We start from the raw sequence: 47,865 nt of genomic DNA, 5'->3' as shown, positions 1-47,865 counted from the left end.
TTTTCAATTAATCGACTTTCTCCATTTTCTAAAAATGTTAAGTTTTCTAAATCGCTACATTCTAAAGCTAGGGTTATGTATGCATCGATAATTTTCATATTTTTAAATCCTCCTATAAAACTAACTAAATAAAATTGAATAATAACTAAAAATTAAAAAGTTTTAATAGTTAAAATAAGCAAAAAAGGAATAAACCCTAATCGCTTTTATATTTACCAACACGTATACAGGTTAATTAGAGTTAAATGGTATTAAAGTAAAAACTAGATAGTATTATCTTTAATCGTTTATAGCTACACCTGTAAAAGTAAAGAGTTTTTTTAATCTATTAATTAAAGAGAAATTTTTTTTGCAAGAATCTCTCTTAGTTACAGAGTTATTGTCTTTACATTTAGCATGTATTTTATCTATTGGTGTAGATATATATTTATACGGAAGAACCACTTTACCACTAAACTCACTTTTTTCAGAATTCATGATTTTTTTTATAGAAAAGTGATATTCTAAGTTTTCATATACATCGTTCCATCGAATAGTATTTGCATCGATATTGTATATTCCATTACTAGAAATATCCTTATCCAATATATGTATAAATGATCCATCTATACCTTTTATAACATTTATAATTTCAACAGGTGATGAATCGAAATTAACTTCAGAATTATTTAAAACAATTTCTTGGTTTTGTAGGTCTAAAAGTCCAAGGTTAGTTAGACTATTTAAAGTGTTTAAGTTTCTTATTCTATTATTATTTAAACTAAGGCACACTAAATTGATTAATTGGGATAAAGGTCTTAAATTTTCTATTTGATTTGAACTTAAATCTAGGTAGTTCAAATTAGTTAACTCTTTTAATGGTTTTAAGTCGGTTATATAATTTTCACTTAATGTCAAATAAGTTAAATTAGTCAGGTTTTGTAAACAAGTTATTGTTTTGATTTTATTTTCATCTATATTTAGGGTAACTAGTTCTTTTAAATTGCATAATGGGCTTAAATCGCTAATCTCATTTTTAGATAAACCAAGGTAGCTCAAGTTTTTACAATACTGAATCCCCTCGAGATTATGTATTCCCATCCCAGTTAAATTTAAGGCTATCAAGCCATCTAGCTGTACTTTAGTTATAGGGGCATCACCAGGTGAATTAAATTTTTCATTAAGCGCTTTTTTAAAGTTGAAATCTGGTATATTAACAACTTCACGTGTATTTATTAACATATTGTATTCTTTCTGAAAGTCAGCATTTAAGTTTACAATTGATTCTTTCATATATATTCTCCTTTTGTCATTAAAAATCTTATATAGTGCTAAACTAGATAAATTTATTTTTTATATTATTGTTTTTTAATTTTATAAAATACAATTCACTTTCATGCATTTACAATATAAGAGGTAAATAAAAACAAAAAGGTTCAATTTTTTTAAAAAGTTTTTATATTTTTATATGAAATATTTTTAATTAGAAAAAAATTAATACATATTTCATATAAAAAACATATTAAATTTATTTAAATAGAATATAGTGGATATATAAATAAAGGTATTAAACTTGAAAAATTAAAGTAAATACTTCTTAAATATTAAAATATGAATTTATTTGAAATTAATTGAATATTTTACATATATAGGAAATATGAAAAATAAAGATAGTTATATTTATAAATTCTAAATTCGATGGAGTTACTATGTTTAACTATTTTTAAACAAGATTTTTCATAGATGTAATTTGTTTTAAATTCAAATATTAAAACTTTCTTACAATATTGACATGTAAGTTTAATAAAAAAACATGTTAAACTTACATTAAATAAGTGTATAGATGTATATTGTAGTATAAATTTATAAAATTGTAAGGAGAGGATGATTAGATGCCTAAAAGTTTATCTCATTATTCATTCAATGATGATTTAACAATCAGAAATTATTTAGCATTAATGACATGCATTATAAATCCAAGAATGACTCAATCAAAGGCTGTAAAGTTATTTGAAATTAATTGTAAGGGTGATAAAAGAAGAAAATAAATAAAAATATTGATAATGTTTAAGTTTTTAGAATGTAAATAAAGTTTTAATTTTAAATTAGTATGGGGTATTCTATTAAGTTTTAATCGTTATAGTTTTATAAATTTAAAACTATCTTAAGATTAGCTTAGTTAAATATATAAATGAATTGAAAAAACTGAAGATAGTCTATCTAGTAATTAGGTAGACTATCTTTAGTTTTTGTTAAAAAGTTAAAATTTAATTGATTTTATGTTCAATATGCGCTATATAATTTTATTAAGGATGTAAATATACTTAAAATTAAATTAGGTTAGGATGGTGTAGGTATGAAAGTATTGTTAGTCAATGGAAGTCCAAATAAAAATGGATGTACATACACAGCATTAGAAGAAGTTTCAAAAGCACTAGAAGAAAGTGGAATAGATACAGAAATTTTTCACATAGGTAATAAGCCTATAGGAGGATGCATCGGTTGTCGTTCATGTAAAAATACAGGGAAATGCTTCATGAATGATGGAGTTAATGATTTTGTAGAAAAGGCAAAGCATGCAGATGGATTTGTATTTGGATCACCTGTTTATTATGCATCAGCAGCAGGATCATTAGTATCTTTTTTAGATAGAGTATTTTATAGTGGAGGAAAACACATGGCATTTAAGCCAGGGGCTTCAGTAGTTAGTGCGAGAAGAGCAGGAACAACAGCTACATTTGATCAGTTAAATAAGTACTTTACTATCTCTAATATGCCAATTGTTAGTTCTCAATATTGGAATATGGTACATGGAAACACTTCAGACGAGGTTAAAAAAGATGTAGAGGGATTACAAACAATGAGAGTTTTAGGTGAAAATATGGCCTGGATAATAAAATGTATAGATATTGGTAAAAAGAATAATATACAAAGACCAGATTTAGAGGACAGACTACATACAAATTTTATAAGATAAAAATTATAATAAAAAAGCACTTCATATTTTCGAAGTGCTTTTTATATATTAGAAAGTTTTTCACCTTTGTTTTTAAGTATTTTAGACATTATAAACTTTTCTATTCCCCACATTGAAAAAGCTATAATTCCGATAATAATACCTTGATTTAGATTATATGCAGAAACAACAACTCCTACAACTATACATGCAAAACCATTTATTACTCCATTCACTTGATCTTTAGAATTATAAAATAACGGAACTTTTTTATACTGTTCTATTGCTGATACTATCAGTCCATATACAATAAAAAATATTCCTATAATCATTTTTATAATCATAACTTCTCTCATAACTTTAACCCCTCCCTTAATGTAATCCCCTAGTTTACTAAAGAATACTATTTTAAAAATATAAAATCAATAATGTTTATATTTTTGTAACTTAATTGAAATTTTAGCTCTTTTATAATATAATAAATTGGTAAATTAAATCGGCGATGGAGTTCGCCATTAAATGCAATAAGATGCTAATGACTCCTACTCTTATAAATATTTAAGGGTAGGAGTCTGTTTTTTTGCAGAAAATAGACTAGGAGGATTAATTGTGAATGAATTAAAAAAACATATAAAAGAAAGTGAAATAGTATCTATTGTATTTTTAAGATGGGTTTTGCTAGCATCCATATCTGGGATTGCTGTTGGGATTGTTATATCATTTTTCTTAAAAAGCTTACAATGGGCAACAAGTACCAGAGAATCAAATCCATGGTTATTATACATGTTACCTCTAGGAGGAGCTTTTGTAAGTTATTTATATTCTAAATACGGTAAAGATTCATCGAAAGGAAATAATTTAATTATTGAACGAATTAATGAGGGTGAAGGAAGGATTCCTTTTAGAATGGCACCACTTGTGTTTTTGGGAACATTTATAACCCATTTATTTGGTGGATCTGCTGGTAGAGAGGGTACTGGAGTTCAAATAGGAGCTAGCGTATCTTCTAAAATAGGGGAACTTCTAAAATTAAAAGGTATGGATTATACAATACTTATAATCAGTGGTGTAAGTAGTGGTTTTGGAGTTGTATTTGGAACGCCTATCGCAGGAACTGTATTTGGACTTGAAGTTTCAACTCTTGGTAAAATGCGATATGAAGCAATAATACCTTGTTTTATATCAAGTTATATAGGAAACTTTATAGCAGAAATTTTTAAGGTTCAGCACAGTCATTATAGTATGGGCGTATCTTTAACTGGTGTTGATGTATTTTTCAAAGTTGTATTATGTGCTGTTTTATTTGGGCTTACTAGCAAACTTTTTGCAGAGCTTACGCATGCTTTAAAGAAGTTTTTTGTAGCCAAGATACCAAATACATCTTTAAAAAGCTTTATAGGCGGTATTATAATTATTGTTATAGTTTTAATTCTTGGAACTAGAATTTATCTTGGATTAAGTTTAGATTTATTAAGTAATGCATTTAACCAGCCTGTTCCTAAAGGATCATTTATAATAAAGCTTGTTTTAACATCACTTACGCTTGCTGTAGGATTCCAAGGTGGAGAGGTTACTCCATTATTTGTAATAGGAGCAACTTTAGGAAACTTACTTGCAAGTATTATCGGACTTCCTATTGAATTTTTAGCAGGGCTTGGAATGATAGGAGTATTTTCAGGAGCTACAAAAACACCTATAGCATCTTTTATAATGGGAATTGAATTATTTGGATCTGCTAATATTGGATTTATATTCATTGCTTGTGTAATAAGTTATGTATTTGCAGGTAAAAGCGGTATATATACATCACAAGACAGTAGTCTTCTAGATAGATAATTTTTTACAAATAAAAAAAGACTGTTTCCGATACAGTCTTTAAAAGGGGTATTTTAATATTAATACTATTATTGGGGGGATAGTATTATTAACTTGATTAATGAGGGGCATTTAAAGCCCCTCTATATATGTCCGTTCCTACTGATTGTTAATATATGTCGTTTCTTGATGTCTATGTATACAATATACTATAATAAAATATACATGTCTATAATATAAATATATTTTTATATAAAAATATATTTTTCTAGGATTATCACATTTAACGTCTAATATATTTTAAGTGAGCATTCATAGAGCGCTTAAAATGGAGGTTATTATGTATAAAAGAAAAATATTAGAAATGGATGAACTTCAGGTTTACACATATATAAATTGGAAATATGAATATCCTTATGAGTTTTATAATATACCAGAAGAAGGTATAAAAGAAACTATTGATGAAATATTTGAAGATAATAATAGCTTTTACTTTTCTGTATTCGATTCTAATAATAAATTATTTGGTATATATGAGTATACCTTTAGATCAAACTTTATGGAAATTGGACTTGGGATAAGACCTGAAGATACTGGTAAAGGACTAGGGTTAGACTTCATAAAAGAATGTATTCATTTCGGAAGGACTACCTTTTTATATAGAGGAGATATTTGTTTAAGAGTTGCTGATTTTAATAAGAGAGCTATAAAGTTATATAAAAAAATAGGTTTTATTGAATTTTCTAGAGAAGAAAATATTTCATTTGGAAAACCTGTTGTTTTTATATGTATGAGGCTACTTAATAGTGGCTCCTATCTTAATGATTCTCCTGAAATCGAATATGAACACTTTAATTGATTTAATAGCTCAGGTATATATTACTATTAAATACAATTTGAATTTCCGCTAATTTTTTATTGAAATTTGCTTATGTTTGTTAAAATAAAAGGTATGTAAATTGAATATTATAATATTCAATTTACATACCTTTTATTTTAATATTTTAGTTTTTAATATAGTCTATGTCTTTTTTCCTTTATTTCATATGCAAACGAACTCCATGTCCATGTTGTGTAAATTAAAAATAAAGTTGTGTAAAATGCAGAAAATAATATATCATCAGTTTCTTTATGCACTAACTTTAGTATTAAAAAACATGAACTTTCAAAACATAAAATAGATGAAATAGCCATATTAACATATAAAGGTTTTTTGAAAAAATTCACCCCATATTTAATAAGCTCTTTATTTTCACTTGAATCTTCAAAAAGCAATTATATCATCTCCCCCTAAAATTCTATAACCCCTCAATATATATGGTATCACAAAATTGTCACACAAGTTTTAAATTGTAGTAAAATTTGTATTTTTTGCACTAAAATTAAATAAATTACCATAATTTTATAAAGTATATTCTTTTAAGAGTTCTCCTCTTATTGTTAAGACTATAACTAAATATGTATCAAAGCTTTAGATATATAAGCTTTTTATATGTTTAGTGCTTTCAGCCATTTCTTAACCTTGTCTAATGAACTATCAGTTTCTTTTTTTAATGGATCTACTAATTCGATATCCCCTATAAAGGTGTTTCCTGAAAGTTCTTTTTTGAAGTTAGATAAACATTTATCACTTCCACCACCTCCATGACAAGCAAATAAAGCTATATTTTTATTATTTATAGCAATGATATCTAAAAAGGTATTAAATGGAGCTGCATACGTTCCAGCCCATACAGGAGTACCTAAAAATATATTATCATATTTACTTATATCAATATCCTTATTCATAAGTTCTGGTTTTTGTTTAAATATTACACTCTTTCCTCCCCATACATACTTTCTAAATCCTGAAGATGGAAATTCTTTTTTAGGTTTCAATTCTATTATGTCTGCACCAATTTCTTTAGCTATAAATTCTGCTATTAACTTCGTATTACCCTCTAATGAATAGTAAACTACTAAATTTTTCATATTAATACCCCTCCTTATGCATAATTATATCAGATATATAAGTTATAATTATTAGCTATATGAATTTAAATTTTTAAAAATTATTTGTAACAAAAGTAATTTTTAGAAGTCTCATTTATGTAAGGAGGATTATACTTTGAATGATTTTGAAAATTTATACAACCAGCATTTCAAGTATTTTTACAAATAGATATATCCTATCTATTTGTAAAAATACTGAAGTAGCTGAAGATATAACCCAAGAAACATTTTTTAAAGCATTAAAAAACCTAAAAAATTTCAAAGGTCAATGCAATGTAAGATCATGGTTATGCCAAATAGGCAAAAATACTTATTTTTCATATTTAAAAAAGCTTAAAAAACAATGTGAAGTAGATATATGTGAAACCAATAGTATTAGTTGCTTAGAAGATAATTTAATTTTAGAAGAAAATGTATCTCAAGTTCATAAGGAAATAGATAAACTTGAAAATGTATATAAAGAAGTTTTTTGTCTAAGAACATTTGGAGAACTTTCTTTTTTAGAAATAGCCAAAATTCATTCAAAAAGTGAAAGTTGGGCAAGGGTTACATATCATAGAGCAAAATTAAAAATCAGAAAAAACATAGAGGTGAACATTTATGAAAAAAGTTGATTGTGAAATAATTCAAGACTTGCTTCCTTTGTATATAGATAACATATGTAGTGAGAAAAGCAAGGAATTAATAAATATACATATACACTCTTGTGATGAATGTCTACGCGATTTAAATATAATGAGAGAGTCTATGTTCTTAATTGAGCCTCATACTAATTCAGATAATAATTCAGAAATAGATATATTTAAAAAAATTAAGAGTTCTTTATTAAAAAGAAATATAAAACTAGTAGCTATTAGCTGTATTTTTATAACTATAGTTTTTGTATTACTTGGACTTTATATATTTAAACATGAAGATGTTATTTTATATAAAGATGTATCTATTAAAATCGATGAGTTTGGTCCTGAAAAAAATATAATCTACACTGGTCCTGCTAATAATTTAGTTAAATCTACTGAAAAGACTATAAAAGAAACCGATGATACAATATATCAATCAATTAACTTATGGCTAACAAAGACTCCTTACACAACATTTACTAAACCAAATCTTAAAAATTATTCTGTTTTTACTTTAAATGATTATGTAGATTGTGTTGATGTAGAACATCCAGATATAAAAAAAATTTATAAGCCTGTTGAGATATATTATACGGACGGTATTTCAGGTGAAAAGCATTTATTATGGAAAGACAAAACGTTTTAATTTTAAAAATTATAAAGGTGTACTTTTTTTGATACATAAATATATTTAAAATTGTTGTAAAATTAGTATTATATACAAAGTTTTGATGGGGATATTATTATGGCTTTTTTAGAAAAATCAACTAGAAAATGTAATGAATGTGGCGAGGTCCTTGGTAGATTTTGGGGTGATGATATATGCTCCCAATGTAAGGAAGATAAAAATGAAGCAATTTTAGCAATTGAGAATCAAATAAAAACTGAAGAACTAGATAAGTATGAAGAAGCATGTAAAAAAGCAAAATCAATTTACAAAAATATTATACTGTAAACCACACCTTCATTAGAAGGATATAAGATAAGTGAGTACTTAGGTATAGAAAGTTCTGAAATAATAATCGGAACAGGTGTTGTTACTGACTTTATATCAAGTATTACTGACTTAATAGGTGGTAGATCTAGTGGTTATGAAGATAGCCTTGCTAAAGCAAAACAAGAAGCCTTTGATATATTAAGATGTAAAGGGGCCCTACTTGGTGGAAATGCAATTGTTGGCGTAAAGTCAAGTTATATGGATATTGGAGACAATATGTTTGCTGTTTTTATTGAAGGAACTATTGTAAAGGCTGATTTAATCAACGATGAAACATAATAACACTGACTTAAAAGTAAGAGTTATTATGTTTCATTATAAAAATTATCTGTTAACGTAAGTAATAAATTAAATCAATCAACTTCTTAAATTTCAACTCATAATGCCGATATTAAATGTTAGTTGGAGTGAGTGGATAAATAGATAAATTTGAATTTACGGGGGATGTAATTGAAAAAACAAATAATTTTTATACTATTAATAATTTCAAGTTTTGCTATTACGGGATGTACTTATACTAAAATACCTGGCAATAATGATGAATCTATTAAGCAATACTTAATAGGCTCTAAATTAATAAATTCGCCAAATAAAGAAGATATATCCATTATAGATAATACTTATATTCAAAACTCTAAGATTGTAGGATTTTTAAGTAAATATAATAGTGGGGTTGTTATATGTGAAAAAAATAAAAAAGGGAATTATATATTAAGCGATGTTCGATGCTCTACGCAAAAAAAAGAAACACTTGGAGTTGAAAATTTTCTAGTTAATTATAATACATACAACGGCATATCTAAAAGTAGTAAAGCTTTTGTCTTAATATCTGATGGTTCTAAAGTTTCTCATGTAGAAATTACAATAAATGATACATATAAGTGTAAGAAATCATTTAAACTAGATCGTCCATCTATGATTGTTGTCAGTACTGATGTATTGAGCAAAAAATCTTCTTACGTAAATTGTAAGTATTTTGACAAAAATAATAATGAAATAAACCAAGATGTTTAATAAAAAAAGCTAACTGGAGGACAAATATCCTCCAGTTAGCTTTTTTTATTAAATGAAATATTTTAGTCCTCATTGTAATATTACTTTTTAAGTATCTAACTATTAAAAATATATTTAATCTTTTTTAAATCTATTTTTAATGGTTTTTGAATGTATATTTTTACATATTTCTAAAAGTTCTTATTAAAATTCATATCACCTTTTTGTATTTAAACTTCATTTGAATTTAAATACAAATCTTAGTTGTTTTTAATATATTTTCTATAATATACTACACTATATTTAGAAAATATATAACTTTAATCTATACACAATAATAACTATCTATCGCTAAATTTATTTAATAGTATTTTTATTATTTTTAAATTTATATATTATAAAATTTTTTCGTAAATATAAACAAAAAACGACAAAATAAAATATATTTTTATGTTAGGATTTATATAAAAAGTTGGAGGTATTATAATGGAAATAATAGATAGAGAATACACAATCAACAAAAATAATTTATTGGTATATGTTGTTTTAAGCATGCTAACATTATCTATTATTATTATTGCAAATGTATTTTTCAAAGAAAATGTTGAATCAAATTATCTACAATCAACATTACTTTTTATAAAGTTCTTTAATTTTCTTATCTCCTTATTAGGAATAGGAAGTTGTTTAGTTTCTTACAACAGAACAAAAAATGAAAGTATTTTTTTAATTCTATTAATGTTTGTGGGTTTGTCAGTAGGAATTTTATTTGGACATATAGATTATCTACCGTATTACTACACGGAATTATATTCATCTCTATATGTAGTAATCTCTTCATCCCTAATTAGAGTTTCTTTAATTATACTTGCAATCCTGCCTAATACTAAAATTAGTAAACTAATAATTGATAATAAAAAACTTTCAATACTTATTGTAATATCTCTAACTTTAATTTTAGGTACTTTGGAGAGAAGATTATTCCTATACAATAATGAATTTAAATCAAATACTTTTTTAATTTATAATACTTTTTTAGCTTTCACATATACAGTTTGTTCAGGTGCTCTTTTTTTAAAATCAATAAAGGATAAAGAGTCCATATTTGTAGTTCTAAGTTCTAGTGTCTTCATACTTGCAATAAAAGCAATTTACGCTATACATATATCAACTCGATTAACATTTTACACTAAATTAGTATCTATATCTTTGACGTATATTTGTTTTTTTATAGTAATTATAGGAGCATTAATTGAATTGTTTATTTATATGTCTAGAACGAAAGTATTAAATAATAATTTAAACTTATTTTATAACTTATCAGAAAATGATAAACATAGTTTTATGCTAATTTTCGATGAAGACTCAAACTTGTTATATGCTAATAAAAAAGTTAGAGATTATTATTCATGCGGTAATGATCTTCATAAATTAACGCTCCTTTTAAAAGATAAAATCTATAAAGTAAATGAATATGATGAAATTATAAAATCGTTAAATTTAAATAATTGTTGGAGAGGTGTCATAAAAATTGAAGATAGAAATGTAACTTTAGATTGCTGTGTTCAAACAATTAATTCAGCAAGTAGTAGAAAAGAGATTGCAGTTACATATATAGATATATCAGATGTAGTTAAAAAAGAACTCGAAGTAAAAAAACTGAAAACTTATGATAAAGAAAAAACTGAATTTATAGCTAATATTTCGCATGAATTAAAAACTCCAATTAATTTACTTTATTCATCCATTCAATTGTTAGATAGTTTTAGTGTAAAAAATGCGATAGACTTTAATGCTCTATACAACAAATATAGCAAAATATTACGTACAAATTGTCAGAGGATGACAAGACTAGTAAATAATATCATGGATTTATCTGAAATAGACCTTGGTACACTTACTGTAAAGTTTAAAAATTATAACATAGTATCTATTGTAGAAGACGTAACCTTATCTGTAATTGAATATGCTTTATCGAAAGGTATAACTATACAGTTTGATACTGAAGAAGAAGAGCATATTATAAAGTGCGATGCTTATATGATTGAACGCTCTATATTAAATTTACTATCAAACTCAATTAAATTTTCTAATAAAGGATCCTCTATTTTAGTAAATTTAAACATAGATGATCAATGGACTAAGATTGTAGTAAGAGATGAGGGGATTGGTATATCTAAAGAAAACCAAGAAGTTATTTTTGATAAGTTTGTCCAAATAGATAAGTCATTTACTAGATCAAATGAAGGAAGCGGAATAGGATTAAGTATTGTTAAATCTTTAGTAAATCTTCATGATGGAGTTATTACTGTTGAAAGTGATTTAAATAAAGGGAGTTCATTTACAATATTTTTACCAAATGTAATAATTGAAAACTGTTGTCCTTCTATATATGATATAAATTCATATAACGCTGAGTTAGAGCTTTCCGATATATATGAAGTTGTAACTTAACATTATATTTAAGTAAAAAATTCGCTTTACTCATCTCTCTAATAACTTCACCCATTACTTGAGATATCATTTTTACTTCCTAAAAAATATTGGTATTACTATACTCTACAGATTATATACAAGCATTATTTAAATATAGTTTTCTTAATATAAAAAATGGAGGACAATTGTCTTCCATTTTTTATGCTTAACGCCCACTTAGTATTTATAAAATAAGCAAAATACTGTAAAACATACGATTATTTTATATAAAATCAAAAAGTTTCCAAAATTATTTTTAATGGTCAAAGTTGGATAGATTCTACTGAATTAGCAAATCAATCAATAGTAAAACAGTATATACTATTTAAATTCTAATAAAATTCACAATTTATTTATATACATTCCATGCTCATGCGATTTAATGTAAATAAAAAAATTTTTGGCTTGAATTCAATGTTTCGAGCTATTTTGGCAAATTTTTACAGTTACTTTTCCATGAATATCCAATAAAATAAACTTAAACAATTCACTTAAGGAGGAATGCAATGAAGAAAAATTCGAAGGATTTAACAGTAGGCGTTAACCGTAATATTGATGACCTAGGAAGAGTAGTTTTACCTAAAGAAATGAGAGATAAGTTAAATTTAAAAAAGAACAGTCCTGTTAGTATAAAACTATTTAAAGATTATATCAAAATTGAAAAAGCTATAACTACATGTTCTTTTTGCTCTAGTGAAGAAAATATAGAGTATTATAAAGAGTTACCTATATGCAAGTCATGTTTAAATGAAATAGTGGAGAAGTTTAATAAATAATTTAAGCTTACTTCTCTATAAACTTTAATACAACGAAAAATATGATATTAATTTATACATTAACTTAAAATATTAGTTTTATAAATTGTGCTATATATTAACTTATTTTGATTAAAATATCACTATGTAAATTGATGTATAGCACATATATGCATTTTTAATAAATCATTTCATAAAAATTAACTCCATATATTGTCTTATTTTATTAATTTAACATGTCCATTTTCTAAAACCTCACAAATTTACAAATGTGAAAATATTCTGATAAAAAATACTAAATATAAAAATATTTTAATATATTTCATTGTAAAATTATGTAAAAAGTAATTAAATATTTTTATCTATGGTGATATTATATAATTAGAGACTAATTAATATGGGGAGGGGTTTTTAATTATGGATCAAAAGGTAAAACATCCAATGGGGCTTTGGCTAGCAAATATATCTATTGCTCTTCAAAGTTATGCAGGTTATGCAGTGTCATCTATACTAATATTATTTTTCACAGCAGATATTAGTCAAAATGGACTAGGTTTAAGCGTAGCAAAAGCAACTGCAATTATAGGTTTATATCAAGGAATAAACTATATGGGTTCTTTAATAGGGGGATATATATCAGACAAGTGGCTTGGAATACAAAAGTCACTCATACTAGGATCTTTCATTACTGCATGTGGATATATACTTTTATTTTTTGCAAAGCCAAATATAGCAAGTGTATGGTCTGGGTTAATAGTACTAGTAATAGCAGGAGCATTCTTTAAGGGGCAGATAAGTTCTCTTGTAGGTACTTTATATGATCAAGATGAGTTATCAAAAAAAGATGCTGCTTACAGTATTTTTTATATGTTTATAAATATAGGTTCTTTCTTTGGCCCTATTATAGCTGGTTTTATATCAGATAAATGGTTTGCCAAATTAACATCTGATGGAGAAATAGCAGCGTATGGATATAAATATATTTTTTTAATGGCTGCTATAGCAATGTTTATTGTTTGCTTTTTACTTATAGTTCTATCTCCAAAATGGTTAGGTGAAAAAGGTAAATATCCAGTTTATGATAAAGAAAACAAGTCTAATAAAAAAAGTGCAGATAATGATCTTACTCAAGTTGAAAAAAATAGATTAAAAGCAATGGGTGTTTTATTTATATTTGTTGTTTTATTTTGGACTGCATGGTATCAAACAGCAACATCATTTACATTATTATCAAATGAGTTAGTAAATAGAAATTTAGGAAGTTTCGTAATTCCAGTTCCATGGTTAACATCTTTCAATGGAATATTATGTGTTGTATTATCTCCTGTACTAGGTAGTATATGGATTAAACTATCTAAATCAAAGCATGGAGACTTATCTATTCCTTCTAAAATGGGGCTAGGAATGCTTCTTACAGCATCAGCGTTTATTACAGTCATTTTAGGTATAAAGACTTTAGGTGGAGTATTTGATGGAAGTAAGCAAATGAATATATTATTTATTCTTCTAGCTTATTTCTTATTAACTGTTGGGGAGTTATGTATATCTCCTATTGGAATGGCAATGTTTAATAAATTAGCTCCACAAAAATATAGCTCCCTTGCAATGGGTGCATGGTATATGAGTTTCTTTTTCTCAAACTTAATTTCAGGAAAAGTTGCTGGTTTCACAGAAACTATGGGATATACTAAGATATTCGTGTTAATTACTATTGTAGTAAGTATTTTTGGAGTTTTATTAATCCTAATGAGAAAGAAATTAACAGAGTTAATGGCTTTAGAGAAATTTAATGCAAATGCATAGTTATTTATATTATAGAAATATTAAATATGTAATTATAAGAGTTTAACTTGTTTTTATATATTAAAAAGGAGCATTTAAATGCTCCTTTTTTTATATCTGTAATGAAAATGATTTATTCTGGAACTATAACTACAGTACACTTAGATTTTTTAACTACATATAAAGTTACAGATCCTATTGAGTCTATAAAGTTTTTCTTAGTTGATTTAGTCATAACAATTAAATCAAACTTGCCATCTATTGATTTTTCTATAATCTCTTGACCTGCATCACCTATTGTATAATAAGTTTTTACTTCATAACCTTGTAACTTTCTTTTTAAACGATCTAGCATACTCTTTATTTCTTTTTCAGATTCTTTTACTTTCATATCTATAATCATTGGATTTGTTAAATTAGTTAAAACAACATCATTTACACACATCAAGGTTATCTTAACCTTTTCATTTGAAAACTCATTTAATATAAAATCTAAGGATTTTTGACTTCTATCACTACCATCAATAGGAACTAAAATGCTTCGCATATAATCACATCCTTTTATTTTAATTTTACCATATATAAATGTTAAATTGAACAAATTAACTCATTAATTTTAATATAAAAAAATACATATTCACTAATTTAATTAGCTATCAAAAGTTCCAATTCTAACAGTTTAAATAGATTTAATAAGTATTAAATCATCGTTTAATACTTATTAAATCTTAGTGTGACTTATACTTCTTATTTGTTTTAAAGTTGTATACTAAGTTTAAAATCAATTTATCATATGTTAAAAATAATAGTTTTAAAATTCTACTGTGGATGCTTAAAATGTATGTTAAAAATTTAAATTTATAAATCTAATAACTTTAAATTAATTTAACATACATTTAATAAATTAATTGCTACTATTATTATTAGAACAGAACAAATTAATTTCTAGGGATATTAAACTTGGAGGTAAAATGAATATATTATTTTTCAAAAAATTACTTTTAGTTTTATTGTATTTCTACCATGTAGATAATTCTACTATTATCATGGACATTTTAGTATCCTCAACTATAATTTTCAATCTATTTTTAATTACCAAGTTCAAAAGTGTAGAAAAAAACAAAAAAATACCTAGATTTATCTAGGTATTTTTATTATTTATATTTAAATATATCTTATTCTAACCTGATAATTATTCAATTAAATATGAAATTAATATACATTTCAACAAGTTTTATGCCGATAGTTTAGTTGTAACCTAATACCAACTTGAAATTTAATTCTTAATAAAACTTAAGATTTACTTATAAATCACTTAATATCTCTCCTTTAAAATTAATCTATAAAAATTTTTAAGGAGAGTATATATATGAAATCTAAAATAAAAGCAATAATAATATCAGGAGTACTAGCATTATCAACATTTTTTATAAGTTCTTATTCTGTGGCTTTTAAAAATTCATCTGAATCAGAGTATCATCTAGAAACTGGGGAATCTAATTTAATGCTAGTTAATAAAAATAATTCATTAAAATCAAGCTACAAACCTAAAGAATTGGTTAACCCTAATATATATTTTGATGCAAGTGCTACAAATGAAGAAAGGTTTATGACCCCAGATAGTGCAAAAGCAATAGAAAAATTGTTTAAAGATGCAAGAAAAGATGGTATAAATTTGTTAGGAATGTCAGCATATAGATCTTATGACTTACAGAAAGATACGTATTATAATAGAATAAAATCAGTTGGTAAAAAAGAGGCTGATAAATATGTCGCAAAACCGGGTAAAAGTGAACATCAAACAGGACTAGCAATAGATGTGACTAATGAAGATAGGTGGTTTGTTAAGTCAACTGATGAAGCCCAATGGCTAGCTGCAAATGCTCATGAATATGGTTTTATACTTAGATACACTGAAGGTAAACAACAGATAACAGGGGTAGCATATGAACCATGGCATATAAGGTATGTCGGTGAAAAAGTAGCTAAGAAAATTTATGATGAGCAAATAACGCTTGAAGAATTTTTTTTAAAAAATAATCTATTTAGGAGGTTTAACTTAAATTGAGAAATAAAATACTTGTTGTAGATGATGATGATGAAATAAGAAATCTATTGGAAATCTGCCTTACTAACGAAGGCTTTAATGTTGTTAAGGCCTTCGATGGCGAAGATGCTCTTAATATACTAGAGAAAGAAAGTGTACAATTGATAATATTAGATGTAATGATGCCTAAACTAAATGGTATGGAAGTCTGCAGTATAATTAGAAGAAATTTAAATATTCCGATACTTATGCTTAGTGCAAAATCAGAAGATATGGATAAGATACAAGGAATAATGACAGGTGCTGATGATTACCTTACAAAACCATTCAATTCTTTGGAGTTAGTTGTTAGAGTTAAAGCCCTTTTAAGAAGAGCTTATTATTTCAACAATGCTTCAAGCTCAGATAATATTATTAATATAGATACATTAACAATAGATAAAAACCAACATAGAGTTACTATAAACGAAGAAGAGGTTACTCTTACATCTAGGGAATTTGATATATTATACCTTTTAGCAGTTAATAGAGGCTCTGTTCTGAGCTCTGAAGATATATTTAGAAAGGTATGGAAAGAAGATTATTTCCAATCTAATAATACAGTTATGGTTCATATGAGCAGAATAAGAGATAAAATTGAAAAATATACTAATGGACAAAAAGTAATTCATACTGTGTGGGGAGTAGGTTATAAAATTGAAAAATAAAATAAAATTAAGTTTACCTGTAATAAAATATATGTTTCAACCAATTTTCAACCTTATTATTAGTTGCATGTTATCCGGAGGCATTTTATATTCAGCTTACCTAATATCAGACTCGTTGTATAGAAAATCAAAGTATGAACTAATCAATAACTCTGTTGACTATTTTATGTACATTAAAAACCTTTTAACTGGTGATTTAATATATATTGTCTTATTTTCAATACTTTCATTAATTATATACTCTGCACTATCTTATAAAAGAAGTAGTAATATAATTGCTCTTATCGATAGTGTAGATAAAATGGCTAATGGTAATTTAGATAGTGAAATAAAGTTAAATACAAATGGTAATATAAAAAAATTAGCTACCAATATTAATAATATTATTGATCAGTTAAGGAATATAACTATCGAGGAAAGAAAAGCTCAACAAACTAAAACAGATTTAATAACTAATGTTTCTCATGACCTAAGAACTCCTTTAACTTCTATAATTGGATATTTAAGCCTTATAGAAGAAGATAAATATAAAGATGAAATTCAACTTAGATACTACACAAGTATTGCTTATGAAAAAGCAAAAACTTTAAACATACTTATAAATGATTTATTTGATCTTACTAAAATGCAGAATAATTCCATGCCTTTAAATACAATGAAAATAAATCTAGTGGAGCTATTAGGACAAATTATATCTCAATTTGAATATATGCTAAAGAGTGAAAATGTAAAATGTAGACTAAATTTTTCAGAGGATAAACTTACAATTCAAGCAGATCCAGTTAAGCTCGTAAGAGCATTTGAAAATTTAATTACTAATGCTATGAAATATGGTAAAGATGGTAAATTCATTGATATAACAACTAAAAAAGCAGATAATTTTGCAATAGTACAAATTGTTAATTATGGATATCCTATCCCAGCTATTGATTTACCTTATATATTTGATAGGTTTTATAGAGTAGAAAAGTCTAGAAATAGAAATGATGGTGGATCTGGATTAGGATTAGCAATTACTAAAAATATAATAGAAATGCATAATGGAAGTATTTCTGTATCGAGTGACTATAATTGTACAATATTTGAAGTTCATCTAAATTTAAGCTAAAATGCATTTTTATTTATATAATAATGTATTTATTTTTCCATAAATATATTGTTAATTTAAAACATATAGTATTTTATTTACTAATCTAAATAATGTACTATATATTTTTTATTTTGAACTAAATATACCTATATTAAAATTTAAATGCTATACACTCAACTATTTATCGTTAACAAGCTTTTTAACAATATCAATACTATAAACTGTGTAAAATAATTTTAATTTTGTATAATATTATTTTATAAATATACTTTTATAGATTATATCATACCATTGTATTGTATTCTAAATACTTTATATTCTCCTAAAACATCAAAAGCATATAACTCAGTTTATTATAGCTATGATTTATAAAAATAATAATTTATTAACTTTACTATATACTAATTGATATTATCGCCGTATTATAACTTTATCGGTCTCTATATAATGAAAAAATAGCATATAAATATAAGACTAATTTTTATATCAAAATACATAATTATTAAGTTTGTCATGTTATCGTTAAATAATATAACATATTTAATAGTATTATTTGTACTCTACAGACATATTTAAATATTAAAAAGGGAGAATTTATGGTATTTTTATTAATGACAATCATAGGTATATTTTTTATATTCACAGCTCTGTTAACTTTATTTTTTGCTTTATTTAAAAAAGGAAAAGTACTAAGAAAAAAATCAATTTTTATAGCCCTAAGTTTAATTACTTTATCTGAGTTGTTTATAACAGTTACAGCTTTGCCTACTAATTTTATTGTAAAAAAAATTACTCTTGAAGTTTTAATGATTTTATTATTTTGTAATTTATTTTTATATTTAATTAGATATAAAAAGGGATTTAATTCTAGGCGATTGATTCTAGGATCTTTATCTACAATATCAACCATAGCACTATTTACTTTTTAATGCTAAAGTAGTAAGATTTCAATTTACGCTTGGCTGATTTAATTATTTATAATTTTGCAAAACTATAGATAGTATAAAAAGGTGAACTTAATTTTAAGTCACCTTTTTTGTTATTTACATTTTAATCTTAATTCCAAATTTTACATTCTCATTTTAATAATCAAATCAAAACAATTCATATATATTAAAATCTTCTTACCTATGTTACGAAAAAGACACTTAAAGAAAGAAAACATTAAGATTTAATTCCTTTTTTCTATGATAGAATTTCCTCAAGGAGGTAACACTATAAAAAATAACTACTAGTTTTTATGAAAAAATAAGAAAATACTAATTTATAATTTAATTTAAATTAACTAGTCTTAAATTATAAATATAAATATGAGGAGATAAATCGTGAAAAATTTTTTAAAATATTCATTAATAACAATTGTTGTACTTATTGTTATTGTAGCCTTTAATTTTCAAAAAATAATTGTGAAATTTACTTCATTTATTATTGAAAATAGCATTAACAAACAAGTTAAAATGCAGTATGATGAAAAAAAAGTTACTAAATCAAAAAATGATATTAATATAAATCAATTTAAAGCTGAATTAGATCAAATGAGTGATTTAAAATTCAAAAACATTGGTGAATTGATATCAAATGCAAATATAAAAGATATTCAATCTCTATATGATTCTAAAAAGCTTACTTGTGAGGAATTAGTTATTTATTATTTAAAAAGAATTGAAAAATATGACATAAATAAACTAAATTCAATAATAGAATTAAATCCAGATGTAATTAAAATTGCAAGAGAAAAAGACAAAGGAACGAAATCTGGAAAATTATATGGAATTCCAATAACTTTAAAAGCAAATATAGGTACTTCAGACAAAATGCATACTACTGCAGGTTCTTACGCTTTAAAGGATTCTATTTTAGATGAAGATTCTTTTATTGTTAAAAAGTTAAGATCTGAAGGAGCAGTTATACTAGGTAAAACTAATCTAAGCGAATTTGCAAACTATATGACTACAAAATCCTCTAATGGATACTCCGCTTTAGGAGGCCAAACACAAAATCCTTATGGTAAATTTGATGTTGGTGGCTCTAGCTCTGGATCAGCATCATCTGTTGCAAGTGGGTTTTCTGTTGCGTCAATAGGAACTGAAACAGCAGGGTCTATAATATATCCGTCTAGTCAGAATTCTGTTGTAGGAATAAAGCCATCTATAGGTTTGGTTAGTAGAGATAGAATAGTCCCTATATCTGAATCACAAGATACAGCTGGTGTAATATCTAAAAATGTTGATGATGCTGCTTTAATACTTAGTTCTATATATGGATATGATACAAATGATAAAGATACAATAGCCTTTAAAAACTTAGATGAAAATTATAGTAACTATTTAACTGAAAAATCAATAAAAGGTATAAAAGTAGCTATACTTAAACCTTTTGCGGCTAGAATCAATGAATCTTATATTTTAGAGAAAATAGAAAAAGAATTCAAAGGTATGGGAACTCAAACTCAGATGGTTTCATTCTCTGATGAAGTTAATAATATAAAAATGAGTGAAGCATTAGAGGCTGGGTTTAAATTTGATATAGCTAAATATCTAAAAATTGCTAAAGTTAATGGAATAAATAGCTTAAAGGATATAGTTGATATTAATAAAGAAGATTTAGAAAATAGAGCTCCTTATGGCCAAGATTTATTAGAAAAATCCCTAGCAAATAAAATGACTTCTGAAGAATATAAAAACTTAGTTGAGTCCAATAAAAACATAGCTAGTAAAGAAATAGATAGTATATTAAAAAATGCAGATGTAATAGTATCTTTAAGTAATCAAGCTGCAACCGCATATGCACCTGCTGGTTATCCAGCTATTACTGTTCCTGCTGGATATAAAATTAGTGGAGAACCAATAGGTATTACTTTTGTAGGATCCAAATTTGAAGAAGGTAAATTATTAAAAATAGCTAATGTATATGAAAATAATACTAAATATAGAAAAGATCCTAATTTAAAATACTAGTTATATATTAACTGTTAAATCCATCAGACTTCATATTAATGTTTTCTGATGGATTTTTATATACTATAATTATAGTATATAAAAATTGACATCAATAAATTTTTATGTTTAAATAATTTTAATATAAAACTATTTAAACATAAAATATTTTTCGGAGGGCAATCATGGATTATAATGACGCTAAATTTAAAAAAGCAATAGAAGTATTGCAATCATTTTATTCACTGATAAAAGAAACTAGTGATTTTACAAAAAAAAATGCTCATGAACTGGGTATGACTATACAACAATTATCTATTTTAAATGCATTAGCTACAAATTCAGACTTAACGCTAAAAAATCTTACTGAGGTAATGTCAATGTCTCTTTCAAAAAGTTCTGTAAGCTTAATAGTAGATAAATTAGTTGAACAAAATATAGTTGAAAGAAAATCCTCAACAATAGATAGAAGGAAGATTATACTAAATCTTACAGAAAAGGGTGATTACCTTTACCAACAATCACAAAATAATGCATATGCTTATAAAGCAATGTTATTAGCTCTTGATGGTCTAGATCCTAAAGATATCGATTCATTACTTGAAATACATGATCATATAATTGAAAATATAAAATCACTAAAATAGTTAAATACTAAAATTAATTTAATAGATATTCATCTTGTCTTTAGTATTAATATATTATCCATATATATTAATTTTCTGCTACAAAAACATATATACGGGTATAAATTATTACTATACATATTAAAGTAGTTTATTAAATAAAAATAAATTTGTAGGTGATAATTATGCTAACAAATTTGATTTTAATATTATTGTCTATAGTGGCACTAAGTTTAAATCATACCGAGGATAAAGATGCAAATAAGTATGTTTTTTATGGAACTTTTTTAATTATCAATTTAATTTTATTATTTGGTATAAAAAATTTAATTTCATATATACTACTTTTTTTACTTTCTATTTTATGTATATTTGCATTTATAAAAATCTCATTTAAAAATAACAAATTATTTCAACAAAAAACAAGAAACCAGAAAAAAGATTAAATATATATTTAATCTTTTTTTATTTAAAGATTAAATTGTATATAAGCAAAATTATAAGTATTAATCTACTTTACACCTATCTATTATTTCATAATCATCATCAATTTTTAATTCTTCTAAATCCTTATTTATATTATTTTTCTTAATGTAATTATCTTTAGATGTATTATCATTAATTTTTAAATCTTTAAACTCATTTGAAAATGTAATTAAATTTGAATAATCATGCAATATTTTTTGTAATAAATAAGTTCTTTCGTTATGATATCTTAAAATATCTTTTATTAAATTTAATTTATAGTTATAGTCATCTATAGAATCAAATTCATTTAGTATAATTTTATTTAGCAATACATCAAAGGATTTACTTATATTAGATTCAGTACACAAGATTTCCTTAATAATATTAAAGCACTCTTCTTTGTATTTCGCCTCCATGTGTCAATCTACCCCTTCTGTTCAATCTTTTTTTGTTAATTTAATTAATATCTAAAAATTTATACTAATAATGTATTCAATTCAGCTTTTTAGTTTACACATAAATATTTAAAATTCTTCAAATTTGTAAATATTTATTTCAACTAGGAATTTAATATTCTTATTTGTTATTTAGCTTGTTAACAAAAATAGATTTAGTTTTTATAAAAAAATAGTTGTTTTTTTTTTATAATATACTACAGTTAATGTTAAGTAGCTTAATAACGGAGGTTTTTTATGATTAGTTTATCTAATAAAAAGCAAGTTGAAAAACTTCAATTTGAAAAAACTAGACTTGAAATTAAAATTTCAAAGTTAGAGGAAGAAGTTGTTAAATTAAAATCTGAAATGGAAAAGCAAGAAAATCTTATCAATGAGTGGCGAAAATATTATAAAGAATCCGTAAATGAAATAGCCAAATTAAAAAACCAGCTTAAAGATTTCAATCCAAATTTAAAGCCACGAAGTAAAAAAATATCACAAAATGATATAGACAATATAAAAAATTTATTTAATATGAAAAAGTATACTTACAGAGAAATAAGCACTCTTTCTAATTGGAGTATATGTACTATATCTAAAGTAATTAATGGTTATTATGATTAATTGTTTACACCATATAAGTTGAATGTACTAATTAATCAATAGTATTTTTATACATTTTACCAAGGATTTAAAAGATTTTTAATATCTAATCTTTTAAATCCTTTTTTATTTATGATTGTAAGATATTTAATCTTAATTCATATAAACATCTAATTAAAATATATATAATATTTTATTAAATTTCATCATTAAATCAACTGCTAAATATTCCCAAAGGATATTTTTTTATCGAAAAACAATAATTTTATATTGATTTATTATAATTACCTGTTATAATTTAATTAAAGCAAATTAAAAGGAGAGTCTACAATGAAAAAAAATATATTATATTCAATACCATTTTTAATAGCAATAGGATGCTTAGTAATTTTCAATATTATAGGATCTGAAGTTGCTGCAGATGGAACTCTTATAGAACCATTTTTCTTAATCCCTACATTCTGGTTATTTTCTTTCATAGGAATTTTAGCTTTAAGCTTTAGATTTATGCTATTTCTATTTAAGAAAAAGCATATTAGCCAATAGATAAAATCTAAAATAGGATATGAATTAATGGATAAAAATTTTTGTTCAAAAATTTTAAACAATATTGTCTCAATAGGTATATTTATAACTCTAATATTATTTTTACTTATACCTTTATTGTTCAACTATTTTTTTAAAAATACTTTGGGATTAGTAGGTGGAAATATATCTTTATTTGTTTCAACTGGAGTTTATATATGTATAATTCCTTACTTAATAGCATTAATTACACTGAAAAAATTATGTAGTTTAATAATAGATAATAAAAATCCATTTTCAAAGGAAACTACTTGTTTATTAAAAATAATATCATTATGTGCTTTTAGTGAATTTTTTGTATTTAATACGGTACAATTATTTTTATGTAATTTATTTGATATTTATTTATATTCAATTAACCTAATTCCAACTGTTTTAATTTCATTTATTTCTTTATTTATAGGACTTTTTAATTTTGTCTTGTATAAAATTAATTACGAAATAATTAAAATAAAAAAAATCAAATAAAAAAAATCGAGGTCATAATTATGGGAAAAAATATTAGTTCAAAAATACTAAATAACATTGTTTTGGTAGGGATAGGACTAACAATATGCTTACTTCTATTCTTACCACTAGGGCTTACAGCTTTTTTTAAAAGCAGCCTGGGTATAGTTGGATCAAACATACCTATTGTTTTATCTTTAGGAGTATATATATGTGCAATTCCTTATTTAATAGCATTAATATCATTAAAAAAATTATGTAGTTTAATTGCTAAAAAAAACCCTTTTTCAAGGCAGATTCCTTATCATCTAAAATCAATAGCAATGTGTGCTTTTAGTGAAATTTTGATATTTAATGTGGTACAATTATTTTTATGTTACTTATTTAAGGTTTACCTTTATGCCCTTAACATAATACCAGCTATTTTAGTTTCATTTATTTCTTTAGCTATAGGATTCTTAAGTTTGGTATTAGGTAGGTTATATACTATGGCAATTGAAATAAAGGAAGAAAATGATAAGACTATATAAGGAGATATTATGGCGATTATAGTTAACTTAGATGTAATGATGGCAAAGAGAAAAATGAGTTCAACTGAACTTTCTGAAAAGCTTGGAATCACTATGGCTAATCTTTCCATATTAAAAAATAATAAAGCTAAAGCTGTTAGGTTTACAACTTTAAATAGTATTTGTAAAATATTAGACTGTCAACCAGGAGATATTTTAGAATATGTTGAAGATATTGAAGTTAGTAAATAGCTATAGTTAATCAAAAGATACTGTTTTTAAATTTAAAAACAGTATCTTTTTGAATTTAATTATCAATGTGTTGCTTTTATATAAATTTTTTTTGAAAACATTATAATTTTAAGTTATTGGACATTAGTGTTTTCAACTACTTAGTATTTTACTTGAAGTTTTGATAGATAATACTTATTTTAAAATTATCAATGTGACACACTTTGATTTATTTGTCTACTATTTCTACCACAATTAAAATGTTTAATATCTATATAAATTTTATTATTTAAACTTTTAATATAATTATCAAGTTGACATATTTTAGGACTACCAAAATAGATCCATTTCTTCTTTATGCTTTATATCTTCTTCATACTCTTTCTTGTACTCCAAAATTTTATTATCTAAAGTTCCCTTAAAGAATTTATATGAAACGGCTTTTATAGTTTCAACATCGTCTTTATCAAGAGTTATCATAACTGCATCATCAAATGCTTTTTTCATATAATCATTTTTAAAGTCTATATTTTCAAAGTCCATTTTAAAACTTCTTAAAGTTCCTTTTGTAAAAACTGTTTCATCTGGAACAAAAAACTCTCTATTTAAAATAGATTTATCTAACTTTAAATTTATTTGATTTTCTTCAAATTGTTCAGATAAACTTGATTGTTCATAAATTTTAGACTCCCCAATTTGATCAATTACATCATCTTTAGAGAAATACTTTCGCTTATCTAAGTCTTTTACTATAAAATCTATTGATTCAACCTTTCTTCCTGATTTATTTTCTTTTATATCTATTTCAAAAAAACCACTTTCATTTAGCTCTTTTATCGCTGGTAAAATTACACGTCTTTTAAAATTTGAATATTGAGGATAACTATCTTCTAACATTAAATACATCTTTATATCCTCAATTTTATAATTTATAGTTTGTTTAGTTCCTGACCAAACTCTTATTAAATCATATAACCTTTGAGCATTATAATTTTTTAAGCTAAATAGTATAGCTAAATTTGCAGGAGTATATCCTGTCTTTAAGTATTGATCTAATAAAGTATAAATTTTTTTTGGGCTTTCGATTCTAAAAATCTGAGTTTCTTCATCAAACTGGTATCCTGATATAAAGTTGTATTGTCCCCAAATTAATTTATCATTTCTCTTTTTTTCAATGAAAAATATACTTTTGTTCATAAGACCTTCTAAATAACTGCTTATTTTTTTTACAGTTCTATCATTAGTTCTTTTTATTATTTCTTTAAATTCATCATAATGAATATCACAATGCATTGATCCATTATAGTTTTTTTGAAGTTTATAAAGTATTAACAAAAATATTCTATTTTCATTCAATGTTAAACTATATTTAGATTGGATTAGTACATTGTTTTTCATAAGTATTTTTGGATTTTCTATATCAGTTAAATTACTCATAATATCCCCCAATTCTATTAACTAATAAAATTAGTATATCATATGTATAATTTTAAAGTGTCACTTTTGCAATTTTGACACTTTAATTTAACAGTGTTAACTTTTTTGCTATACTAATTCATTATCAAAGTGACACTTTTAATGCTATCAACTTGACACTTTTAACTATCAACTTGACACTTTTAACTATCAACTTGACATATAAAAACTATCAACTTGACACTTTTAACTATCAACTTGACACTTTTAACTATCAACTTGACACTTTTAATTGCTTCAGTATAAGTAATTTCAAGGTTTTCACCGCTCCCTAAATACTATAAATACTATTAAATACTATTTAAATAATAGTAAAGACTAGTAAAGGTACTTTTCTGTTCTAATCTAATCTATTTAAATCAAAATTTATTATCAATATGACATATTTATTTTTACTACCCTATTGCTTAATTTAATTGTACTTATTATGTAATGTATATTTTTAAACTTTGAAAAATATATAGATCTATATTAGGAATTAGTGTTATATAACGTTAATATATATTTTCCGAAGAAATCTTTTTTAAGAAAATATATATTAATAAAGAATAGAGTTTAAATATAGATTTAAACCTCTCAGAGCTTATTAGAAAGTTTTTATACACTAAAATGGATAAATGTATTATAAATTAGAAAATTTGGTTAAAAACGGAAGATAAAGATCGAAAAAACTGTAATTTTTAGTAAGAATAGAATGAACAATTTAATATCAAATTCAAATAAAAAAGAGATATTAGTATATAATATCCCTTTTTTATTTGAATTTGATATATTAACCTATAAGAAAATCTAAAATATTCCACCCATCTGATGTATTGATTTTGTAAAGTTCCGTATATCCACATTTAGTACAACTTATAGTTATAAATTTTTTATTTTGGATATCAAATATTTTTGCAAAATTTCCACCTGTAGCTTGAAATTGATCACTCTCATAAGATGTATTTGAACATTTAGGACAAATATATTGTTTTTTCTCCATGACTTAAATCCTCCTAATATTGATTTAAGTAAAATTTTACTATAATAAATACAGAAAAACTAATTAAAATTAGTTACAATATAAAACTTTATATTATTCCTTATCTTTTAATTTATTGATTTCAGCATTAATTTGATTATTAGATTTTAAAAACTTAAAAATTGATAATTAAGCAAAATTGGATTAAAAAGAGTATTTATATTAATGTAAATTTTTTATTCTAGACATCTATAGTTTTATAAAGTTTAAACATTTTAGATTAGGATTGAGTATTTGCAATAAGATTTATTTTAATGTTTAGAATAAATCTTATAAAGTTTCATCCGAACCTTAAACTTTATAAAATAGAAAAAAGTTAGCTAATAGAGAAAAAAATGATAAAAAAATGCAAAATAAAACAAATTTCAACAAAAACAGACTTATTTAATTTTTAATATAGAAAATAAAGATTTTTATCTTAAAATTGTCCTTATATAATGAAAGAAAATATAGAGTGATTTCAATATCTGAGAATAGCAGATGAAGTATATTTATTATATATACTTACTTATTTCAATTGAGTAAATCATATAAACATTTTGACATTATTCGGGTTAAATATTGCAAACGATTTTTTGATATGCAACAATGTATACAAAGGCAAGGTTGTCAAATATCTAACAATGTCTTTTGACTTAGGTGTTCTATTTAAATTATAGGAGGAGATTGGGAAATGGAATTAATACAATACAATGCACCTGTAATAGAGTGTGATAATTTTGAAATAACTGAGGAACAAGCATGGTTTTTAGTTTTCGTAGCAGTACTTTTAGCATTAGGAGCTACTGTTGTTTTAGGAGCTGCAATTTGGTGTTTAGTTCAAGGTAAAGGAAGTTTTACTGGTGGAGTTAAGTGGGAAAATGGACTTAACGTTAACATAGAGTGTAAATAGATAGGACTTTAATTTATTAAAATTATACTAAAAAATTTAAAACTATAACAAAAGATAAAGATTTAAATTTAGGACACCTAAGTCTATAAATTGATTTAAGTACTGGGAGGAATGTGTAAACTATGCTTTATGTAGATAACTTGACAAAAACTTATAACAATAAAATTGTTGCTATAAAAAATCTCAGTTTTTCTTTAAATAAAAATAAAGTTTTAGGGCTTGTAGGCCCTAATGGATCTGGAAAGACTACAACAATTAATTTAATCTTAGGGACTATCAAAAGAGATACAGGTAAGATATTATATGAAAATTATAAAAATGATAGTCTAGAATTTAAACAGAAAGTTGGATATATCCCAGATGACTTGATACTACCGGAATCTTTGACTGGGAGAGAATATATAGATTTTATTTTATCAGTATACTCTATAAAGAAAAGTGATAAATTAAAAAAATTAATTCAACTGTATAATATGCAAGACTTTTTAGATATTTTGATAAAAGAATATTCACATGGAATGAAGAAAAAAATTCAGATAATAGTTGCTTTCTCATTAGAAAGCGAGGTAATAATTATTGATGAACCTTTCAGGGGGTTAGATATAGAGTCAATTATAATAACAAAACAGCTTTTTAAGAGCTTTATAAGCTCAGGAAGTATATTATTATGCTCACATGATTTAAATTTGATTGAGGAATTATCGGATGAGGTAATAATGCTTTATAAAGGTAATACTGTAGCAAAGGGCACAAGTCATCGTTTAAAAGAAGAATTTGAATGTGAAGACTTAGAAGAAGTTTTTATGAAAGTTGCTATAGGGGAGGACAGAAAAAATGAGATTGGAGAAATCATTTCTAATTTTAACAACAATGCTTAAGGGAGTTAAAAATAGTTTATATAATAAAATCAAAAAATACTTTGTTTTTATATCTATTGTAGTCCCATTTTTTATTTTTTTAGGAGCTATAATATCGTATAAGATATTTTCGCCTATGATTAATGCTATTATTAGCGGAAATAAAAGTATGTTTTTTTCATTTATTTCCTCAAGTATGTTAAATGTAACTTTAATTACTTTTGTTATATACATAATACTAATTAACTCAGACAATGATAGCAGTAATTATAGCAAAATAATAAAATGGTTACCTCTTACAAAGAGAGAAAAGATATGTGCACAAACAATTCAAGAATTATTTTTTATAATTATTACCAATCTATGCTATGTAACATTTTTTCACCTACCATCATTTATAGGATCCAAAGTTAATATAAAAATTATTATTATATATTTAATATCTGTAATTTTGCAATCATTATTGATATATTTCTTATTAAATATTATTTATCTATTAATAATTAGATTACTGTACTTTATATCACATAAAAAATTTATCAGAGAATTAGCCTCAATTATTTTAGGCATAAATACGTTTATTTATTTAGTTAGCAAAATTAACCTAGATAGTCTTTTAGTTAAAAGTAATTCATATAAGGTATCGATAGTAAACATTTTATTACCCGTTATAGATATGTGCTTGGGATATGGATACTTTAACTATAAAGATGCAAAAGTCTGTTTGATTCTAAGTGGAATAATTTTGATTTTAGGAATATTAATAATGATTGTATTTGCTGGGATTGAACTTGATAATAGAAATTTAATGCTTTTTAAATATATACCAAAATACAAAGGTAAAATGTTATGGATTGTAATAAAAGAAATTAAACATATTGTACGAAGTGAGACTAATATTTCAAATTTCTTTGTATTAATATGCATAATTATATCTGTAGGTTTTTTGGATCCAAACACTATAGACAAAACAATTGCTAATTTAATTTTATCAAGTTTTTGTTCAATATTCGCACTAAGTTCATTTGGTGAAGATAGAAATTTCACTATTTACTCTAATATAGTTCCTATTTCTAGTAAGTTAATTTCTTATGGGAAACTAATAGGGAATCTTATTATTGGGATATTGCTATATACGATACTATTTTTTATCGTATTTACATATTTAGGTATAAATATAGAATTATTTAAAAGTGGATTAATGTATACTGCAATGGGGGTTATAGTGATTTACACATATGGTATTGTAATTCCAGTTAGAGAAAAAGAGCCATTTTCAAATATAATTGTATTTTTATCTTTTGCGGCAATATGTATTTTGATTTCTATAATATCACTAACATTTAGTGGTGCATATATATATCAACTTATTTTAATATCTGTAGTAGCTATAACGTTGATGATACCAAAGCTTTATAAGTTAAATTCTAAGTTAGATTAAATTTATATTTAAATAATACATTTTAATTTATAAAGGAGAGATTAGATGAATCTATTTACATTTTTAATTGAAAAGATAAAAGCATTATTAAAAATAAAAACAGTTTTTATTATTCCTAAGAGCGTAGATTTAAATGAAAATTTAATTTTTGATAAGGATTTAAATAAAAGCATTACACTAAATGGGGTTGCTTATGAAATTTTAAAGTTGGTTAATGGCAAAAATTCTATAGATGACATAGTTATAGAGTTACTCAAAAAGTATAATGTAAAAAAGACTGTATTAGAAAGAGATGTAATAAATATATTAAGTAATTTACAAGATAAAAACTTAGTTGAAATTAAGGTAATAGGGAATAAAATCGCAGTTTTATTTTTAAATATAAGTATATTTCAATATGTGTACAAGAAAAGATACTCTGTTTCTGAATCTAAATTTGGATCTTTGATTCTTTTACTTTATGTAGTAACAAAAAAGTTGTTTGTAATGTGGATCATTACTTTTATAACTATTTACTTATTTAAACATAATTTAACATCTGAGTTTAATGAGAAGATAAATTATGCAATTGATTGCTACATGGTTTTTATACTTTCAATTATAAGTGGATTTGTTATGCATGAATGGATTCATATAGCTGTTAGTAAAATTCAAAATCAAGAATTTCGTGGATACATATTAGCAAGAAGATTTACGGTAAGCATAGTTAAGGTAAATACCGAATCTAGTTTATTATCCATTTTACTAGGACCATTGATTCCAAGTATTTTAGGAATCATAATAATAGCAATTTCAATAAAAATACAAAGTATAATGATATTTGCTCTAGGAATAGGATTTGCAGTTAATGCAATAAATTTATTACCTTTTACACAAGATGGGAAAGGAATACTTAGGAAAATTCTAATGAAGAAACTAATGAAGGGAGCTATAAAATGAAAAAAACATTAGGCATTATATCTGCTGCATATTTTATACTTATACCATTTAGTATAGTTTTTTACTTACTATATTCATTGATAAGTAATAAAAGTGTAAATTTATTTAATGGTGGAGTTGTACTAGATGTAGCACAAAGTAGTTTCAAATTAAACATAAGTTCAAACTTAGTTTTGATATACATAGTTTTATATATAGTACTTATTGGATTAGTATTCATAGTTTCAAGAACGAAGTTTTGTAAAAATTTCTATGAAAAAGGAAAGAGGGCAAATGGATAAGAAAAGAGTAGTTAAATTAGTTTTATTTATTGCTTTTATTGCAATCTGTATATCAGCATATTCAATATACTCTAAAGGTAAAGAAACTATAGATACAAAGTATGGACTAGCATATGGAGACCCTAATGCCAAAATAAAATTGGTAGAATACATGAGTTTTCAATGTATAGACTGCTATGAGTTACATGAAAATATAGGAGATACATTAAGAGATAAGATCAAAAATGGTGAAATATATTATGTAGTAAAGCATGTTGATTTTGAAAAGTTTAAGTATGATGATGTTATATTCAACAGAATTGATAACCTAGATAAAATAGAAACGGTAGATTATATAATGGATAATTATAAAACATGGAGTAAAATGAAAAACGTGAAAGATGTTGAAGAGTTTTTTAAACTAGGTGCTATTAAAAAAGATAGAGTTGAGATGCAAAAACATATTCTGTCTGAAAGAGATGATCTTGGAATAGATTTTATACCTACATTTTATTTAAATGGTGAAAGGCATGTTGGATCATTTACAGAAAAAGAGTTCAATAAAATGATAAGTGATGTAAAATAAGTCTATATAGAATACGCATACATGTAAATGAAAGGAAATTTTTATGAAGTATATAAGTAAAATACCAGATACAGATATTAATTTAAATAAGGATATGATTAGTACTGGTTGGAAAATGTTAAAAGAACCTCTAAACTTAGTTACAGCAACTCTAATATCATTACCTATATCAATTATAAATATTTATTTATGTATATTTTTTATTAAGCTTATAAATAAAGACTTATTGACAATTATAAACTCTATTTTTTATGATGGAAAATTTGTTTTTACAATTAAGATTATATATATAATATACATATATGTGTATATATTTTTACATGAAGTTATTCATTTAGTATGTATTCCAAACTTTGCAAACTCTAAATCAACATTTATTTCAGTAAAACTATGGGGTGGTTTTGTTTATACAGAAGAAATAATTAGTAGAAATAGATACTTGATAGTAACTATAATGCCATTTATAATATTGTCATTTGTAATGCCAATTATAATGACCTTATTAGGGGTAAACCCTATGATTATTTTAATTTTGGCAATTGTTAATGCTGCAGGAGCATCAGTAGATGCATTATCTTTTATACTATTGTTTTTTCAAGCTCCAAGAAATAGCAAGATAAAAAACAATGGAATAAAAACTTTCTACAAGATTAGTAAAGTATCTAATTTAGATTAGTAAATGCATAAAAAGGGAGGACAATTGTCCTCCCTCTTATGAATTTATTAATCTATTTTTTAGTTTTTTTTGATTTCTTCTTATACTTCTCTTCATATTCAGTTAAGGCGTCTACATTAAGCTCAACTGAGTCAAACATCTTACAGACTATATCTTCTAAGACTTGAGAAACAGTCATATTATTTTCATAAGAAAAAGATTTAACCTTATCAGCGATTTCCTTTTTTAATTTAATTCCAATCATAACTTTTTCTTCTTTTAATTTGGGTTTATTTATTAAGTCAAATACATTAATATCAGTATTTTTATTTTCAATAAATTCTTGGCCTGTTGATTTTTCATCTACTTTTTGTTTTATGTTTAATAAACTGCTTTTTTTATTTAACATTGGATTTTCAATAGTCATAGCTTTCTCTCCTAATATTTAATAAATATTTAATATTGATTAAATGTATTTTTAATAGTTAAAAAATGTTCATTAAATAACTATTAAGCCTTCTTCTATGTATTCATTTATTAAGTCGGAAATTTCATTTCCTATATCAGTTTTTATTTTTCTTTCTTTAACTTTTACATACTCACTAATTGACTCGTTATATAATATTGAGTTTTCATAGTGAACAGACTTTCTCATAGTTTGTTTAAATGTATTTCCTAAAATTTCTTTTTCTTTAGCACACTCTAACCACATTTTTATTTTGTTGTTTTCTTGTTTTTCAAATTTAGTGATAACTGGTTTCCTTATATCATCTTTGTCTATTCTAAGAGCTTTCTTTATATCTCCATAAGTTTTTAATAATAAATCATAACCTGTTAGTGTGCTATAACACCCGTAGTTTATTATAGGCACAATATCGGTACAACATATAAATACATTTGTATTTAAAACAGATATAGCAGGATTTAAATCAAATAATACTAAATCATATTCTGAAAAAACATCTATATTCTTATCGTCAGTTAAGTAATTCAATAAAGTATATTCCTTACCGGCTTTTGTATTAAGAACTAATTCAAGAGTAACCATATCTATATTACTTGCTATAATATCTAAGTTTTGAAATTTACTTAGAGGAGATTTCATAATTAACTTATCTATTTCAATATTGCTCTCTAATCCATCTTTCAAAGTATATATATTGGATTGAATTACTTCTTCTCCTAATAAAAATACTGATGCATTTGATTGAGGATCAGCATCTATAAACAATACTTTTTTATTGGGATAGTTTGTACAAAATTGATGTATAAAATTTAGATTTAAACATGTTTTGGAACTACCACCCTTAAAGCTCATATGTGTTAAAATTGTTTGATTTTTAGCCACTTTTATTACTCCTTTTTATATTAAATATACATTTAATAGTAGTTTAATATATATTTTATCATTAATTAAATACTTTTTAAATACTAATTTAATCTATTTATAAAAATTAAAAATAAAGAGCTAAAAATATAGCTCTTTAAAGACAAAATATTGATACCATTATAAAATTCAGTTTGAAATCAATTAGATTTTTTATTTTGTTTTTTCGTGGATTTTTTCTGTTTGAACATAATACAGAAACCATGACCAAAATAGAAAATCACACTTAATATCATAAATATGGCAAATACAAATAAAGCATAGTCAATCCAGAGCCAATTTGAATAGCTTATGCCCATAAAGTCTAGTAAAAGCATCATACTAACACCTCGTTTTTATTTTTTTTATTTATTGTTTTAATGTTGATAATTTTATTTAAGTATAGAAAAAAGAGACTCATTTCGTGATAACAAGTCTCTTTCAAAATTAGAGATAATTATTAAATACACTATTAAATGTATATTTAATTACTTTTAAATATATGCTGATTATTTTATAAATGTGAATTTTTAAATAGATAAAAACAATAATGCTACAGATGGCAGAAAAGTAATTACTGTAATGATTAAAGTAGTATTTGTAGGTATAAATTCACTATTATATTTTGTAAAATAGACTAAATGAAAAATTATAAAAGTTAATATCATTAATATAAAATTAAAAAATAAGCTAATGAAAAATACCTCAAAACTTTCATCTATTATAGTATAAGATTTAAAAGTATTAATGGTATAAATTATATAAATTATTACTCCAAAAATAAAATAAAAGTTACTTTGCTTTTTTAAATCTTTGGTTTTTAAAAAGCTGAATTTTAAAGTAGACTTATTGTCATTGTACTCGATTCTCATAGGGGGCACCTCATTGTTATATTAAAGAAATAGTGATTCTAAATATAATTATCGTCATTTTAAAATAATTATAAAGGGATATGATAAATGGAATATATAAATATAGACTTATAAATAAAATAAGGAGGACGTTTGTCCTCCTTATTTTATCAACTAATATATGTATGCAGTCACCATTTGATTATATTAGGTTTGAGTTAGTGGTGCATTTAAAAGTTAGATATCAATAAAGTTAATTATATTTATCTATAAACTCTAAAAATGCTTTACTTATAATGTCATGTTTATTTAAATGAGAATATTTATTTTTACATAAATCAGAAAAATCATTCCATATATCTTTATCTAATCTGATTGTAGTTTTTATAACTTCAGATTTATTGAAATTTATTTGAAGGCCAGTTTTTACCTCGATTACATCTATAGGACAAGTGTCCTCCTGAGATTCGAAGTTATTTACAAAACTAATTATTTTATCGTAATTTTTAACGATATTTAATAGTTTTTCTTGAATTTCATAGTTATTAAATAGTTGATTTGAATTTACTGTGAATGGGTCATAATTGCTTGAAATAAGTGAGTTTGAATTATGTTTAGGAGATATATTATCCACGGTTAAAATGAATTTACCTTCAAATTTTTGATATCCATATTTTTTCATGAATCTATCTAAAGTATCAACTCTTGTATAACTCATTTTTTCAGCAATTTCTTTTCTTGATAGGCCTTTTTCCTGGAGACTAATTATATAATCTATTTTTTTATCATAGCTCCAATCTTTCTTATTTTCCAAGTTATCACCCCCAACAATATGGAGGACACTAGTCCTCCATATTATTATACTATTTAAAAATTGCGTATTTAGTTGAAATTTAGCTTTTAATTAAAAAATATCTAAAATGCATAAGTTAAGGTCTAGTATGCAACAAAGCATTGAACAAAGTTTTTTTAAGACGTATACTTTTTATATAGTTTGTAAATAAGTACATACATAAAAGTATGAACTAAGTATCTCAATTCAAATTCAAACTCATAGTGTCGATAAAAGTATATAAAAGTTAATTAAAATCTAAATAGAAAAGGGTATATTTAGATTTTTAATAGTTGTGTTTTAGGGTTATAAACATAAATTTAATTAACTTAACAAAAGAAGTATTCAAATTGAATACTTCTTTTTGTGTTAAGTTAATTAACTGGAATAACTAAAAAATAACTAAAATGAGACAATTATCTTTAAAAACTAGAAAAAGGTACCGATATAAGATATTATGTAATGACAAAAAATATGTTAGGGGGATTTTTAAATGGTTGTACTTGGCATATGCGATGATGAACAGCATTATAGGTCAATTATTAGAAAATATTTAGAAGAAATATTACAATCAAATGTACAGAGTTACGAAATACATGAATTTACATCTGGAGAAGAACTACTAGAGAATTACCCTAATAATTTAGATATCTTGATTTTAGATATACAAATGGATAGCATCGATGGGATGAATACAGCTAGAAGAATTAGAATATTTGATAGTAACGTAGAAATTATATTTATGACTTCTTATTCTGAATTTATGCAAGAAGGATATGAAGTAAGAGCTTATAGATACTTATTAAAACCTATAGATTTCGATAAATTAAATAAACATATAATACCTTGTGTAAAGGAATTAAAAAGACGAAATAGCGACTATTTAACAATTAACACAAAGAACTATATAGATAGAATAAAAATAGATTCTATATTGTATATTGAAACTCAAAGGCCTAATTTATTAATTTATACAAAGAAAAAAGTTCATAGTGTAAGAATGAGTATGAGGAAGATTGAAGGAATATTAGAAGAATACAGTTTTTATAGGTGTCACAACAGTTTTTTAGTTAATTTAAAAGAAATTGAATCTATGGATGGCGAATACATATTTATAAATGATATGAAAATACCCGTAAGCAGGTATAGAACGAAAGGATTAAAACTAGCTATAACCAATACTCTAGGAGATATAGTATGCTAAACAAATTAGGTATAGACATTAGAGATATATTTAAAATTTCAATAGTATTTATGAATTTTATAATATTTTTTTGCACACTAGATGTAGTAAGTATTAGAAAGATGAGTAATATAAAAGTTTTGCAGTATATAGGTATTTTAATTTGTATTCTAGTAGTAATAAGTGTATCAAATATATTTAGAAATTTTAGAATTTTATTATATATAATATTTGGAATCATATACTATAACTTAGTATATGATGAAGTTTTAGTGAAATGTGTTATCGTAACTATATTGTTTTGGATAAGTGTGATGGTTGTAGAGACCGTATCAATGGGGGCTATAGCAGCACTTAACAACATATCAAATCTAAACTATCTAATAAATCAAAAAAAGTATGTAATTCAAGCAATTATACTATCTAAAGCATTACTTCTAATAGAGTTTATATTATTAAGATACTTTAAATTGGCATTAGAGTTTAAGCCAAAAGATATGGCTCTTATAGGTCTTTCAATAAGTTACAATATATTAAGCTTATTATTAGTTTTTGGATATAATTTTTTAAATAGGATATTAAGCAAATTAAATATTGTATTTTTAATATTAATTACAATGCTTTTAATGCTATCAACTATTTCATTACTAGTAGTTATAGCTAGGATTAGAAGAGCTGATAGACTTAAGCTTGAAACGGAGCTTATAAATGAGAGGACTCAAATGAATTATAAAAATTATGAAAATATATATGAGGTCCATAGTAGTTTAAGGCATGTATATCATGATTTAAAGAATCATATGATGTGTCTAAAAAATTATAATAGTAAAGAAGATATTATTAAATACATAGATAACTTAAGTTTCGAAATAAGAATGTTCGATAGTATCTCTCATACAGGGAATGAGACTTTAGATATAATTTTAAGCCAAAAGATACATGAGTGTAATAAATATAATATTAAGTTTGAATCGAATATAAATTTTTCAAAATTAGGATTTATAAGTAATATAGATGTATGTTCTATATTTGGAAATGCTTTAGATAACTCAATAGAGGCATGCAAATTAATAGATTGTGGGATTGATAGGAAAATAGAGGTAAAAGTAACCTATATTAAGCAGTTTTGCATAATAAAAATTATAAACACTAAACAAAATAAAATTAACCTTACCAAAACGGGAATACAAACAAGTAAATATAATAAATATGAACATGGTATAGGATTAGCAAGTATAAAAAGAACTGTAGATAAGTATGATGGAGAAGTTGCTGTGAATTTTTCTGAGACTGAATTTATTTTGAAGATAATGATACCTATAAGGTCATAATAAAAAAGCACATAAAATATAGAGTCTATATTTTATGTGCTTTTTTATTATGTTAAATTAGAAGGTGCTTATGTTTATATTACCCATTAAAAAAATAGTTTAACTCTTAATTTATTAATTTTTTAAATACAACATATATATTATTTTATAAGTGGATTATTTATTAATAGTTAAAAATTAATAGAAATATAAAAAATATAATTGAATTTATTGATATATATATTGAAAATACTATAATATATACTTTAATAAAATTAAAAAGGTCAAAAAAATTGGAATTATTTTGACCTTTACTTGTTAAAATAAATAATAACTTGGGTGAAAAATGAAAATAGAAGAAGTATTTAATTATTTATGAAATAATAATTCTGAATTTTAAAAATTTATTGTAAATATTTTTCAATCTGATAGAATGTATTAAAAAGGAGTGCGCTATTATGAAAAAAATATTATTCGTAACAGATTTATATTATAAAGCGAACGGAAGAAACTACTATGAAGAAGATCTTTTTATAACATCTAAATTAGTAGATAAATTTAACCTAGTTATTTGCAATCCAAAAGCTATGAATAAGTTTAATGATAATTTTGACTTAACTATATTCAGAAATGCAGGTCCTGTTACAAATTTTCCTAAAGAGTATAATGATTTTAGAGAAAAAATAAAAAGAAATAATTTAAAGACATATAACTCATTTGATGGAAATGGAGATATGAATGGCAAGGACTATTTGATTGAATTAACTAATTTAGGATATCCTGTAATCAGTACTGTAGATTCAATTAATAATATTAATAAACTACCTAAAGTAGATAAGTATGTTATAAAGCCAAAAGATGGGGCAGATTCAATAGGAATGGAATTTGTAACAAAAGAAGAATTATATGAAAAAGTTCCAAAGAATGATTTTAATACATTAATTCAGCCAGCGATAAACTTTGAATATGAAGTGTCTTTTTACTATATAGATAAAGAGTTCCAATATGCTCTTTATGCACCAAACAAAAGTAAGAGATGGGAATTAAAAGAATATGAGGCAACTACAGCTGATTTAGAGTTTGCGATGAAGTTTGTTGAATGGAATAATATAGATCATGGTATTCAAAGGATTGATGCATGCAGAGACAAAGAAGGTAACCTTTTACTTGTTGAATTAGAAGATTTAAATCCTTATCTATCTGTATTAGAATTATCAAATCAACTTCAAAATAAATTTATTGAATCACTTAAAAAATCAATTGAAAATGTTTTAAACTGCAATTAACAAAATAGATATATATAAAGGAACATCATTAATGATGCTCCTTTTTATATATCTATTTTTATTGTTTTTAGACTTATTATAATAGTAAATTTAAAATATCAAAAATGTAAGAAATCTTTAAGGTTGGTGCAAGGCTATTTTAAGGATGTAAATGTATAATATACTTAGCAAATAAATTATACATGACAATAATAGGAGTTCTAATGATAGTTCCATTCATATTAGCAGTAGCTAACCAACAATAGACGTTTAAAATATTTAAGAAATGTTTAAGATTAAGATAAAGATAAGTTAAGAGTATAGATGTAATATAAGAATATAAGCTAAAAATAAAGGAGGAAAAGTAAGATGGCAATAGTAATAGGGAGTTTAATGATAGTTCCATTTATATTAGCAGTAGGAGCAGGGCTAGTAAGCAATGAACTAGAAATAGCAAATCAATAAAACTTAAAATGAATTTAAGCGTATAGAATAAATATAAAAAAATGAAGGAGAAATTATATATGATAGTAATAGGAAGTGTAGTGATGGCACCATTTATATTAGCAGTAGGGGCAGGACTAGTAAGTAATGAATTAGATGCAGCTAACCAACAATAGAATGTTAAAGCAGTTAGAAAAAAGGTAGGTAATATAAGAGTATAGGATAAAAAATGAGGGAGGAATAATAAGATGACAACAATAATAGGGAGTTTAATGATAGTTCCATTTATACTAGCAGTAGGAGCCGGTTTAGTAAGAAATGAATTAGAAATAGCAAACCAATAATATAAATTGGAAATTTAAGACATAATAAAAATGGAGGAATTACTATGACATTGTTATTAATAATAGGAATTGTAGTATATCTTGTTAAAAATAAAAGGAATAATGAAGATGTTTTTTTAGAAAATGATCAAATAATAGACGTTAATTATAGAGAAATTGACTAGAACAAGTCTTACTATATAATTGAATATTACAAAAAAATAAAATAGTATATAAGTAAATTAACCTTCATACACCACTGTTTATATAGGTTAGTGGGTAGAAGGCTAATTAGGACAAATCTTAATAATTTAATACAATGAGGGTAAAATATAATTGTATTTGTATTAAGTATAAAAAATTAAAACAAAACATAATTAGATTTTATATAACTCAATCAATAAAAATATAGGGTTTTAATTGATTCTATTTAAATTATATAAAATTTATAATTGTGTACTAATATTAGATATACGTCTAGTAAACAGAAAAATTTATACTTTAAATTAGACTTTTTAATAAAAAATTTAAATGATTATATATGCAAATCTAATACAAATTCATTATATTTCAAATCTATTCAAATATAAGTATTTCTTTTTATAATACCTTAAAGTTTAATTAATTAAAAAAATAAATATAATCTTTTTCATTATGAAAAAATTGTATAATGAAAAAGATTATATTTATACTTTTTAAATACCTATTTTAAGTTCATTTAATTCAGATTTTTTATCCATTTTCTTTTTAATTTTTTTCTGTTTAACTTCATCTAAATCATCTAAAGTAATTTTACCAATATGCAAATTAAATTCATCAACACCAAAATGTTTTATCATAGCTTGTTCTGTTATTAACCAAGTTTTACCGAATTTTTTTACCTCAACGTTGTCGATTAGCTTTCCATTTGATACTTGTTTTCGTAACGTTGAGTTATCTAAGCCATAAATATCTGATACTTGTTGAAAAGTATATAGACCCTTAAAACTCCCATTTGCCATTTTAACTTCCTCCAAATTATATTCTATGTATTAAAAATTGTATAACTTTAAATCCATTAGATATTTATTCAGGTTTGTATCTAATTGATTCCCCCAGATATATTATAAGTCAATTCATATACTAGGTGTTAGAGGCTATTTGAAGTATTTTAATAAAAAAAATGGTATAAGTCTAATTATATAAAGACATATACCATATAAACTTATTTTCTATATTATTAATATATATTTTATTTAACTGTTTTAAGAATGATATGTAAAAACCTATTACCTATGAAGGTATTCTTAATAACATAAAAAATAATCAAATGTGATTATATCACAAACACCTGTATTTTTAACCCTCTTAATTTTTATAGTATAGCACGCTGATTTTTAAAATCAATATATGTTACAGGATTGAAACAAATGTATCGAAATTGATACTCATTTAACGATGTATGACACTTGTCCGACAAAGTAAAAATTATGGGAATGTATTGAAAGTATTTAAAGCAAATACAAAATAATAGGTATGAAAAAATTAAATAATGATTAAATAACTATTAAATATATATTAAATAATTATCTAATTAAATAATTATCTAATTAAATAATTATTTAATTAGATAACAAAATCTAAAATAGATTTAATTTGCATGATAAATATTGGAGGATATTTGTCCTCCAATTCAAATAAGTTATATAGCCTACAAGAATCTTATCAATTTGCCTGCAATAAGTATAAAAAAAGGATATCTAAAAAAGACATACTTTTTTTATGAAAAAGGGGTAAAAAAGCTTTTAATTAAATACTTGATACTTTCATTGATTTAACTTTCTTTTCATTAAAGCATTTCATAACTCTAAGCATTGTATAAACTATAAAAATTGTAGAATAAATAACAATTTTAAATATATCTACTTTATCTTTATTTAAAAGAATAAGAGCTATATGTAAATAAGTTAATAGATAAAATAAATATGACAATCTTTGTATTTTTTTCCATTTAGCATACTTAATTTTCCTTCTAACAAATTTAAATGAAGTAATAAACAATGGGATCATAACGAAAAATGCAATTAAACCTATAGTTAGATGAATCATAGATAATCCAGGGAGCGTAAGCGATTTAACAAAATCCCCAAATATAAAATATGTATATATTAAGCCATGTGGAAGTATAAGTATAGATCCTAGTATAGCTAACTGAGCTCTTATACTTAATAGCTTTTTAGTTAACGCATATTTTCTATCAAGAGCCCCTGTAAACATTACGATAATAAAGAAAGCTACAGATAAAATACCTTTCATTGATGATTTATAAGATGCTAGTAGAAGCCCTTGTAGATCTATATTGTATGTTTCTCCGTAAAGGTTTATGTAACTAGTTAGTAAAGCTATCGTTAAAGCAATTATGTAGTATAGGTTTGAATGCTTTTTAATACTAGACGTACAAAATAATGATATCACCATTGTGAGTATCAGTGAGTAAATCAATAACATTTTGATTCTCCTTTTCATTTTATAATGATAATTAATTTCAATAAGATTGTATAATAAAATTTTAACTAGGTCAACAAGTTTTTGTAAAAAATCTAATTATTTAATTTTAATAATAAAAAATATAGTAAGTATAATAAAAAACAGAAGTGCATTAGAAATTAAAGTTAAGATTAATAAGTTGTGATTTTGGAGTTTTAAATTAGAAGAATTATCATATACAATTAAAAAACAAGTTAGCCAAAGTAAAAATACCCAACTTTAGCTAACTTGTTTCTATCCTATAGAGAGATTAAATTTTTAAGTCTATACGCAATAACTAACAATAGAGTTGATTCAATAATTATAAGCATAATTACATGTTTCGGTAAATAAAAGTTATAAATAAAAATAGTTGTTAAAAAAATTAAAATTATAGATCTAAATATATTAGATCTGTAATTATGACAATTGTTAGAAATGAGATTGGTACTACTTTTCTTAAAATATAAGTATAAAGCAAATATAAACATTGAGACTAAAATGTTTATTGTTGTGATAAAAATATGTAAATGTATGTTCATATTATAACCTCATGTAAGTAAGTATTTAGTTTTTATATTGCCTTTATTTCTAATACGGATATTATAAATCTAACTATAATTAAAAATATAGTTAATAAAAAATTTTTGATATATAGTATAGGTGGGGATTATAACTTAATTTTAAAAAAGTAAGTTATAACCCCTTAATACATAAAGTTTATAAATTAAATATCAAAGACTTTATAATAATTCTATTACTGAAATGCTTGCATTTGCTAATGTGAATATGTTTACAGCAGAAGCAGTAGTAGCAAGTTGAAGTGGTAGAGGACCTGTAGGACCTACAGTTACTATAGTTCCTCCAGCAACACTTGCATATCCAGCGACTGTAACAGTAGTATTTGCAGCACTTGAAGCGATAGGAGTACCATTTAGTACAAGTATACCACCAAGATCTTCCCCACCTGCAGCAGGAGCTGCAGAAGTTGTATTAATATTATATGATACGTAGTAACGATGATTAGCTGCTAATGTTATTGTGTTTGTAGGAACTGTTGCAGATATATCAGTTCCATTCTGAGCAAGAATAGCACTAAAAATTATTGGAGTTTGTGCTATAGGTAGTGCAGCAGCGCCTACACCTGCACCTAAAGTTAAAAATTGATTTGTAGCAGTTGGTCCTGCTGGTCCAGCAGGTCCAAAACAAGGTATATAGTCTACACAAGGTCTATGATCGTTATGACCACAACAATTTGAACATGTCATATATTTTCCACCTATACTTATGATAAATTTATAGTATAAATAATTATCTAGATTTATAAAAAATTATTTAACTACAATATCAATATATTCAAAAGCTTTTTTTATGTGTCTAATTCAAGAAAAGTTTATCGAAAAATAAATTAAAAATTTAAATGTCCTAATTAAACTTTAAATATTAATAAATAAAAAACATACTTAAATATTTAAGTATGTTTTTCTATTTATCAAGTTTTGCATGAACAACCATCCGAGCATTATCAAATTCATAACTACATGTAGATAAGGTTAAAATTTTATCGGTTGAATCAACATTTACTGAAGATTTAAATAAGGAATCTTTTTTTATTTTACTTAAAAAATCATTAAAATCTTCGTTAGAAGCAAATGAAGTTTTATTATAAATATTGCTAGAATCAGTTACATAAGCGGAAAAAATTGTATAGTTTAAAGTATTACCATCAGGTTCAGATATAGATATAGCATTATATTTGCTAAAAAAATCCTCATCTTTAAACTTTTTTAGTTGGCCAAACATAGTTCCATTTCTCATACTATGTCCATAAAGCACTGTGTTGAAATCATTAAATTTATCATTTTGGTAATCTAGGAATATAGATCCTGATTCTAGATAATTTTTATCCATATCTTTATTTAAATAGAAATCATTATTATTTGCTTGGACTATTGGGTAGTGAATATTTGTACCATCTACATCTAACCATCCTCTATAGTCTTTATTGATATAAGACAAGTCTACTGAATTATCATTATTACTTTGTTGTGATTCTTTGATTTTGTAAATTTTATCATATACTTTATCAGCTTTATTATACTGCATAAATTTATTGATTATTTTATAAGAACTAAATAACAGTATAATCAAAAGTAGTAAGTTTATTATCCATCGTATCTTTTTCATTTTTTAATTATCCTTATATATTAAATTTATATGTTTTAAAAGTTAGGCCTTTTTTATATTATACACGGCTTTATTTCCAACACTATCATATATAGTTAAGTATAAAGGTAAATTGATTATTTTTACAACAATAATACCTTTGTCTTTGTCTATTGACTGTATATTTAAAATTTTTCCATTAGAATCTTTTAAATAAATCTTATTAAAATCTATTTCACTACTAGAATCCTTTAAGCTAATTATAATTTTATCATTATCATAGGTGTAATTTATAATATTTGGAGATTCTGTATCTATACAATTAATTTTAAATTCCTTAACTAGGGTGGAGTGTCGTTTTAAGTTTACAAAGACCTTATAATCCCCATTTTTAGTGATTTTAAATCTATAAGTAGACTGATTTATATAGCTACCTAAGAGTTTTTCAGAATTATCAAGTTTAATATACAAATCATTTACTAGAGATTTATCTTTTATCTGAATATCTACTAAAATTGGTTTATTTGTAATTTTAGATGTATCACTTATAGATATGTTTATATTATCTAATAAATTAGATTTAGTAGATAAATTACTTGCATTTGAAAAATCATGTTTGGTAATTTCATAAAGACCTAGAACAGATGTAGATACTATTATTGAAGAAGTAAGTGAAACTACCATAGATTTTGGCATACCTTGTTTAGTGTTAATTTTGAATTTAAAACTTTTACCTATATTAAAATGAGACTTATATAATACATTTCCCAAAATATTTTTTGAGGAACTTAAATTTAGTAAGTTTTCATTAGATGCTTTTTTAAAGAACGTAAATAGCATAAATCCATAAATTTTTCTATTATCTGTTCTTTCTTCAGAATATAATTTATATAAATTTTTCTTTGCATTATTTAGTCTACTTTTTACAGTACCTTCAGAAATGCTTAAAACATATGCAATCTCTGATACTTTTAGTTCATCGAAGTATTTTAAAATCAGGACTGTTGAATGTATAGATGAAAGCTTATTAATTAAATTCATCAATTCGGTATTACTTTCTTTTAGAATATATGATTCTACAGGGTCAACATCATTTGAATTATCGCTTAGCGTAGGCAAAACATGATCAGAATGAACTTCTCCAAGTTTTTTTACTTTGTAAAGTTCTTTAATGCAATAGTTGTATGTAATTTTATTTATCCATGCTACAAATAATTTAGGGCTTTCTAACTTATCAAGTGACCTTAGAACAATCAAAAATACTTCTTGTACAGCATCTTCTGCCATAGGCTGATCTTTTAAAATACTTAAAGATAGAAAATAAACCTTTTGATAAGTTAAAGAATATAAATCTGAAAAAGCTTGAGAGTCTCCATTTTTACATTTAGATACAAGTTTACTTATTTTTAAATACTTTAAGCTACTCAATTATCAAATGTCCTCCTAATTTTAATTTAAAATCCAATTAATATTAAACATAATAACATAATTGTAGATATGAAAGTAAAATTCCAGACAAAATATTTAATGAGTAGAAATCAAGTATTAACAGAGAGTAGACTTGTTTTTAAGAGTATATATCAAGATTTTAACAAAAAATAATAAAAGGTTATGAAAAGTTCAAGAAGTTCACAACCTATGTTAATTTTAATATTTAAAAATTTTTTCAAAACAATGCTTAAGCAAAGCTGTGTTTAAGTATACCGTAAATATTAAAAATACTAATAATATAAACTTAAAAAATTTCATTTTATAATAGTCTCCTTATGATGATGTGATTTACTTTGCGATTGCTATTTAAAACGGTTTTCAAATTAAATAAAAGAGTTAATCATTAACTCTTTTATTTAACTTCCATTACTTAAAGGTGTTTGACCTACATTTTGCTTTAACATTAATATTTTCTTTTCATGCTTTAATTTTTGAGTTTCTTGAAATTTTAATTGATATTGTAGCTTAAGTAAATCTCTTTTTTCTATAACTTCTTTTAAATTTTTGATTTCCTCTTCAGCACAACTATGTAAATATTTTTCTTTTAATGAAGTTAGGTCGTTTTCATCAAAATCATTATATATTTTGTGTCTAATATTTGTTATATCAACAACTTGTTTTTTATTTTTCAAAACAGTTTTTACAGCTTTAATATTTAAAAAGGGAGTGCCATTTTTATTCTTTAAAACCTGATAAGTTCCTTCCACAAATAAAACTTGCTGATTTAACTTACTATTTGTTAAATGCGCAGTATGTCTTCTGCTAAAATTTATTACTGCAATAGATGGATAAGAACCATCTATTGAGGGTATTTTTTCAATTAATCGACTTTCTCCATTTTCTAAAAATGTTAAGTTTTCTAAATCGCTACATTCTAAAGCTAGGGTTATGTATGCATCGATAATTTTCATATTTTTAAATCCTCCTATAAAACTAACTAAATAAAATTGAA

49 protein-coding genes, 1 pseudogene and 1 riboswitch are annotated in these 47,865 nt (G+C 24.2%); of the genes and pseudogenes, 33 read left to right on the top strand and 17 right to left on the bottom strand.

The window, feature by feature from the left end; all coding sequences use genetic code 11:
• Positions 1–279: 279 nt before the first annotated feature.
• Positions 280–1,272 carry a leucine-rich repeat domain-containing protein gene (locus ACRDDE_RS08435; RefSeq protein WP_438626834.1) on the bottom strand — a complete coding sequence of 331 codons (993 nt, stop codon included), beginning with the start codon at positions 1,270–1,272 and terminating at the stop codon, positions 280–282.
• Positions 1,273–1,871: 599 nt separating this feature from the next.
• Here ACRDDE_RS08435 and ACRDDE_RS08430 point away from each other — a divergent pair.
• Together ACRDDE_RS08430 and ACRDDE_RS08425 are read left to right on the top strand one after the other, a co-directional pair.
• Positions 1,872–2,027 (top strand): hypothetical protein, encoded by a 156-nt coding sequence (locus ACRDDE_RS08430; RefSeq protein WP_021430601.1) that lies wholly within the window; start codon positions 1,872–1,874, stop codon positions 2,025–2,027.
• Positions 2,028–2,335: 308 nt separating this feature from the next.
• On the top strand, positions 2,336–2,956 hold the full coding sequence (locus tag ACRDDE_RS08425; protein WP_438626833.1) for a flavodoxin family protein: 621 nt from the start codon (positions 2,336–2,338) through the stop codon (positions 2,954–2,956).
• A 41-nt stretch (positions 2,957–2,997) separates the two neighbouring features.
• Here the strand turns inward: ACRDDE_RS08425 and ACRDDE_RS08420 are convergent, their stop codons facing one another.
• Positions 2,998–3,291: a hypothetical protein gene (locus tag ACRDDE_RS08420; protein WP_438626832.1), complete on the bottom strand. Its 294-nt coding sequence runs from the start codon at positions 3,289–3,291 to the stop codon at positions 2,998–3,000.
• Between the two features lie 133 nt (positions 3,292–3,424).
• Positions 3,425–3,487: riboswitch (Fluoride riboswitch) on the top strand.
• 57 nt (positions 3,488–3,544) lie between these two features.
• Between ACRDDE_RS08420 and ACRDDE_RS08415 the strand changes: the two genes are divergently transcribed.
• Together ACRDDE_RS08415 and ACRDDE_RS08410 are read left to right on the top strand one after the other, a co-directional pair.
• Positions 3,545–4,771, top strand: coding sequence for a voltage-gated chloride channel family protein (locus ACRDDE_RS08415; RefSeq protein ID WP_438626831.1), 1,227 nt, complete (start codon positions 3,545–3,547; stop codon positions 4,769–4,771).
• A 319-nt stretch (positions 4,772–5,090) separates the two neighbouring features.
• On the top strand, positions 5,091–5,609 hold the full coding sequence (locus ACRDDE_RS08410; RefSeq protein ID WP_438626830.1) for a GNAT family N-acetyltransferase: 519 nt from the start codon (positions 5,091–5,093) through the stop codon (positions 5,607–5,609).
• Between the two features lie 152 nt (positions 5,610–5,761).
• On the opposite strand, the gene ACRDDE_RS08405 is transcribed toward ACRDDE_RS08410, so the two are convergent.
• Together ACRDDE_RS08405 and ACRDDE_RS08400 are read right to left on the bottom strand one after the other, a co-directional pair.
• A complete protein-coding gene (locus ACRDDE_RS08405) occupies positions 5,762–6,025 on the bottom strand; it encodes a hypothetical protein (protein ID WP_438626829.1) in 264 nt (87 codons plus the stop codon).
• 213 nt (positions 6,026–6,238) lie between these two features.
• The gene (locus ACRDDE_RS08400) at positions 6,239–6,721 is read right to left on the bottom strand and encodes a flavodoxin family protein (RefSeq protein WP_438626828.1); all 483 of its coding nucleotides are present in this window, start codon (positions 6,719–6,721) and stop codon (positions 6,239–6,241) included.
• A gap of 140 nt (positions 6,722–6,861) precedes the next feature.
• Between ACRDDE_RS08400 and ACRDDE_RS08395 the strand changes: the two genes are divergently transcribed.
• From ACRDDE_RS08395 to ACRDDE_RS08360, 8 genes and pseudogenes are all read left to right on the top strand, one after another.
• Positions 6,862–7,356: an RNA polymerase sigma factor gene (locus ACRDDE_RS08395; protein ID WP_438626827.1), complete on the top strand. Its 495-nt coding sequence runs from the start codon at positions 6,862–6,864 to the stop codon at positions 7,354–7,356.
• Entirely contained in the window at positions 7,343–8,008 is a 666-nt protein-coding gene (locus tag ACRDDE_RS08390) for a zf-HC2 domain-containing protein (RefSeq protein ID WP_438626826.1), read from the top strand. The genes ACRDDE_RS08395 and ACRDDE_RS08390 overlap by 14 nt, the downstream gene beginning before the upstream one ends.
• 99 nt (positions 8,009–8,107) lie before the next feature.
• Positions 8,108–8,317 (top strand): hypothetical protein, encoded by a 210-nt coding sequence (locus ACRDDE_RS08385; protein ID WP_438626825.1) that lies wholly within the window; start codon positions 8,108–8,110, stop codon positions 8,315–8,317.
• 12 nt (positions 8,318–8,329) lie between these two features.
• Positions 8,330–8,638 (top strand): annotated as a pseudogene (locus tag ACRDDE_RS08380) (heavy metal-binding domain-containing protein); the annotation flags it as partial.
• Positions 8,639–8,809: 171 nt separating this feature from the next.
• Positions 8,810–9,373 (top strand): hypothetical protein, encoded by a 564-nt coding sequence (locus ACRDDE_RS08375; protein WP_438626824.1) that lies wholly within the window; start codon positions 8,810–8,812, stop codon positions 9,371–9,373.
• Positions 9,374–9,838: 465 nt separating this feature from the next.
• Positions 9,839–11,806: a sensor histidine kinase gene (locus tag ACRDDE_RS08370; protein WP_438626823.1), complete on the top strand. Its 1,968-nt coding sequence runs from the start codon at positions 9,839–9,841 to the stop codon at positions 11,804–11,806.
• Positions 11,807–12,333: 527 nt separating this feature from the next.
• Positions 12,334–12,603: an AbrB/MazE/SpoVT family DNA-binding domain-containing protein gene (locus ACRDDE_RS08365; RefSeq protein ID WP_021430612.1), complete on the top strand. Its 270-nt coding sequence runs from the start codon at positions 12,334–12,336 to the stop codon at positions 12,601–12,603.
• A gap of 396 nt (positions 12,604–12,999) precedes the next feature.
• Positions 13,000–14,385 carry a peptide MFS transporter gene (locus tag ACRDDE_RS08360; protein WP_438626822.1) on the top strand — a complete coding sequence of 462 codons (1,386 nt, stop codon included), beginning with the start codon at positions 13,000–13,002 and terminating at the stop codon, positions 14,383–14,385.
• A 112-nt stretch (positions 14,386–14,497) separates the two neighbouring features.
• Here ACRDDE_RS08360 and ACRDDE_RS08355 read toward each other — a convergent pair whose 3' ends face one another.
• Positions 14,498–14,911, bottom strand: a complete 414-nt coding sequence (locus ACRDDE_RS08355; RefSeq protein WP_438626821.1) for a universal stress protein — start codon at positions 14,909–14,911, stop codon at positions 14,498–14,500.
• Between the two features lie 822 nt (positions 14,912–15,733).
• Here ACRDDE_RS08355 and ACRDDE_RS08350 point away from each other — a divergent pair.
• The 6 genes from ACRDDE_RS08350 (at position 15,734) to ACRDDE_RS08325 (ending at position 21,791) form a co-directional block, all read left to right on the top strand.
• Positions 15,734–16,432: a M15 family metallopeptidase gene (locus ACRDDE_RS08350; protein ID WP_438626820.1), complete on the top strand. Its 699-nt coding sequence runs from the start codon at positions 15,734–15,736 to the stop codon at positions 16,430–16,432.
• Positions 16,429–17,118, top strand: coding sequence for a response regulator transcription factor (locus ACRDDE_RS08345; protein ID WP_438626819.1), 690 nt, complete (start codon positions 16,429–16,431; stop codon positions 17,116–17,118). Before ACRDDE_RS08350 ends, ACRDDE_RS08345 begins: the two co-directional genes overlap by 4 nt.
• On the top strand, positions 17,108–18,226 hold the full coding sequence (locus ACRDDE_RS08340; RefSeq protein WP_438626818.1) for a sensor histidine kinase: 1,119 nt from the start codon (positions 17,108–17,110) through the stop codon (positions 18,224–18,226). Before ACRDDE_RS08345 ends, ACRDDE_RS08340 begins: the two co-directional genes overlap by 11 nt.
• A gap of 578 nt (positions 18,227–18,804) precedes the next feature.
• Positions 18,805–19,137, top strand: coding sequence for a hypothetical protein (locus ACRDDE_RS08335; protein WP_438626817.1), 333 nt, complete (start codon positions 18,805–18,807; stop codon positions 19,135–19,137).
• Between the two features lie 396 nt (positions 19,138–19,533).
• On the top strand, positions 19,534–21,165 hold the full coding sequence (locus tag ACRDDE_RS08330) for an amidase family protein (RefSeq protein ID WP_438626816.1): 1,632 nt from the start codon (positions 19,534–19,536) through the stop codon (positions 21,163–21,165).
• A gap of 164 nt (positions 21,166–21,329) precedes the next feature.
• Positions 21,330–21,791, top strand: coding sequence for a MarR family winged helix-turn-helix transcriptional regulator (locus ACRDDE_RS08325; protein WP_438626815.1), 462 nt, complete (start codon positions 21,330–21,332; stop codon positions 21,789–21,791).
• 485 nt (positions 21,792–22,276) lie between these two features.
• On the opposite strand, the gene ACRDDE_RS08320 is transcribed toward ACRDDE_RS08325, so the two are convergent.
• Positions 22,277–22,654 carry a hypothetical protein gene (locus ACRDDE_RS08320; protein ID WP_438626814.1) on the bottom strand — a complete coding sequence of 126 codons (378 nt, stop codon included), beginning with the start codon at positions 22,652–22,654 and terminating at the stop codon, positions 22,277–22,279.
• 276 nt (positions 22,655–22,930) lie between these two features.
• Between ACRDDE_RS08320 and ACRDDE_RS08315 the strand changes: the two genes are divergently transcribed.
• The 5 genes from ACRDDE_RS08315 (at position 22,931) to ACRDDE_RS08295 (ending at position 25,071) form a co-directional block, all read left to right on the top strand.
• The gene (locus ACRDDE_RS08315; protein ID WP_438626813.1) at positions 22,931–23,299 is read left to right on the top strand and encodes a hypothetical protein; all 369 of its coding nucleotides are present in this window, start codon (positions 22,931–22,933) and stop codon (positions 23,297–23,299) included.
• Between the two features lie 309 nt (positions 23,300–23,608).
• The gene (locus ACRDDE_RS08310) at positions 23,609–23,824 is read left to right on the top strand and encodes a DUF3955 domain-containing protein (protein WP_438626812.1); all 216 of its coding nucleotides are present in this window, start codon (positions 23,609–23,611) and stop codon (positions 23,822–23,824) included.
• 27 nt (positions 23,825–23,851) lie between these two features.
• On the top strand, positions 23,852–24,331 hold the full coding sequence (locus ACRDDE_RS08305) for a DUF2975 domain-containing protein (RefSeq protein ID WP_438626811.1): 480 nt from the start codon (positions 23,852–23,854) through the stop codon (positions 24,329–24,331).
• Positions 24,332–24,351: 20 nt separating this feature from the next.
• Complete coding sequence (locus ACRDDE_RS08300; RefSeq protein ID WP_438626810.1) at positions 24,352–24,840, top strand: DUF2975 domain-containing protein; 489 nt, start codon at positions 24,352–24,354, stop codon at positions 24,838–24,840.
• A gap of 9 nt (positions 24,841–24,849) precedes the next feature.
• On the top strand, positions 24,850–25,071 hold the full coding sequence (locus ACRDDE_RS08295; protein ID WP_438626809.1) for a helix-turn-helix domain-containing protein: 222 nt from the start codon (positions 24,850–24,852) through the stop codon (positions 25,069–25,071).
• 309 nt (positions 25,072–25,380) lie between these two features.
• Here ACRDDE_RS08295 and ACRDDE_RS08290 read toward each other — a convergent pair whose 3' ends face one another.
• Complete coding sequence (locus ACRDDE_RS08290) at positions 25,381–26,487, bottom strand: replication initiation protein (protein WP_438626808.1); 1,107 nt, start codon at positions 26,485–26,487, stop codon at positions 25,381–25,383.
• A gap of 811 nt (positions 26,488–27,298) precedes the next feature.
• The gene (locus ACRDDE_RS08285) at positions 27,299–27,508 is read right to left on the bottom strand and encodes a zinc ribbon domain-containing protein (RefSeq protein WP_438626807.1); all 210 of its coding nucleotides are present in this window, start codon (positions 27,506–27,508) and stop codon (positions 27,299–27,301) included.
• Between the two features lie 712 nt (positions 27,509–28,220).
• Here ACRDDE_RS08285 and ACRDDE_RS08280 point away from each other — a divergent pair.
• From ACRDDE_RS08280 to ACRDDE_RS08250, 7 genes are all read left to right on the top strand, one after another.
• Positions 28,221–28,439, top strand: coding sequence for a hypothetical protein (locus ACRDDE_RS08280; RefSeq protein WP_021434379.1), 219 nt, complete (start codon positions 28,221–28,223; stop codon positions 28,437–28,439).
• Positions 28,440–28,561: 122 nt separating this feature from the next.
• Complete coding sequence (locus ACRDDE_RS08275) at positions 28,562–29,317, top strand: ABC transporter ATP-binding protein (protein ID WP_021434375.1); 756 nt, start codon at positions 28,562–28,564, stop codon at positions 29,315–29,317.
• Entirely contained in the window at positions 29,274–30,737 is a 1,464-nt protein-coding gene (locus tag ACRDDE_RS08270; RefSeq protein ID WP_438626806.1) for a hypothetical protein, read from the top strand. The genes ACRDDE_RS08275 and ACRDDE_RS08270 overlap by 44 nt, the downstream gene beginning before the upstream one ends.
• Positions 30,738–30,782: 45 nt before the next feature.
• A complete protein-coding gene (locus ACRDDE_RS08265; RefSeq protein ID WP_438626805.1) occupies positions 30,783–31,676 on the top strand; it encodes a PqqD family protein in 894 nt (297 codons plus the stop codon).
• Complete coding sequence (locus ACRDDE_RS08260; RefSeq protein ID WP_148552038.1) at positions 31,673–31,957, top strand: hypothetical protein; 285 nt, start codon at positions 31,673–31,675, stop codon at positions 31,955–31,957. The genes ACRDDE_RS08265 and ACRDDE_RS08260 overlap by 4 nt, the downstream gene beginning before the upstream one ends.
• Positions 31,950–32,522, top strand: a complete 573-nt coding sequence (locus tag ACRDDE_RS08255; RefSeq protein ID WP_438626804.1) for a thioredoxin domain-containing protein — start codon at positions 31,950–31,952, stop codon at positions 32,520–32,522. The genes ACRDDE_RS08260 and ACRDDE_RS08255 overlap by 8 nt, the downstream gene beginning before the upstream one ends.
• 43 nt (positions 32,523–32,565) lie before the next feature.
• Positions 32,566–33,198, top strand: a complete 633-nt coding sequence (locus ACRDDE_RS08250; RefSeq protein ID WP_438626803.1) for a DUF3267 domain-containing protein — start codon at positions 32,566–32,568, stop codon at positions 33,196–33,198.
• A gap of 52 nt (positions 33,199–33,250) precedes the next feature.
• Here ACRDDE_RS08250 and ACRDDE_RS08245 read toward each other — a convergent pair whose 3' ends face one another.
• The 3 genes from ACRDDE_RS08245 to ACRDDE_RS08235 form a co-directional block, all read right to left on the bottom strand.
• Entirely contained in the window at positions 33,251–33,604 is a 354-nt protein-coding gene (locus tag ACRDDE_RS08245; protein ID WP_438626802.1) for a hypothetical protein, read from the bottom strand.
• Positions 33,605–33,676: 72 nt separating this feature from the next.
• Complete coding sequence (locus tag ACRDDE_RS08240; RefSeq protein WP_438626801.1) at positions 33,677–34,525, bottom strand: ParA family protein; 849 nt, start codon at positions 34,523–34,525, stop codon at positions 33,677–33,679.
• 1,122 nt (positions 34,526–35,647) lie between these two features.
• Positions 35,648–36,208 carry a hypothetical protein gene (locus ACRDDE_RS08235; RefSeq protein WP_438626800.1) on the bottom strand — a complete coding sequence of 187 codons (561 nt, stop codon included), beginning with the start codon at positions 36,206–36,208 and terminating at the stop codon, positions 35,648–35,650.
• A 511-nt stretch (positions 36,209–36,719) separates the two neighbouring features.
• On the opposite strand from ACRDDE_RS08235, the gene ACRDDE_RS08230 reads away from it, so the two are divergent.
• The 3 genes from ACRDDE_RS08230 (at position 36,720) to ACRDDE_RS08220 (ending at position 40,005) form a co-directional block, all read left to right on the top strand.
• On the top strand, positions 36,720–37,430 hold the full coding sequence (locus ACRDDE_RS08230; protein ID WP_438626799.1) for a LytR/AlgR family response regulator transcription factor: 711 nt from the start codon (positions 36,720–36,722) through the stop codon (positions 37,428–37,430).
• Positions 37,424–38,740, top strand: a complete 1,317-nt coding sequence (locus ACRDDE_RS08225; RefSeq protein WP_438626798.1) for a GHKL domain-containing protein — start codon at positions 37,424–37,426, stop codon at positions 38,738–38,740. The genes ACRDDE_RS08230 and ACRDDE_RS08225 overlap by 7 nt, the downstream gene beginning before the upstream one ends.
• A 437-nt stretch (positions 38,741–39,177) precedes the next feature.
• Entirely contained in the window at positions 39,178–40,005 is an 828-nt protein-coding gene (locus ACRDDE_RS08220) for a hypothetical protein (protein WP_438626797.1), read from the top strand.
• Between the two features lie 1,441 nt (positions 40,006–41,446).
• On the opposite strand, the gene ACRDDE_RS08215 is transcribed toward ACRDDE_RS08220, so the two are convergent.
• From ACRDDE_RS08215 to ACRDDE_RS08190, 6 genes are all read right to left on the bottom strand, one after another.
• On the bottom strand, positions 41,447–41,752 hold the full coding sequence (locus tag ACRDDE_RS08215) for a helix-turn-helix domain-containing protein (protein ID WP_438626796.1): 306 nt from the start codon (positions 41,750–41,752) through the stop codon (positions 41,447–41,449).
• A gap of 787 nt (positions 41,753–42,539) precedes the next feature.
• Positions 42,540–43,238 (bottom strand): ferric reductase-like transmembrane domain-containing protein, encoded by a 699-nt coding sequence (locus tag ACRDDE_RS08210; protein WP_438626795.1) that lies wholly within the window; start codon positions 43,236–43,238, stop codon positions 42,540–42,542.
• A 761-nt stretch (positions 43,239–43,999) separates the two neighbouring features.
• Positions 44,000–44,524, bottom strand: a complete 525-nt coding sequence (locus ACRDDE_RS08205) for a hypothetical protein (RefSeq protein WP_438626794.1) — start codon at positions 44,522–44,524, stop codon at positions 44,000–44,002.
• Positions 44,525–44,741: 217 nt separating this feature from the next.
• A complete protein-coding gene (srtB, locus tag ACRDDE_RS08200) occupies positions 44,742–45,443 on the bottom strand; it encodes a class B sortase (RefSeq protein WP_438626793.1) in 702 nt (233 codons plus the stop codon).
• 42 nt (positions 45,444–45,485) lie between these two features.
• The gene (locus tag ACRDDE_RS08195; protein WP_438626792.1) at positions 45,486–46,850 is read right to left on the bottom strand and encodes an RNA polymerase sigma factor; all 1,365 of its coding nucleotides are present in this window, start codon (positions 46,848–46,850) and stop codon (positions 45,486–45,488) included.
• A gap of 419 nt (positions 46,851–47,269) precedes the next feature.
• A partial coding sequence (locus ACRDDE_RS08190) for a hypothetical protein (RefSeq protein ID WP_438626791.1) occupies positions 47,270–47,865 on the bottom strand: 596 nt, incomplete at its 5' end.

This window comes from Paraclostridium sp. (genome assembly GCF_051656405.1).
Taxonomy (GTDB): domain Bacteria; phylum Bacillota; class Clostridia; order Peptostreptococcales; family Peptostreptococcaceae; genus Paraclostridium.
This window is presented reverse-complemented; position numbering and strand designations above follow the sequence as displayed.

Bases quoted from the DNA above. Each gene is read 5' to 3' on its own strand.
- ACRDDE_RS08205 (WP_438626794.1), bottom strand. From the start codon at position 44,524: ATGACATGTTCAAATTGTTGTGGTCATAACGATCATAGACCTTGTGTA.
- ACRDDE_RS08410 (WP_438626830.1), top strand. From the start codon at position 5,091: ATGTATAAAAGAAAAATATTAGAAATGGATGAACTTCAGGTTTACACA.
- ACRDDE_RS08260 (WP_148552038.1), top strand. From the start codon at position 31,673: ATGAAAAAAACATTAGGCATTATATCTGCTGCATATTTTATACTTATA.
- ACRDDE_RS08425 (WP_438626833.1), top strand. From the start codon at position 2,336: ATGAAAGTATTGTTAGTCAATGGAAGTCCAAATAAAAATGGATGTACA.
- ACRDDE_RS08420 (WP_438626832.1), bottom strand. From the start codon at position 3,291: ATGAGAGAAGTTATGATTATAAAAATGATTATAGGAATATTTTTTATT.
- ACRDDE_RS08270 (WP_438626806.1), top strand. From the start codon at position 29,274: ATGAGATTGGAGAAATCATTTCTAATTTTAACAACAATGCTTAAGGGA.
- ACRDDE_RS08295 (WP_438626809.1), top strand. From the start codon at position 24,850: ATGGCGATTATAGTTAACTTAGATGTAATGATGGCAAAGAGAAAAATG.
- ACRDDE_RS08355 (WP_438626821.1), bottom strand. From the start codon at position 14,911: ATGCGAAGCATTTTAGTTCCTATTGATGGTAGTGATAGAAGTCAAAAA.
- ACRDDE_RS08395 (WP_438626827.1), top strand. From the start codon at position 6,862: ATGATTTTGAAAATTTATACAACCAGCATTTCAAGTATTTTTACAAAT.
- ACRDDE_RS08265 (WP_438626805.1), top strand. From the start codon at position 30,783: ATGAATCTATTTACATTTTTAATTGAAAAGATAAAAGCATTATTAAAA.
- ACRDDE_RS08370 (WP_438626823.1), top strand. From the start codon at position 9,839: ATGGAAATAATAGATAGAGAATACACAATCAACAAAAATAATTTATTG.
- ACRDDE_RS08300 (WP_438626810.1), top strand. From the start codon at position 24,352: ATGGGAAAAAATATTAGTTCAAAAATACTAAATAACATTGTTTTGGTA.
- ACRDDE_RS08245 (WP_438626802.1), bottom strand. From the start codon at position 33,604: ATGACTATTGAAAATCCAATGTTAAATAAAAAAAGCAGTTTATTAAAC.
- ACRDDE_RS08360 (WP_438626822.1), top strand. From the start codon at position 13,000: ATGGATCAAAAGGTAAAACATCCAATGGGGCTTTGGCTAGCAAATATA.
- ACRDDE_RS08215 (WP_438626796.1), bottom strand. From the start codon at position 41,752: ATGGCAAATGGGAGTTTTAAGGGTCTATATACTTTTCAACAAGTATCA.
- ACRDDE_RS08430 (WP_021430601.1), top strand. From the start codon at position 1,872: ATGCCTAAAAGTTTATCTCATTATTCATTCAATGATGATTTAACAATC.
- ACRDDE_RS08400 (WP_438626828.1), bottom strand. From the start codon at position 6,721: ATGAAAAATTTAGTAGTTTACTATTCATTAGAGGGTAATACGAAGTTA.
- ACRDDE_RS08435 (WP_438626834.1), bottom strand. From the start codon at position 1,272: ATGAAAGAATCAATTGTAAACTTAAATGCTGACTTTCAGAAAGAATAC.
- ACRDDE_RS08225 (WP_438626798.1), top strand. From the start codon at position 37,424: ATGCTAAACAAATTAGGTATAGACATTAGAGATATATTTAAAATTTCA.
- ACRDDE_RS08220 (WP_438626797.1), top strand. From the start codon at position 39,178: ATGAAAAAAATATTATTCGTAACAGATTTATATTATAAAGCGAACGGA.
- ACRDDE_RS08210 (WP_438626795.1), bottom strand. From the start codon at position 43,238: ATGTTATTGATTTACTCACTGATACTCACAATGGTGATATCATTATTT.
- ACRDDE_RS08250 (WP_438626803.1), top strand. From the start codon at position 32,566: ATGAAGTATATAAGTAAAATACCAGATACAGATATTAATTTAAATAAG.
- ACRDDE_RS08310 (WP_438626812.1), top strand. From the start codon at position 23,609: ATGAAAAAAAATATATTATATTCAATACCATTTTTAATAGCAATAGGA.
- ACRDDE_RS08390 (WP_438626826.1), top strand. From the start codon at position 7,343: ATGAAAAAAGTTGATTGTGAAATAATTCAAGACTTGCTTCCTTTGTAT.
- ACRDDE_RS08335 (WP_438626817.1), top strand. From the start codon at position 18,805: ATGGTATTTTTATTAATGACAATCATAGGTATATTTTTTATATTCACA.
- ACRDDE_RS08315 (WP_438626813.1), top strand. From the start codon at position 22,931: ATGATTAGTTTATCTAATAAAAAGCAAGTTGAAAAACTTCAATTTGAA.
- ACRDDE_RS08325 (WP_438626815.1), top strand. From the start codon at position 21,330: ATGGATTATAATGACGCTAAATTTAAAAAAGCAATAGAAGTATTGCAA.
- srtB (WP_438626793.1), bottom strand. From the start codon at position 45,443: ATGAAAAAGATACGATGGATAATAAACTTACTACTTTTGATTATACTG.
- ACRDDE_RS08365 (WP_021430612.1), top strand. From the start codon at position 12,334: ATGAAGAAAAATTCGAAGGATTTAACAGTAGGCGTTAACCGTAATATT.
- ACRDDE_RS08385 (WP_438626825.1), top strand. From the start codon at position 8,108: ATGGCTTTTTTAGAAAAATCAACTAGAAAATGTAATGAATGTGGCGAG.
- ACRDDE_RS08290 (WP_438626808.1), bottom strand. From the start codon at position 26,487: ATGAGTAATTTAACTGATATAGAAAATCCAAAAATACTTATGAAAAAC.
- ACRDDE_RS08350 (WP_438626820.1), top strand. From the start codon at position 15,734: ATGAAATCTAAAATAAAAGCAATAATAATATCAGGAGTACTAGCATTA.
- ACRDDE_RS08255 (WP_438626804.1), top strand. From the start codon at position 31,950: ATGGATAAGAAAAGAGTAGTTAAATTAGTTTTATTTATTGCTTTTATT.
- ACRDDE_RS08285 (WP_438626807.1), bottom strand. From the start codon at position 27,508: ATGGAGAAAAAACAATATATTTGTCCTAAATGTTCAAATACATCTTAT.
- ACRDDE_RS08305 (WP_438626811.1), top strand. From the start codon at position 23,852: ATGGATAAAAATTTTTGTTCAAAAATTTTAAACAATATTGTCTCAATA.
- ACRDDE_RS08320 (WP_438626814.1), bottom strand. From the start codon at position 22,654: ATGGAGGCGAAATACAAAGAAGAGTGCTTTAATATTATTAAGGAAATC.
- ACRDDE_RS08275 (WP_021434375.1), top strand. From the start codon at position 28,562: ATGCTTTATGTAGATAACTTGACAAAAACTTATAACAATAAAATTGTT.
- ACRDDE_RS08230 (WP_438626799.1), top strand. From the start codon at position 36,720: ATGGTTGTACTTGGCATATGCGATGATGAACAGCATTATAGGTCAATT.
- ACRDDE_RS08280 (WP_021434379.1), top strand. From the start codon at position 28,221: ATGGAATTAATACAATACAATGCACCTGTAATAGAGTGTGATAATTTT.